This is a genomic window from Microbulbifer agarilyticus S89 (assembly GCF_000220505.1).
Classification (GTDB): Bacteria; Pseudomonadota; Gammaproteobacteria; order Pseudomonadales; family Cellvibrionaceae; genus Microbulbifer; species Microbulbifer agarilyticus_B.
In genome coordinates, this window is the sequence record NZ_AFPJ01000052.1 from 1 (window position 1) to 57,671 (window position 57,671).

Annotated in this window: 38 protein-coding genes and 1 tRNA gene; 10 read left to right on the forward strand and 29 right to left on the reverse strand. The window is 53.9% G+C overall.

From position 1 onward, the window contains the following. Positions 1-75 precede the first annotated feature (75 nt). Positions 76-1,092, reverse strand: a complete 1,017-nt coding sequence (locus AS89_RS0115210; protein WP_010133579.1) for an aspartate carbamoyltransferase — start codon at positions 1,090-1,092, stop codon at positions 76-78. Positions 1,093-1,231: 139 nt separating this feature from the next. Next, positions 1,232-2,683 (reverse strand): exodeoxyribonuclease I, encoded by a 1,452-nt coding sequence (gene sbcB, locus AS89_RS0115215; protein WP_010133580.1) that lies wholly within the window; start codon positions 2,681-2,683, stop codon positions 1,232-1,234. A 138-nt stretch (positions 2,684-2,821) separates the two neighbouring features. On the opposite strand from sbcB, the gene argS reads away from it, so the two are divergent. Beyond that, positions 2,822-4,558, forward strand: a complete 1,737-nt coding sequence (argS, locus tag AS89_RS0115220) for an arginine--tRNA ligase (protein WP_010133581.1) — start codon at positions 2,822-2,824, stop codon at positions 4,556-4,558. 30 nt (positions 4,559-4,588) lie between these two features. Here the strand turns inward: argS and AS89_RS18820 are convergent, their stop codons facing one another. After that, positions 4,589-4,828 carry a putative signal transducing protein gene (locus tag AS89_RS18820; protein ID WP_010133582.1) on the reverse strand — a complete coding sequence of 80 codons (240 nt, stop codon included), beginning with the start codon at positions 4,826-4,828 and terminating at the stop codon, positions 4,589-4,591. A 248-nt stretch (positions 4,829-5,076) separates the two neighbouring features. After that, positions 5,077-6,852, reverse strand: a complete 1,776-nt coding sequence (locus tag AS89_RS0115230; RefSeq protein WP_138976421.1) for a diguanylate cyclase domain-containing protein — start codon at positions 6,850-6,852, stop codon at positions 5,077-5,079. Positions 6,853-7,332: 480 nt separating this feature from the next. Between AS89_RS0115230 and gcvP the strand changes: the two genes are divergently transcribed. Further along, the gene (gcvP, locus tag AS89_RS0115235; protein ID WP_010133584.1) at positions 7,333-10,224 is read left to right on the forward strand and encodes an aminomethyl-transferring glycine dehydrogenase; all 2,892 of its coding nucleotides are present in this window, start codon (positions 7,333-7,335) and stop codon (positions 10,222-10,224) included. An 89-nt stretch (positions 10,225-10,313) separates the two neighbouring features. Here gcvP and AS89_RS0115240 read toward each other — a convergent pair whose 3' ends face one another. Both AS89_RS0115240 and purU read right to left on the reverse strand, forming a co-directional pair. Beyond that, positions 10,314-10,709 carry a hypothetical protein gene (locus AS89_RS0115240; protein ID WP_010133585.1) on the reverse strand — a complete coding sequence of 132 codons (396 nt, stop codon included), beginning with the start codon at positions 10,707-10,709 and terminating at the stop codon, positions 10,314-10,316. A gap of 27 nt (positions 10,710-10,736) precedes the next feature. Next, a complete protein-coding gene (gene purU, locus AS89_RS0115245; RefSeq protein ID WP_010133586.1) occupies positions 10,737-11,573 on the reverse strand; it encodes a formyltetrahydrofolate deformylase in 837 nt (278 codons plus the stop codon). A gap of 177 nt (positions 11,574-11,750) precedes the next feature. On the opposite strand from purU, the gene pepQ reads away from it, so the two are divergent. Beyond that, positions 11,751-13,055: a Xaa-Pro dipeptidase gene (gene pepQ, locus AS89_RS0115250; RefSeq protein ID WP_010133587.1), complete on the forward strand. Its 1,305-nt coding sequence runs from the start codon at positions 11,751-11,753 to the stop codon at positions 13,053-13,055. A 59-nt stretch (positions 13,056-13,114) separates the two neighbouring features. Here pepQ and metE read toward each other — a convergent pair whose 3' ends face one another. Beyond that, positions 13,115-15,349, reverse strand: a complete 2,235-nt coding sequence (metE, locus tag AS89_RS0115255; protein WP_010133588.1) for a 5-methyltetrahydropteroyltriglutamate--homocysteine S-methyltransferase — start codon at positions 15,347-15,349, stop codon at positions 13,115-13,117. Between the two features lie 114 nt (positions 15,350-15,463). On the opposite strand from metE, the gene AS89_RS0115260 reads away from it, so the two are divergent. Next, a complete protein-coding gene (locus AS89_RS0115260) occupies positions 15,464-16,402 on the forward strand; it encodes a LysR family transcriptional regulator (protein ID WP_010133589.1) in 939 nt (312 codons plus the stop codon). A gap of 19 nt (positions 16,403-16,421) precedes the next feature. Next, on the forward strand, positions 16,422-16,970 hold the full coding sequence (locus AS89_RS0115265; RefSeq protein WP_010133590.1) for a cytochrome b: 549 nt from the start codon (positions 16,422-16,424) through the stop codon (positions 16,968-16,970). A gap of 69 nt (positions 16,971-17,039) precedes the next feature. Here the strand turns inward: AS89_RS0115265 and AS89_RS0115270 are convergent, their stop codons facing one another. From AS89_RS0115270 to galU, 21 genes are all read right to left on the reverse strand, one after another. Then, positions 17,040-18,884, reverse strand: coding sequence for a DEAD/DEAH box helicase (locus tag AS89_RS0115270; protein ID WP_010133591.1), 1,845 nt, complete (start codon positions 18,882-18,884; stop codon positions 17,040-17,042). 99 nt (positions 18,885-18,983) lie between these two features. Continuing rightward, positions 18,984-19,754 carry a VpsP family polysaccharide biosynthesis protein gene (locus AS89_RS18315; protein WP_010133592.1) on the reverse strand — a complete coding sequence of 257 codons (771 nt, stop codon included), beginning with the start codon at positions 19,752-19,754 and terminating at the stop codon, positions 18,984-18,986. 19 nt (positions 19,755-19,773) lie between these two features. Beyond that, entirely contained in the window at positions 19,774-20,511 is a 738-nt protein-coding gene (locus tag AS89_RS0115280; protein ID WP_010133593.1) for a tyrosine-protein phosphatase, read from the reverse strand. Further along, positions 20,508-22,784 (reverse strand): GumC family protein, encoded by a 2,277-nt coding sequence (locus AS89_RS0115285; RefSeq protein ID WP_010133594.1) that lies wholly within the window; start codon positions 22,782-22,784, stop codon positions 20,508-20,510. The genes AS89_RS0115280 and AS89_RS0115285 overlap by 4 nt, the downstream gene beginning before the upstream one ends. A gap of 13 nt (positions 22,785-22,797) precedes the next feature. Continuing rightward, complete coding sequence (locus AS89_RS0115290) at positions 22,798-23,364, reverse strand: polysaccharide biosynthesis/export family protein (RefSeq protein ID WP_100169413.1); 567 nt, start codon at positions 23,362-23,364, stop codon at positions 22,798-22,800. Positions 23,365-23,407: 43 nt separating this feature from the next. Then, positions 23,408-24,607, reverse strand: coding sequence for an outer membrane beta-barrel protein (locus tag AS89_RS0115295; protein WP_010133596.1), 1,200 nt, complete (start codon positions 24,605-24,607; stop codon positions 23,408-23,410). A gap of 218 nt (positions 24,608-24,825) precedes the next feature. Next, the gene (locus tag AS89_RS0115300) at positions 24,826-26,262 is read right to left on the reverse strand and encodes an undecaprenyl-phosphate glucose phosphotransferase (protein ID WP_010133597.1); all 1,437 of its coding nucleotides are present in this window, start codon (positions 26,260-26,262) and stop codon (positions 24,826-24,828) included. 275 nt (positions 26,263-26,537) lie between these two features. Continuing rightward, positions 26,538-26,900, reverse strand: coding sequence for a hypothetical protein (locus AS89_RS0115305; protein WP_010133598.1), 363 nt, complete (start codon positions 26,898-26,900; stop codon positions 26,538-26,540). Positions 26,901-27,034: 134 nt separating this feature from the next. Next, positions 27,035-28,450 carry a mannose-1-phosphate guanylyltransferase/mannose-6-phosphate isomerase gene (locus AS89_RS0115310; RefSeq protein ID WP_010133599.1) on the reverse strand — a complete coding sequence of 472 codons (1,416 nt, stop codon included), beginning with the start codon at positions 28,448-28,450 and terminating at the stop codon, positions 27,035-27,037. 36 nt (positions 28,451-28,486) lie between these two features. Continuing rightward, the gene (locus AS89_RS0115315; protein ID WP_010133600.1) at positions 28,487-28,966 is read right to left on the reverse strand and encodes a GDP-mannose mannosyl hydrolase; all 480 of its coding nucleotides are present in this window, start codon (positions 28,964-28,966) and stop codon (positions 28,487-28,489) included. A 7-nt stretch (positions 28,967-28,973) separates the two neighbouring features. After that, entirely contained in the window at positions 28,974-29,942 is a 969-nt protein-coding gene (fcl, locus tag AS89_RS0115320) for a GDP-L-fucose synthase (RefSeq protein ID WP_010133601.1), read from the reverse strand. Positions 29,943-29,950: 8 nt separating this feature from the next. Then, the gene (gene gmd / locus AS89_RS0115325) at positions 29,951-31,093 is read right to left on the reverse strand and encodes a GDP-mannose 4,6-dehydratase (protein WP_010133602.1); all 1,143 of its coding nucleotides are present in this window, start codon (positions 31,091-31,093) and stop codon (positions 29,951-29,953) included. Then, positions 31,083-32,366 (reverse strand): WcaI family glycosyltransferase, encoded by a 1,284-nt coding sequence (locus AS89_RS0115330; protein WP_029250082.1) that lies wholly within the window; start codon positions 32,364-32,366, stop codon positions 31,083-31,085. The genes gmd and AS89_RS0115330 overlap by 11 nt, the downstream gene beginning before the upstream one ends. Next, positions 32,347-33,480 carry a glycosyltransferase family 4 protein gene (locus AS89_RS0115335; RefSeq protein ID WP_033230645.1) on the reverse strand — a complete coding sequence of 378 codons (1,134 nt, stop codon included), beginning with the start codon at positions 33,478-33,480 and terminating at the stop codon, positions 32,347-32,349. Before AS89_RS0115335 ends, AS89_RS0115330 begins: the two co-directional genes overlap by 20 nt. 46 nt (positions 33,481-33,526) lie before the next feature. Continuing rightward, positions 33,527-34,141 (reverse strand): sulfotransferase family 2 domain-containing protein, encoded by a 615-nt coding sequence (locus AS89_RS17870; protein ID WP_033230646.1) that lies wholly within the window; start codon positions 34,139-34,141, stop codon positions 33,527-33,529. Positions 34,142-34,177: 36 nt separating this feature from the next. Next, positions 34,178-35,413: an O-antigen ligase family protein gene (locus AS89_RS0115345; RefSeq protein WP_010133606.1), complete on the reverse strand. Its 1,236-nt coding sequence runs from the start codon at positions 35,411-35,413 to the stop codon at positions 34,178-34,180. After that, positions 35,397-36,686, reverse strand: a complete 1,290-nt coding sequence (locus AS89_RS0115350; protein WP_138976422.1) for a hypothetical protein — start codon at positions 36,684-36,686, stop codon at positions 35,397-35,399. Before AS89_RS0115350 ends, AS89_RS0115345 begins: the two co-directional genes overlap by 17 nt. 5 nt (positions 36,687-36,691) lie before the next feature. Beyond that, positions 36,692-37,783 (reverse strand): polysaccharide pyruvyl transferase family protein, encoded by a 1,092-nt coding sequence (locus tag AS89_RS0115355; protein ID WP_010133608.1) that lies wholly within the window; start codon positions 37,781-37,783, stop codon positions 36,692-36,694. A gap of 1,071 nt (positions 37,784-38,854) precedes the next feature. Further along, on the reverse strand, positions 38,855-50,074 hold the full coding sequence (locus AS89_RS0115360) for a leucine-rich repeat domain-containing protein (protein WP_010133609.1): 11,220 nt from the start codon (positions 50,072-50,074) through the stop codon (positions 38,855-38,857). An 81-nt stretch (positions 50,075-50,155) separates the two neighbouring features. Continuing rightward, on the reverse strand, positions 50,156-50,521 hold the full coding sequence (locus AS89_RS0115365) for a hypothetical protein (RefSeq protein WP_138976423.1): 366 nt from the start codon (positions 50,519-50,521) through the stop codon (positions 50,156-50,158). A gap of 362 nt (positions 50,522-50,883) precedes the next feature. Beyond that, positions 50,884-51,795, reverse strand: coding sequence for a UTP--glucose-1-phosphate uridylyltransferase GalU (gene galU / locus AS89_RS0115370; RefSeq protein ID WP_010133611.1), 912 nt, complete (start codon positions 51,793-51,795; stop codon positions 50,884-50,886). A 632-nt stretch (positions 51,796-52,427) separates the two neighbouring features. Between galU and AS89_RS17875 the strand changes: the two genes are divergently transcribed. The 5 genes from AS89_RS17875 (at position 52,428) to AS89_RS0115395 (ending at position 57,346) form a co-directional block, all read left to right on the forward strand. Next, positions 52,428-53,195, forward strand: a complete 768-nt coding sequence (locus tag AS89_RS17875; protein WP_010133612.1) for a transglutaminase-like cysteine peptidase — start codon at positions 52,428-52,430, stop codon at positions 53,193-53,195. A gap of 24 nt (positions 53,196-53,219) precedes the next feature. Further along, positions 53,220-54,002 (forward strand): LapD/MoxY N-terminal periplasmic domain-containing protein, encoded by a 783-nt coding sequence (locus AS89_RS0115380; protein WP_010133613.1) that lies wholly within the window; start codon positions 53,220-53,222, stop codon positions 54,000-54,002. A gap of 164 nt (positions 54,003-54,166) precedes the next feature. Further along, complete coding sequence (locus AS89_RS17880) at positions 54,167-54,688, forward strand: hypothetical protein (RefSeq protein ID WP_138976424.1); 522 nt, start codon at positions 54,167-54,169, stop codon at positions 54,686-54,688. Positions 54,689-54,783: 95 nt separating this feature from the next. Next, positions 54,784-56,232 carry an O-antigen ligase family protein gene (locus AS89_RS17885; protein ID WP_010133615.1) on the forward strand — a complete coding sequence of 483 codons (1,449 nt, stop codon included), beginning with the start codon at positions 54,784-54,786 and terminating at the stop codon, positions 56,230-56,232. 37 nt (positions 56,233-56,269) lie between these two features. After that, positions 56,270-57,346 carry an acyltransferase family protein gene (locus AS89_RS0115395; RefSeq protein WP_010133616.1) on the forward strand — a complete coding sequence of 359 codons (1,077 nt, stop codon included), beginning with the start codon at positions 56,270-56,272 and terminating at the stop codon, positions 57,344-57,346. Positions 57,347-57,501: 155 nt separating this feature from the next. Here the strand turns inward: AS89_RS0115395 and AS89_RS0115400 are convergent. Next, positions 57,502-57,577, reverse strand: a tRNA-Ala gene (locus AS89_RS0115400). Between the last annotated feature and the right edge of the window lie 94 nt (positions 57,578-57,671).

Below are 57,671 nucleotides of genomic sequence, written 5' to 3' on the forward strand. Positions count from 1 at the left end.
ACGTACGTTCGTCGTTTTTTTTATGTCTGATTTTCTACGCCCGTATTAAACCTGCTTAGGTCAAATCTGCTTCGGTCAAATCTGGTTCCGCCGCGTCTGCCAGGTAATCGGCCGCGCGTACTGGTCCACTTTATCTTCCACCCCCAGCAACATCGCAAACAGGGCCATACGCACCAGCAGGCCGTTATCGGTCTGGCGGAAAATGGCCAAGCTCGGGTGCTCGTTCAGATCCGGATCGAGTTCGTTGGCTTCCGCACGGGAGTCCCGCGGCAGCGGATGCATGATGACCGTGTTGGGTTCTGCGTGACGCGTGAAAATATCCCGGTTCAGACGGAAGCGCCCGCGGTAGCGATCCGCCTCTTCCTGGGATTCAAAACGCTCTTCCTGAATGCGGGTGGAGTACACAATATCCACCGCCTTGATGGACTGCTCCAGCTGGTCGGAGACCGTCACCTGGTGGCCGGCCTCGCGCAGTTTTTCAATTACCGCCGGCGGCATTGCCAGTTCTTGCGGAGATACGAACACCAGCTGTACGTTTTTAAACAGGCACAGCAGCTTGCACAGGGAGTGCACCGTGCGGCCGTATTTGAGGTCGCCGATCATGGCGATACGGAAGTTATCCAGGGAACCGCCCTTGCCTTCCAGCTCTTTGCGGATGGTGTACAAATCCAGCAGCGCCTGGGTGGGGTGTTCATTGGCACCGTCACCGCCGTTCACCACCGGCACCCGGCTGGCAGCGGCAAACTCGGCAACCGAGCCCGCCTGCGGGTGGCGCATACAGATAACATCGGAATAACCAGAAAGCACCCGCGCGGTGTCGTACAGGGACTCGCCCTTGGCCATGGCGCTGGCAGAAACCCCCACGGTCTCGCGCACGGTGCCACCCAGCAGGTTGAAGGCACAGCCGAAGCTTACCCGGGTGCGGGTGCTGGGCTCGAGAAACATATTGCCGAGGATCGCGCCCTCGAGTACACGGGTCACTTTTTCCCGGCGCGCGTAGGGGACCATGGTGTCCGCTACGGTAAAGATCCGGTCGATGTCGCCGCGCTCAAATTGGCTGACGGAAAGGATATTGGCGCCGATAAAGTCCATTGATGCTCCACTTTATGCACAGGTTTGCGCCGGGATCACCGGCGGCTTGGCGGGCGGTATTCTACGCGGCGGGCCCTGTTTGGAATAGTACGTCTAGACAAGTACGCCTTGAAGAGTAGCTACAACTCAGCCCAATACCTCAGCCCAGCAGCGCGTCGCCCCAGGCCTCCAGCTGATCCAGCAGCGCAATGCGCTCCGGGTACTCCTCTCGCAGGCGCGCAATTTCCTCAAAGTACGGCTCCATGGTAATACTGGCACCGAACTGGGGATCCGTCAGGCGCTGGTAGCGCCACTCCTCCCAGCGCTCTTGTTCATCCTCGCTCAGGGTCTGGGGGAAATTGCGTGCGCGCAGGCGGAAGAGTAGCTCCGGCAGGCGGGAATCGGAAAACGGCACCTCTGCCGCCAGCGCTTCCGGGCCGCGGCCGGCCAGCGCATTGTGCAGCTGCCGGCAGGTATCGCGGTCGGCGTCGTTCATAAAGCCATCGTAGAGTCGCGCTTCTACGTCCTTTTTCGGGAATTCGCCATCGAGGAACACCTGGTGGAGTTTTTCCGTCAGGTCCAGCCCTTGCAGCGCCTGCCAGTTGGCGCGGCAAGCCTCCTTGTCGATTTTGAGCTCGGCTGCACGCTCGTCCGACAGCATATTCGCCGGCGCCAGCACCGGGCAGCGGTTCATATGGATCAATTTCAGGCCTGCGGGCAGCTCCCCTTCCGCCAGTTGATCCCGCGCGGTATACAGACGCTCGCGCAGCGCCTCCGCATCCAGGTCCAGGATCGGTTGCGGGTCCATGGCCAGGTTGGCACAGATAACCGCGTTGCGGTTCACCGGGTGCATGGCCAGGGGCAACACGTAGGTCAGGTGGCCATGGCTGGCGGGCACCTTGCCGGAGATGTGCAGCAAGGGCTTACGCTCGCGCGGATTGAGGATCTTCGCCACTTCCTGCTTGCGGCGCAGCTTGTACACATAGTCGTAAAGCTTGGGCTGCTTCTCGCGGATCAGGCGCGCCATATCGATGGTGGCGTGCACATCGGAGAGTGCATCATGCGCCCCTTCGTGGCTGATGCCGTTGGCGGCGGTCAGCTCTTCCAGGCGGAAAGACGGTACCCGGGTACCGTCGGCGCCATCGCGCTCGGGCCAGACGATGCCCTCGGGACGCAGCGCATAGGTGAGGCGCACCATGTCGATGATGTCCCAGCGGCTGTTGCCAGACTTCCACTCGCGCTCGTAGGGGTCGAGCAGATTGCGGTACAGGGTGTGGCGGGTCACTTCATCGTCAAAGCGCAGGCTGTTGTAGCCCACCCCGCAGGTGCCCGGCGCACCCAGCTCATCGAGGATCTTCTGGATAAACTCGATTTCCGGCAGCCCTTCCGCAAACGCTTTCTGCGGCGCCAGTCCCGTCACCAGCGCCGCCATGGGCTGGGGCAGGCAATCGCTGGTGGGCTTGGCGTAAATCATCAGCGGGTCGCCGACGATATTCAGGTCCTCATCGGTGCGAATACCGGCGAACTGGGAGGGTTTATCCGCTCCCGGGTCTACGCCCCAGGTCTCGTAATCGTGCCAATACAGCGTGGTGCCAGACGGTTTGCCGGACATGTCTTCCCCCTGATTCCTTCAATTGGCGCCATGTTACCCCAGCTGGAGTGCACCGCGCAGGTTGCAAAGCCCCCGCCGCCCATTAAAATCCCGCCTTCTTCTATATTGTCCAGAACGTCCACGGGATAACGCCCCTTTATGAATATTCGCCAGCAGCTTAACGACATTTTCCAGACCGCCATGACCAACGCGGGCATTCCCGCGGAGTGCAGCCCGGCGGTTGCCCCTGCCAAGAAGGCGGGCTTTGGCGACTATCAGGCCAACGGTGCCATGGCTGCCGCCAAGAAAGTGGGCACTAACCCACGGGAGCTGGCCGCCAAGATCATCGACAACCTGGGCGAGCAGCCGATGATCGAAAAGGTCGAGGTCGCCGGCCCCGGCTTTATCAACATTCACCTGAATGATGCCTGGCTGGGCAAAACCCTGGCCACTGCGCGTGCCGATGAGCGCCTGAACATCGCCGCCGTCGCCAGCCCCGAAACCGTGGTACTGGATTACTCCCACCCGAACCTCGCCAAAGAGATGCACGTGGGCCACCTGCGCACCACCATCATTGGCGACGCCCTCGCCCGCCTGCTGGAGTTCCAGGGGCACAAGGTGGTTCGCCAGAACCATATGGGCGACTGGGGCACCCAGTTCGGCATGCTGCTGGCGCACCTGGCGGACCAGATGGAAAACCAGGATGCGGAAGTAGCCCTGGCGGACCTGGAGGTCTTCTACCGCGAAGCCAAGGTACGCTTCGACGAAGAGGAAGGCTTTGCCGACCGCGCGCGCGAATACGTGGTGAAACTGCAGGGTGGCGACGCCGACTGCCTGAAGCTGTGGCAGCGCTTTATCGACATTTCCATCAGCCACGCAGAAGAAATCTACGAGAAGCTGGGCGTCACCCTGAAGCGCGAAGACGTATACGCCGAGAGCCAGTACAACGACGACCTGCCGGTACTGGTGAAAGACCTGCTGGACCGCGGTATCGCGGTGGAAGACCAGGGCGCGATTGTGGCCTTCCTGCCGGAAATGGCCGACAAGGAAGGCAACCCGAGCGTAGTGATCATCCAGAAAAAAGGCGGTGGCTACCTTTACGCCACCACCGACCTGGCGGCCATCCGCTATCGCGCCAATGTCCTGAATGCCAACCGTATTCTGTACATAGTGGACGCGCGCCAGTCCCTGCACCTGCAGCAGGCCTTTACCGTAGCGCGCAAGGCGGGCTACATCGCCGACAGCCAAACCCTGGAACACTGCGCCTTCGGCACCATGATGGGCGATGACGGCAAGCCATTTAAAACCCGTAGCGGTGGCACCGTGAAACTGGCCGCGCTGCTGGACGAAGCGGTAGAGCGCGCCACCGCACTGGTCGCCGACAAGAACCCGGAGCTGAGTGCCGAGGAGCAGGCCGAGATCGGCCGCGTGGTTGGTATCGGCGCGGTGAAGTACGCGGACCTGAGCAAGACCCGCACCAACGATTACGTATTCAACTGGAATGCCATGCTGGCGTTCGAGGGCAATACCGCGCCTTACCTACAGTATGCCTACACCCGCGTACGCAGCATCTTCCGCCGTGCCGGTATTGAGCCATCCGCGCTCACGGGCGACATCACCCTGGGCACCGATGCGGAACGCGCGCTGGCCATCAAATTGAATCAGTTTGGTGAAGTACTGGATCAGGTGGCGAAAGACACCTTCCCCCACGTGCTGTGTACGTACCTATATGAACTGGCCAGCGCCTACATGGCCTTCTACGAGGCATGCCCGGTACTGAAAGAAGGTGTGACGGAAGAAGAGAAGCAGAGCCGACTGCAGTTGTGCGACCTGGTGGCGCGCACCTTGTCTACCGGCCTGGGCCTGCTGGGTATCGAGACGCTTGAGAAGATGTAACTCGGGAAAAAGCGTGTAACAAGAACGGCCTCAGGCGCTTTCCCTGGAAAGCGCCTGCTGCAACACCTGCTGGGCACTGGCTAGGTCTGCGTCGCGGATCAGCCAGAGCTCCGAATTCCAATTCAAATTCCCCGCGCCAAAGCCGTGCCCGCCCTGCGCAGACTCTACCCGGGTTTTCTGGGTCAAAACCGAATAGCCCGCAGACTGCAAAAGATTCTGCAAATAGCTGCCCAGTAGCTGATCGTCCGTTGTGTAAATTTTTCGCGCCATGATGCGAATGAGTAACCTTGCAATCCCTGCTCGGCGGACTTTTGGTCCGGCTGCGAGTCGTCCCCAAATTCTGAAATGATATTTCGTGGAATTTGCCATTCCCCGCCAGACATCCAGTGTCCCTTTCTGGCACCGACGTGCAAATCGGAATGGCATAATAAAAAGATAGACTAGAGGGGGAGGAGGCGCCGTGCGGGAAGGATGAAATACGCGGCGCTGATCGCTTGCTGGCGCCTGTTACCTTGCATTTACTTTTTATTGGAGTTTACCAACTCCAGCGGCCGCACCACATCGCCGTTGGCACTACCTTTGCCATCGGCGGCCATTGTTGGCAGCGATGCCGAGTAGACCTGGTATTTGTTCTTGCCGTGGCGTTTGGCGTGGTACATCGCCATATCGGCTTTTTGCAGAATAGCTTCCAGCGTTTCGCCCTTACCTTCAACCGCGACCACGCCAATACTCATGGTGACAGACACCAGGTTATCGCCGATCTTCACTGGCTGGGCCACGGTATTCAGTAGTTTTTCCGCAAGTATCCGGCAACTATCGCCACGGGCATCGCGCACGAACACACAGAACTCATCGCCACTGAGGCGCGCCACAATATCGCTGGAGCGCATCACGCTGAGCAAGCGGCGGGCAACCACGCACAAAAGCTCATCGCCACCCTGGTGCCCCAGCGTATCGTTCACCTGTTTGAAGTCATCCAGGTCAATAAAAAACAAATGCCCCAATGGCTGTACTTCACCTGACTGGTGCCGTGCCAGCTCCAGATGAAACTCCAGCTGCTCGATCAAACTGTACCGATTATCCAGACCAGTGAGGCTGTCGTGCATGGCGATCTGCTCGAGCTGGGCCGTTTTGCGAGTCACCATCTCGTTCATATCTTCCAGTTGGTCACATACCGCGTGGCCGGTGGTATCGAGAACATCGAGCTCGTCGAATTTTTCCAGGTTTTTGTTCACCGGCTGGATTAGCTGGCGAGCATCATTAAAACGGCCATTGGTCAGCAGCGGCAGCGCCTGCGCCAGTCGGCGTAAACGGACAATGGGACCCCACAGGATTCCCGCAACCGCCGCGCTGAAAATCAGCGCCCCCAGAACCGCAAACAAGAACAGGATTTTTACCGACTCGCTGATGTGCCCCACCTGGGTCGATACATCCTCAATAAACACAAACTGCGGCCCTTCGTCATGCATATCCATTCGCATGGTGCGAATATCGAACTGGCGTTCGTCCAGCTCGTACACCCGCTCCCGCTTCAGCCCAGACATTTGCGGCACATCGGCAGCGACCCGATCCAACAGCGGTAGTACCCGCTCCCGGGAAGTCAGTGACAGAATTTCGCGCTGCCAGTTGGCCAGATAAATACCACCGCTATTGGTTGGCGCCTGCTCCCGCACCGCCGAAAGAATCCCAATATCGGTGCCGGTCATTTCACGGAACCGCTGCAGGGCCTTGACCAGTGGCCGCTCCACCTGCAACACATAATCGCCGGCGCGTGCGCGCATGGGCAGAGCCAGGCTTTGCACACACACAGGATCACAGTGCACCAGCTCCAGCAGCTGGCCGCCCAGCAACACCTGTGCCACCTGTCCCGGGCGCAACTTGCGCTGCGGTGCCCCCCAGCTGTCCACCAGCTGGCTGTCTTCGTCATAGACCTTGAGCGAGTGCAGTACCCAGCTTTGCTGCAGCAGCTCCCACTGCCGGTCCAGCGCTTTGCCCAGTTCCTCCTGGGAGGAAATACGCCCGCGGGGACTGAGCGCAATCAGCTCCGCCAGCCGCACCAGCTCCTCGCGGGATTGCTGCAGCAGGCCGGAAACCTGAAACTGGAAATTGAGATGCCGCTGTTCGCGGTTTTTGGACATCAGGGACTGCAGGCTGCCGTTGCCCAGCAGGATAAAGAACAGGCACACGGCGACGACCAGCATTGCCGAGGAGAGGCAGGCCTTAACGCGCAGCGAGTTGAAGTTTGCCTGTGACAACACGGTGCAATCCCCTGTTCCCTGGGAATGGATACGCACGGCCGCGATCCCTCGGGCCCTGTCGCATTATTGGATTATTCACGGAGTATGGCGCAAATCCCTAGGGTGGCCCGCTCGACCAGCCAGTGCACAGAAAAAAATAGCGCCAACCTGCCCGAAACAGGATATATCTCACAAAAACACGAATACCCCAGCACATTTCGCCCCCCAAACCGGCGAATTGCCCGTAAACACTGCTGTTGCTAAGATGCGCGCCGACCGGCATCCCCACAGACTCGAACTGTCGACGGGGTCATAACGACGGTGTCACAACGACAGAGTCGCGCCGGCAATTGGGCAAGTTCACTTTGCCACACCATTATTACTGAACGTCGAATACGGGAACGGCTGGTCACTCGCCATGCTGCCCCGAAATGAATACGGATCCGTTCGTCCGATCCACTTTGCTATTTTTGAGCGTTAACGCACTCCGGAAAACTGTCCCCGGGTGCTCCCAGCGTTTACAGGAATCCGACCACCATGACCCAGCCTTCCCTCAAGCAGTTGGAACAGCACGACGCCTTTATCCGCCGCCATATCGGCCCGGACGCCGCGCAGACCCAGGCCATGCTCGACACCCTCGGTGTCGCCACCCTGGACGAACTGATTGAAAAGACCGTGCCTGCCGCTATCCGTAAATCCGATGACCTGAACCTGGCAGATGCGGTGGACGAACAGGAGGCGCTGGCGGAGCTGAAAGCGCTGGCAAGCCGCAACAAGATTTTCCGCACCTTTATCGGTATGGGTTACCACGACACCATCACCCCCAACGTGATCCTGCGCAACGTGCTGGAAAATCCGGGCTGGTACACCGCCTACACCCCCTACCAGCCGGAAATTGCCCAGGGCCGCCTGGAAGGCCTGCTGAACTTCCAGCAGATGATCATGGACCTGACCGGTATGGACCTGGCCAACGCCTCCATGCTGGACGAAGGCACCGCAGCGGCGGAAGCCATGGCCATGTGTAAGCGCCAGGTAAAGCGCAACAAATCCAACGTCTTCTTTGTGGACGCCGACTGCCACCCGCAAACCATCGCGGTGGTACAGACCCGCGCGGAACACTTCGGCTTTGAAGTGGTTGTAGGCAATCCGGAAACCGACCTGCCAGAAGAACTGTTCGGCGCCCTGTTCCAGTACCCGGGCTCAACCGGTGTGGTACGCGACCTCACCGACCTGATAGCCAAGGTGCACGCAGCCAATGCGCTGGTCACCGTGGCCGCGGACCTGATGAGCCTGGTGGCGCTGAAAGCGCCGGGTGAAATGGGTGCCGACGTGGTGGTTGGCTGTAACCAGCGTTTCGGTATCCCGATGGGTTACGGTGGCCCGCACGCCGGCTTCTTCGCCTTCCGCGAAGCTTACAAGCGCTCCGCGCCCGGCCGTATCATTGGTGTGTCCGTGGACAGCAAGGGGAAACGCGCCCTGCGTATGGCCATGCAAACGCGCGAGCAGCATATCCGCCGTGAGAAGGCCAACTCCAACATCTGTACCTCCCAGGTACTACTGGCCGTCATGAGCGCCTTCTACGCGATTTACCACGGCCCGGAAGGTCTCAAGACCATCGCCGCGCGTATCCAGCGCCTCACCGACATTCTCGCCTCCGGCCTGAAGGAAAAAGGCCTGAGCCTCACCCACGACAGCTGGTTCGACACCCTCACCGTCTCCGTGGGCGACAAGCAGTCCGAGATTTTCGAGCGCGCCATTGCCGCAGAGATCAACCTGCGCAAAGTGGGTACAGACGCGCTGGGTGTGAGCCTGAACGAAACCACCAAGCTGGAAGACGTTGCCGAGCTGCTGAACATTTTCACCGGTGCAGAGCACGGCCTTGACCTGAACGCGATGGACACCGAGCTGGCCGCCAAAGGCCCCGCCGGCGTTCCCGCCAGCCTGCAGCGCGCCAGCGAATTCATGACCCACCCGGTATTCAACACGCACCATTCCGAAACCGAAATGCTGCGCTACCTGAAAACCCTGGAGTCCAAAGACATTGCCCTGAACCACAGCATGATTCCGCTGGGTTCCTGCACCATGAAGCTGAACGCCACCGCCGAAATGATCCCGGTGACCTGGCCAGAGTTCGGCAAGCTGCACCCGTTTGCCCCGTCCGACCAGGCCCAGGGCTACCGCGAGATGTTTACCCAGCTGGAAACCATGCTGGCGGAATGTACCGGTTACGACGCCGTGAGCCTGCAGCCGAATGCCGGCTCCCAGGGTGAGTACGCGGGCTTGGTCGCCATCAAGAAATACCTGGAAGCGAAAGGTGAAGGCCAGCGTGATATCTGCCTGATCCCGGCGTCTGCCCACGGCACCAACCCCGCTTCGGCGATGATGGTGAGCATGAAGGTTGTGGTGGTTGCCTGTGACAACAAGGGCAACGTCGACATCGCCGACCTGAAAGCAAAAATTGCAGAGCACGGCGACCGCGTCGCCGCTCTGATGGTGACCTACCCCTCCACCCACGGTGTATTCGAGGAAGGCATCCGCGAGATCTGCGAGCTTATCCACAACGCCGGCGGCCAAGTGTATATCGACGGCGCCAACATGAACGCCCTGATTGGGGTAGCCGCACCGGGCAAATTCGGTGGCGACGTATCCCACCTGAACCTGCACAAAACCTTCTGTATTCCCCACGGTGGTGGCGGCCCGGGTATGGGTCCGATTGCGGTGGGCGAACACTTGAAGCCTTACCTGGCAGGCCACCCGGTGACCGAAGTGCCGGGCAACGATCCGGTCAACGGCACTATTTCCGCCGCGCCTTGGGGTTCCGCCAGCATTCTGCCAATCAGCTGGATGTACATCCGCATGATGGGCAAAAAAGGCATGAAGCTCGCCACCGAGACCGCGATCCTGAATGCCAACTATGTGGCCAAGAAGCTGAGCGAACACTACCCGCTGCTGTACAAAGGCAGTAACGGTTTTATCGCCCACGAGTGTCTGATCGATCTGCGCCCGCTGAAAGAAGTAAGCGGTATTACCGAGGAAGACATCGCCAAGCGTCTGATGGATTTCGGCTTCCACGCGCCGACCATGTCCTTCCCGGTAGCCGGAACGCTGATGATCGAGCCGACCGAATCGGAAGCGCAGGAAGAGCTGGATCGCTTCGTACAAGCCATGGCGACCATCCGTCAGGAAGCGGAAGACGTGGCCAGCGGCAAATACAGTGCAGACGATAACCCCCTGCACAATGCGCCGCATACGCAAGACGATGTGATGACCGACGACTGGACCCACCCGTACAGCCGCGAAGTCGCCGGTCGCCCGGCCGCCTGGCTGAAGCACCACAAGGTGTGGCCGGCGTCCAACCGTATCGACAACGTCTACGGTGACCGCAACCTGATCTGTTCCTGTCCGCCGGTTGAGAGCTACATGGACTAAGTCGATTAAGAACACGTAGCCCAGAAACAAAAATGCCGGAGCAGTGCTCCGGCATTTTTGTTTAAGCTTTAAAAAAGGCGCTAAGCCTCTCACGATCTGTCGGCACCCTCCCGACATTCACCACGCACCTCACCACCCTGCGGCGAGACCACTCGATCAATCACAAAATACCCGTCGCGGCAGAAACCCGTTTCCTGGAGTTTAAGCTGTAACGCATGATCGAAGTTCACCCGGCGCGGCCGGCCGAAGCCTTCGTATTGCTTGCCCATGCGCGCGCGTTGGCTGGCGCTCTGGGTATAGGGCCCCTGCAATGCGGGGGCAGCGACTTCCAGTGCGTAAGTAAAACGTTTGGAACCGTTGGCGGAAATCTCGGTGTGAAAAGACTCTTTGATTCCCGGGTTTGGGGCCGCCGGTTCGCTGGCGCAACCACCCAATAATTGGGTCATCAGCAACAGGGCTGCGCCGGTAACAATTGCTTGTTTCATCTTTCCCCCAAGAGAGCTATTTGAGAACTACTTAAATACCACGGTGCGGTTGCCGTGGATAAACACACGTTCTTCGAGCACCCGCTGTAATGCACGGCTCAATACCTGTTTTTCCACATCGCGACCGGCACTGGCCATGTCGTCAGCAGAATAGCTATGATCCACATGAATCACATCCTGCTCAATGATTGGCCCTTCGTCCAGATCATCGGTGACGAAATGCGCGGTGGCACCAATGATTTTTACCCCGCGCTCAAACGCCTGTAGGTAAGGCTTGGCCCCTATAAAGGCCGGCAGGAAGGAGTGGTGAATATTGATGATGCGGTTCTTGAAGTGGGTAACAAACTGCGGCGTGAGCACGCGCATATATTTGGCGAGAATCAGGTAGTCCGGCTCATAGCGGTCCACGATCTCAATGACCCGCTCCTCGTGCTGAGCACGCTCCAGGCCCTCCGCAGGCACCCAGTGAAACGGGATGTCGAACTTTTCCACCAGCGGCTGCAGCACCTTGTGGTTGCCAACCACCGCAGCAATATCCACATCCAATGCGCCGGAATAGCACTTCATCAGGATGTCACCCAGGCAGTGGGATTCCTTGGTGACCATCAGCACCACGCGCTTGCGACCACTGGCCACCAGCCGGCGCTCCGCCCCTTCAGGCAGCGTCATATCCAGGTCTTTCAGGAAGGTGTCATCGTTAAAGATGCCTTCCAGCGCGGTGCGCATAAAAAAGCGGCCCTGCGCGCGGTCGACGAACTCGTCGTTTTTGGTGATATTCAGTTGATGCTTGTAGCAAATGTTGGTGATCTTCGCGATCAGCCCTTTGGCATCGGGGCAGTCCGTTAGCAGTATCTTCTTTTCCATGGTCCAAAATCAGACTATTTATCCAGAACAGTGACTATACACTATGTGCTTTCGTGTACCCGCGACAATGACTAGTTTTTGACCGATTCGTCGAGTTATCTTTTAACCCGAGCGGAATTCAGACTTCTACGCATTCAACCTTTCGTTACGAGACTTTTTACTCAATCCAGGGGCGTTATGGACAAGCAACTCTTCAGTGATCACCTCGCCAGCATTAGCAAGCGTTACGATGCAATCCTCGATGATTGTGGCTTCGACACGCTCAATGTCTTTAGTGGTGCACCCTCGGTACAGTTCCTGGATGACAACTATTACCCATTCCGGGTAAACCCCCAGTTTAAAGCGCTGGTGCCGGTCACCGACAACCCACATAGCTGGGTGATCTATCGACGCGGGCAGAAGCCCAAGCTGCTGTTCTACCGCCCGGTAGACTTCTGGCACTACGTGCCGCCCGCCCCGCAGACCTTCTGGAGTGACGAGTACGATATCGAGCTGCTGTCCAAGCCGGATGAAGCCAAAGCGTTCCTCTCCGGCGAGAACGCGGCCTTTATCGGTGAGACCAGCAAGATGGAAGGCTGGGATATCGGTCAGCGCAACCCGCAGCACCTGATTGACCGCCTGCACTGGGCGCGCGCCTACAAAACACCGTATGAATTTGCCTGCCTGCGCGAGGCCAACCGCATTGCTGTGGGTGCGCACAAAGCCGCGGAAGAGGCCTTCCGCAGCGGCGCGAGCGAATTCGAAATAAACCTGGCCTATATGAATGCTGCTGGCCAGGGCGAGAACCAGATGCCCTACGGCAATATTGTCGGCCTGAACGAGCACGGTGCCATCCTGCACTACACCCACTTATCCACACAGCGCCTGTCGGAGAACGAGCGTCGCAGCTTCCTAATCGATGCCGGTGCCGACTGCCACGGCTACTGTGCCGACATTACCCGCTCCTATGCGTATAGCGATGGCGAGTTCGCGGACCTCATAACGGCAATGCACGAGAAGGAGCAAAAACTGGTGGCGGGCCTGATCCCCGGTACCTCCTATGTGGAACTGCACAGAGACTGTCACCATAAGATCGGTCAGTTACTGCAGCAGTTTGGAGTGATCAAGACTTCCCCGGAAAGTGCGGTGGAATCTGGCCTCACCGGTACCTTTATGCCCCACGGCCTGGGTCACTTCCTCGGCCTGCAGGTACACGATGTGGGCGGCCACCAGACCACACCGGAAGGCGGCACCACGCCCCCACCCGCCGAATTCCCGTTCCTGCGCACCACCCGTACCATCGAAGAAAACCAGGTCTTCACCATCGAACCGGGCCTGTACTTTATCCACAGCCTGCTGTCGGAGCTGAAAGAATCCCAGCTGGCAGATGAAGTGAATTGGGACAAGGTGGAAAAACTGCGGCCTTACGGCGGTGTGCGCATCGAGGATAACCTGATCGTACACAAGGATCGCGTGGAGAATATGACGCGGGACTGCTACTAAGTTTCAACACAAAAAAAGGGCCTGATAACAGGCCCTTTTTTATTTGCAGCTAGATGGAATCAAGCTAATACACTGCGCACCGTGCGTGTCGCTTCCACCATATTCAGCAACGCCGAACCCACCTCTGCCCAACTGCGGGTTTTTAATCCACAGTCGGGGTTTACCCAGAGTTTTTCTTTCGGGATCACCTTGAGTAGCTGCTGCAACCGCTCTTGCAACTCTTCCCGTTCCGGCACGTTCGGCGAATGGATGTCGTAGATCCCCGGGCCGATTTCATTCGGGTAGCCGCCGTCCTCGCCGGCGAACACATCCAGCAAGCGCAAATCCGAGCGGGCGGACTCGATGGTGATGACGTCTGCATCCAGCGCCACAATCGCGTCCATAATCGCATTGAAGTTGGAGTAGCACATATGGGTATGGATCTGGGTTTCCGCACTCACCGCACTGCAGGTGTAGCGGAAGCAACCCACTGCCCAGTCGAAGTATGCTTTTTGGTCTGCCTCGCGCAGCGGCAACCCTTCCCGCAGGGCCGGCTCGTCGATCTGGATAATACCGATGCCCGCCGCCTCCAAATCCTGAACTTCATCACGCAGCGCTTTGGCAATTTGCAGGCAGCTTACCGCGCGCGGAATATCCTCGCGGGGGAAAGACCAGTTCAGGATCGTAACCGGGCCGGTAAGCATCCCTTTTACCGGACGCTTGCTCAGGCTCTGGGCGTATTCGCTCCATTGCACCGTCATCGCCTTGGGTCGACTGATATCACCGGCAATAATCGGCGGTTTTACACAGCGGGAACCATAGCTCTGCACCCAGCCATTGCCGGTGTGGATAAATCCATCCAGCTGCTCGCCGAAGTATTCCACCATATCGTTGCGCTCGGCCTCACCGTGCACCAACACGTCCAGCCCCAGGATTTCCTGCCTGCGAATCGCCTCGGCAATTTCTGCACGCAGGTGCGCGTGGTAACCCTGCTGGCTGATTTCCGCGTTTCGAAACTGTTTGCGTACCTGACGTAATACATCGGTCTGTGGAAAAGAGCCGATGGTTGTGGTCGGTAATAGTGGCAGTTGCCAGCGCGCGCGCTGAACCGCTACCCGTTCGGAAAACTTTTGTGGGCGCCAGGTGCTCTCCAACTGCTCACGCACATCCGCCTCGCTACGGCTTTCGGTTTGCGGGAAAGCCGTGAGTGGCTCAGCCCCTGGTTCCAGTGCCACTTGCAGCTTCCGCAGTTCGTCCAGTTTCTGGCGGCTGTAGGCCAGCTTACTTTTGTGTTCCTCGCCCAATCCCGTTTCGGTTTCCAGGTCCACCGGCGCATGGAGCAGTGAACAGCTGGCAGATATCCACAGCCGGTCGCCGAGCAATTCCGCTTCTTTGTTAAGAACCTTTTGCCATTGGGCCAGATCGGTTTTCCACACATTGCGGCCGCTGACCACACCAACCGAAAGAATCTGGTCTCCACGCAACGCTGCAAACGCAGGCTGCAGGTCTTCGCGGCCGCGCACCGCATCGATATGAATTCCATCCACAGGCAGGTCGAATGCCAGCGGCAGGTTTTCACGCAATGTGGAAAAGTAGGTAGCGAGTAACAATTTGCTGCCACTGGTTTGCGCAAGTGTTTTATACACAGGGGCAAATGCATCGCGCCACTCGGCGGGCAAATCGAGTCCGAGGATTGGCTCGTCGATCTGCACCCACTGCGCAGCGGCATCGGCCAGTTGCGCCAGCAACCGCTCATAGCAGGCTAAAAGCTTGGGCAATAATTCGAGCGCGTTATCCACACCGCGCCCTAACCAAAGGTAGGTCAGTGGGCCAATAATTACCGGCTTTACGTTGTGACCGAGACTTTGTGCCTCTTTTATTTCTGCCAGCAGCCATTCCGCGTCCAGTGTGAACGCCTGCCCCTCTGCAAATTCTGGTACCAGATAGTGGTAGTTGGTATCAAACCATTTGGTCATGGCGCTCGCGGCTACCGACGCGCCGGAAGGTGCGCGACCGCGGGCGAGACGAAAGTACTGGTCCAGCCTGTTGTCTGCCGAGCCGGCCTCAAAGCGCTCGGGGATAACGCCAAACATCAGCGAGTGATTCAGTACCTGGTCGTACCAGGCGAAGTCACCCACGGTCGTGAGCGCCAGGCCCGCCGCCTGCTGGGCCTGCCAGTTCTGGCTGCGTACCTGTGCGCCGGCGGCCAGCAGTGCCTGCTGGTCGATGTCACCTTTCCAATAAGCTTCCTGCGCGCGTTTGAGCTCGCGATGCGCGCCAATGCGCGGGTATCCGAGAATATGTGTCTTTGCCATGCCCTTTCCCCTGGGTCCGTAAAATTCGGGGTTGATTCTGGGGCTCGCAGCATGTTCAATCAATTTCATATTTTTCGCCAAAAACATGAATTTAACTAAAGATAGAAATTAAGAATGATTGAGCTGAGGCATTTGCGCGCCCTGACGGTACTGCGGGACACCGGCAGCATGGTGCGTGCATCCGAGCGCCTGCACCTGACCCAGTCCGCCCTCTCCCACCTGTTCCGCGAGATGGAAGATCGCCACGCGCAGGCGCTGTTTGTGCGCAAGTCGCGCCCCCTGCGCTTTACCAGCGCCGGGCTGCGGTTGTTGCAACTGGCGGACGATGTGTTGCCGCGGGTGGCGGTGGCACAACGAGACTTGGCGCGGCTGGCATCGGGACAGGCGGGGCGGCTGAATATCGCGATCGAGTGCCACAGCTGTTACCAATGGCTGATGCCCACCCTCGATGCCTACCGGGATGACTGGCCGGAAGTCGAACTGGACCTATCCAGCGGATTCCACTTCGCCCCGCTACCGGCACTGGTGCGCGGCGACCTGGACCTGGTAGTTACCAGCAACCCGGATACCTCGCTCAAAGGCATCCACTACGAGCCACTGTTCAGTTTTGAGATGTGCCTGGCGGTGAGCCGCAAACACGCGCTGGCGAAGAAGAAGTCAGTAACGGCACACGAGCTGGCAGAGGAAGTGCAAATCACCTACCCGGTAGAGCGGGAACGACTGGATATTTTCCAGAAGTTTCTCGAACCCGCCGGCATCGAACCCGCCGCGGTACGCACCGCCGAACTCACTGTGATGATGGTGCAGCTGGTGGTCAGTGGCCGCGGTGTTTGCGCGCTGCCCAACTGGGCGCTTTACGAATATTTACAAAAGGGGTTGGTAAGCCAATTGAGACTAGGAAAATCCGGGGTGTGGAGTACACTCTACGCTGCGGTGCGCGAGGAGATGCTGGAACAGGCTTTTTTAACGGACTTCTTTACCACAGCACGGGATACCTGCTTCGCCAATCTGAATGGCGTACTTGCCGCGACCGATAACATTAACAACGAATAAAACACACAAGGGGATATGTATGGCCTCCACACCCAATAGTTGGAGCAAAACTCTCAAAACACTGCACTGGATGATTGCATTTTTTATCCTGTTCGCCTGGGCTTCTGTCGAGCTTCATGAGCAGTATGAAAAAGGCTCTTATATGCGCGGCTGGTGGATGGTGCTCCACTTCTCCCTGGGTTTCACGGTGCTGTTCCTGGGCCTGTTCCGTCTGTACTACCGCGCGACCCACGGCCGCCCCAACCTGTATGGGGGCCGCTTCCAAAAGCCGGTTTCCCTGCTCACCCAGAGCCTGATGTATGTGCTGATTATCGGTATGCCGGTCACCGGCCTGATGATGCGCCAGTTCGCTGGCCGCGAAACCAAGCTATTCTGGCTGTTCGACCTGCCGGCCTTCTTTGAGAAAAATATCGATGTGGCCAAGCAGTTCGCCTTCCTGCACAAGGAACTGCTGTGGAATGCCCTGCTGGTACTGCTGGTACTACACATTGGCGGCGCTCTGTGGCATCACCTGTACAACAAAGACAACACCCTGCGTCAGATGCTGCCGTTCGGCAAAGTGAAATAACAGACATATTGCAGGCAAAGAAAAAGGGCACCAGATGGTGCCCTTTTTTATTCGCTGTGAAAGCCAGAATCAGTCGCGGTCGCGATGCGGCTTTGGCTTGCCAGGCTTGCGGTGTGGCTTATCACCGTGCTTGCCACCATGTTTGCCTTCCGGCTTACCTTCAAACTTGCGTTTCTTGAAGGAACCGCTTTTCTTGAACGGCTTGCCACTGTCCGCCGCATTCGGGTCGTACTTGGCAATGTTCATCGGGCGGCCGTTTACCCGCACCTTTTTCAGGTGTTGGAAGATCTCTTTCGGCATACCTTCCGGCAGGTCGACGGTGGTGTATTCCGGGTAGATTTCGATGCGGCCAATGTAGGAACTGTCCAGCTCTACTTCGTTGGCAATGGCACCCACCACGCTACCCGGACGCACGCCGTGCTCGCGACCCACATCAATGCGGAAACGCTCTTTGCCTTCATCCGGCGGCGGCATACGCTTGTCTTTTTCGAAGCTGCCTTTGCGCTCGCGCTTGCGGTCGCCATCACGGTCGCGGCGACGGTCGTCGCGGTCACCTCGATCATTAAAGTCGCGCTGCTTCGGCTCGCGCTCGTCCAGCAACAGTGGCTGATCGCCCTGCGCCATGGCCGCCAGGGCCGCAGCCACATCCAGCGGATCCACTTCGTTGTCGGCCAGGTACTGGTCCACCAGGTCGCGGAAGGGAGCCATGTCGCTGTCGCCAGCAAGGGTATCGCTAATACGCTGACGGAATTTTTCCATGCGCGATGCGTTTACCGCTTTCGCCGTCGGCAGCTCCAGACGCTCGATGGACTTCTTGGTCGCGCGCTCGATAACACGCAGCATGCGACGCTCACGTGGCGCCACAAACAGAATCGCATCACCTTCACGGCCCGCACGGCCGGTACGGCCAATACGGTGGATATAAGCTTCGGTGTCGTAAGGAATGTCGTAGTTGATCACGTGGCTGATGCGCTTCACATCGAGGCCACGCGCGGCCACGTCGGTGGCCACAACGATATCCAGCTTGCCCGCCTTCAGCTTGTCGATCACCTGCTCACGCAGGTTCTGCGCCATATCGCCGTTCAGGGCGGCGGAGGCAAAACCGCGTGCGGCCAATTTGTCGGCCAGCTCCACAGTGGTGTTCTTGGTGCGCACGAAGATGATGGTGGCATCCACCGGCTCGGCTTCCAGGATTCGGGTCAGTGCGTCCAGCTTGTGCAGGCCGCCCACCGGCCAGTAGCGCTGGCGGATGGTTTCGGCGGTTTCGGTCTTGACCTTGATCTTCACGTCCACCGGGTTATCAAGGTGGTCGCGGGCAATCTTGGCGATCTCACGCGGCATGGTGGCGGAGAACAGCGCGATCTGGCGCTCTTCCGGAATCTGTTCCAGTACCCACTCCACGTCGTCGATAAAGCCCATGCGCAGCATTTCGTCGGCTTCGTCGAGGACCAGGGTCTTCAGGTTGGACAGGTCCAGGGTGCCCTTGCGCATATGGTCCATCACACGGCCCGGGGTGCCCACTACCAGCTGCACACCGCGCTTCAATTGTTGGATCTGGCCGCGGTAATCGGCGCCACCATAAATAGGCGCAACGTGGAAACCTTTGAGGTTAGCCGCGTAGGACTGGCAGGCTTCGGCCACCTGAATGGCCAGTTCTCGGGTCGGGGCCAGCACCAGTGCCTGAGGGCGTTTGCTCTTCAGGTCCAGGCTCGCCAGCAGAGGGAGCGCGAATGCCGCTGTTTTGCCCGTTCCTGTCTGTGCCTGGCCCAGTACATCGCGCCCTTCCAGCAGAGACGGGATCGTCTGCGCCTGAATCGGGGATGGGGTTTCGTAGCCAAGTTTGGTGACAGCGTCGAGGATTTCAGCGGGCAGGCCTAACTGGTCAAAACCAGTGGCCGTGGGGGTATCGGTCATATTTGGGAATCACTTGCGGCGTCTAACGCCGGTACTTGAGGGGCCGGATTGGCCTTTAAAAGGCTGCGCAGTCTAACAGTTTAGCCCGAGAAGGCCAGTTTATTTTTTAACCGGTAGCTTTTGCTCGAGCCCGTAGAACCTGAACATGTCGGTCACATGCTTGCGAACCCGATGGTCGGCGAGACCGCGCGCCACATGGCGGTCGAAGCGCTCGCGCTGTGCTCCGCTAAGCCCGCTCCAATGGGGCAACCCAGCCTGAATCACCGCCAGATGTACCGCCGGTGTGTAGGGCCCGAGCTGGTCGGCACGGGTGAGGATTTGCTCCAACTCTGCATCAAATTCGTTCAGGCGCACCTTGGCTTGCGCCATCTCCGCCCAGGTATCCGGCCACAGTGGGCGCAGTTCGGCGGCCTGCTTGTGCAGCGCCAGTGCCGTTCGGTAGTCGGCTTCGACTACCTGGCCACCATTGGCCACAGGGGAGTAAGCACGCCATTCGAGCACATTGGCCTGCAGGGTAAGTTGATAGGGGTTACTTGCGTGTAAACGGTTGGCGCGCGCGATTGCCACCAGCGCGGCTTCAACAGAAGCGGGCGACGCCACCCTGCCAAGCTTCTGCCAGTAGCGCAGCTGGTTTTCCACCCGCAGCACATCGAGGTGGGCCAGACCTAGGCGGCCGCCCTGAATACTCATCACAAATAAAAGAAGCACTGCCAGCCAGATGCCCAGCTTTGCGGGCACACTGCGCTCGGCCGGCCAAACCACCGCCGCAACCTTGTCGAATAAAGAAGTGCGTTTGCGCGAGCGGCGCCGGCGGCGGGCGCCAGATGCAGGCTTGGCAGAGGCCGACTGTGGGTAAGAAGCTTGGCTCATTGCAGTAGACGCCCCGGTGTCAGGCGTTATTCAGGGCGAAGTGCATCGCCGCAATCTTGCCGGGATTATCGCGCACCAGCTGCCAGGCTTTCTCTTCGCCAACAATCTCGGCGGCAGCCACGCGGCCGGCTTGCAGAATGGGTGGGCGGCGCACCTCGTGGTGGGCGTCGGTGGCAAGGATGGTCACCAGATCCTGCTCGAGCATTTCGATGGCACGCTGCTGCGCCGGCTCACCGAAGTGGCCACACACCGCGCCAGACGTTACCTGAAACAGGCAGCCTTCACGCACCAGTGGCAGCACCTTATTGAAGTCGCGAATCACGTCCTTGTTGCGCTCCGGATGGGCAATCATCGGGCGGATCTTCTGCTTGCGCAGCCAGCGAATCAGTTGCTCGGTACCTGGAGGGATATGGCTGTGCGGCAGCTCCAGCAGCAATACCTTTTCATCGCCCCACTCCCCCAAAAACGGCACCTGCTTCAGCATCACCATATTCAGGATTTCTTCCGACAGGCGAATCTCCGCCGCCATGCCCACATGCAGCGGGATCTCGGCAGTATCCAGCGCCGCCACAAGCTGGCGGTGCGCTTTGGAAATAGTCGCAAGCGTATTGGGGAAACGGCCCGAATGAATATGTGGGGTGGCCACGATGTGGGTAATGCCATCGGCAACCGCGGCGCGGGCGAGTACCAGCGCCTGGTCGAGATCCCGGGCACCGTCATCGATACCCGGGAGCAAATGGCAATGCAGATCGATCATGCGATTTCTAAGCGGTCTTCTTTCGCGCGCTCTTTGCTGTTGGCTTTTGCTGGCGCTGAGTCGGCAGGCATTTCGCTTTCATAAGCGTAGCGACCGCCGTAATAGCCGTAGTACTCACCGTAACCGCTGGACTTGGAAGAGGTATCCACCTGGTTCAGTACTACGCCGTCCAACTTGGCGCCCACTTGCAACAGGCGGCCGAGGCCATCGGTAATCACCTTCTGGCGGGTGCTGTCGGACTTCACCACGTACAGCATGGAATCCGCCACGCGGGAAACCACCAGCGCATCACTGACCACCTGTGATGGCGCCGTATCCAGAATAATGCGGTCGTAGGTTTCGCCCAGCTCCTGCAACAGGGTAGCAAAACGCGGCGACGCCAGCAGTTCCTGTGGGTTCGGTGGTACCGCACCGGCGGGAATCACATCCAGCCCACTCTGCTCATCGTGGTACACACATTCCGGCAAAGTGGCGCTGCCAGCAATCAGGTTGGACAGGCCCGGTTGGTACACCGGCAGGCCAAAATCCTTGCCGACGGACGGACGGCGCATGTCGGCATCGATTAGCAGTACCTTTTCCATCTGCACCAGGGAGAACGCCAGGTTTTCCGACACGGTGGTCTTGCCCTCACCGGGTACGGAAGAGGTCACGGAAATAATCTTGGCCGGTTTTTCCAGGTGGGAAAGTACCAGGCTCGTGCGCAACGTACGCACCGCTTCAGAAAACTGATGCTGGCCGGACTCGAAGAAGGTACGCAGCCCAAGGCGCGCATCTTTATCGTGCTCTACCCACGGCAGCAGGCCGATCATGCGCTGGGACAATTTGTTTTCCACATCGTCCGGGTTGCGCACACCGTCATTCAGGGCTTCAAACAGGAATGCCAGCATCACACCCAACATGGCACTGACCACCATGGCCAGGGCAACGATCAACGACTTCTTCGGCTTGGCCGGCTTGCGTGGGGCAATGGCCGGGTCGGTCAGGCGGGCGTTGGCCGCTTCAAAGTCAGAAGTCTCACTGGTTTCACGGAAACGGGTCAGGAAGGCGTTATACAGCTGGCGGTTTACATCCACATCGCGCTTCAGTTCCTGATAGCGCGTTTCCTTGCGGGAAATAACCTGATACTCGCCCTTGGCAGAATTCAGCTCGTCGCGCAGGGCGCGCTCGTTGGTGAGCGCCGCCTGATATTCACTTTCAATACCGGCTACGAGCTGGCGCACTTCGCTGCGCAGCTTGGATTCCACCGAGGCCAACTGATCGTTAGCAGCAATCATTTTCGGGTGCTTGGGGCCGTAGCGGCGAGCAAGCTCCGACACCTTACGGGAAGCTTCCACTTCTGCGCGCTTCACGTCCTGAATCACGCTGTGGTTCAGCACTTCCGGCAGGCTGGCCAGTGCATTGATGTCGGAACCGCGCACAGTCACCAGCTCGCGAATACTCGCGGCCTGTTTCAGCTCCTTACGCGCAGCCAGTAGCTGCTCCGTAATTTCGTTCAGTTCCTGGCTGGCAAGGCCGCGCACACCTTCCACATCCACCAGGCCTTCGGCTTCCTGAAAGGCCTGCAGGTTGGTTTCCGATTGCTCCAGCTTTACGCGCAAATCTGCCAGGCGGCTGTTCAGCCAGCTGGTGGCCTGCTGGGTCATTTCCAGTTTGGCTTCCAGGTGGCTATTGATGTAAACCTCGGCCACCTTGTTAGCAACATTGGCAGCCAGCTTGGGCGACTCCGATTCAAAGGTAATTTTAACCAGCTGAGTATTGCGTACCGGGGAAATGCTCAGGCGCTCGATAAATGCCTCGGTCACCTGTTGCAGCTTGAGCTGGCGGGCTTCTTCTTCGGTGAGGATCTCTTCATTGCTGGACAGGAACGGCAGCATCGCGCGCAGGCTAAACCCTTTGCTCTGCTGTTCCGGGTCAAACTCCGGGTGGGTGGTGAGGGCCATCTGCTCCACCACGCGCTCGGCAATGCGCTTGGACTTTAAGATTTCAAACTGGGTAAGGAAGTATTCCTTGCGGCTTGAATCCAGCCCGTAGACTTCTTCAATCGACAGCGCCTTAGCCTGTTCTGCCTCAATCATCAGCGTGGCGGTGGCCTGGTAGCGCGGAGTCATGGAGAAGACCACCATGGCGGTGAGCATAGTTACCGCAATAGACAGCGCAGCAATACGCCACTTAAAACGGTCCACAATGCGCCAGTACTGTCGTAGATCGATCACTTCTTCCTGAAGCATTCGCTCCTGATTGTTCAGGTTACCCATGTTGGATGGTGCGTTCATGCTTGCTACTACCTCAGAAGAAACTCTGCTCAACGGTGACAATATCCCCCGGACGCAGCAGGGTGTTCAGCTCTGCCTTTTCTTTCGTCTGGGTGGCGTCGTCGCCGCGGATGATGAAAATCTTGTTATAGGAAGCGCGCTCGGTAAAACCCTGGGCCAGCGCCCCAGCTTTACTGATGGTCAAGCCCGGCTGGAATGGATAACCACCGGGCTTTTCCACTTCGCCATTAATAAAGAAGGGTCGGTATTCCAAAATGGACACATGCACGTTCGGGTTGATCAGGTAATCCGGCTTTAGTCCTTTAACGATCAAGCCTTCCAGGCCAGATACCGTCAGGCCCACCACTTCCAGCTCACCCAGGAACGGGTAATTGATTACACCGCTGTCGCTCAGGGTAGTTTCCAGGGTCAGGTCCTCTTCCCCGTAGACGCTGATCTGGATCTTGTCCCCAGAGCCCAGCTGGTAGTCCCCCGCTCCAGCCGCACTGGCTGCCGCCACGGTGGCTGCAGAGAATATGCAGGTTGCAAACACAAAGGCAGCGCGTAAAACGCGCTGCGGGAAAGAGGTAAAAATACCCATAAAATTACCGATCAAATAAACTTTTTTTCTAAATCAGTGGCGATTACAGGGACGCCTGCAGACCGAAGAACAGCAGATTCTTGCCGTATTCGAATGCGTCAATGGTGGCTTCCTTGTCCGTGCGGGTGAAACCGGCATTGAAGGCCAGCCAACGCTGCATCTGATAGTTGAAGCGCAGGGTGCCCATATTTACATCTTCTACACGGTCTACGTTCTGGCCCTGGTAGTCGTTGATGGAGTGATCAAAGGTTACCTGGCTGGTAAGACGCTCCATCCACACGTGGTGCCAGCTTACCGCATAGTTTTCCACATCAATGAAGTTACCCACACCGCTGGTTTCATCACTGCGACGGGCAGAGGTGAAATCAAACGCGCTGTACTCTTTCGGGGTCCAACGGATACCAGCTTCCCAGCTTGGGCCGGTGTAGTCTTTACGCTCACCGCTATCAAAATTCTTGGTGCGCAGACCGACCTTTACGGTACCGGTGGTTTTCGCGGTACCTTCCCAGGTCACACCCACCTGATAACGCATCTCGGTGCTGTCGAGGGTTTCGGCATTTTCCGCCGTGTACTCATAGCCAAGCTCGCGACGACTCACTTCCGCCAGCAGTTTGGTCTTGCCACCGGCGTTGTAATTAAATGCAAAAGAACCGTAATCGGTGCCACGGTCGCGACTAGCGGTGCGCAGGCCACCTTCGTAATCCAGGTCAGCAGTACCAAGTTGCATGGTCAGCTGGCCCTTGGCAGAAGCCGCACCAAACACGTAAGTCGCGTTGGCATCGGTGCTCTGGAAGCGATCCGGCTCAGGCTGTAGGTTGCCCGCCCCCTGAGAAAAACCGGTACCGCGGCCTTCGTGGCCATCGGTAAAGCTGGCAGACAGCTCGAGACGGTTACGTACGTCCAGCTCCCAACCTGCTTCGCCGGTCAGGTAGTGGTCGGTGTAGTTGTCGTCATCACTACTAAAATACTCACCACGCACCAGTGCGTAGTTCGCCATATAAGAGGAAACACCGTCGTCTGCGGATAGCATGAAATTCGGGTTAATGACTGCGACCATACTCTCGATCGGCGCCTCATTAGCCAGAGTAACGTTATCATCGTGCTGCATGTCGATGTTCAGGGTAGGTGTGAAGTACACGCCGTTACCCATATTCACCGCTGCCGCTTCCGACTGAGCCAATGCAGTGCCCGCCCCCAGGCTGGTGATCATCATTACCGCCGCAGACAAATTAAGCTTGGTCATTTTTCCTTTCCAATGGTCTTAAAATTATTTCCCGAGGAGCCCCGGCCAATAGGCCGACAGCCTCACATCCCCAAACGGCCGATACCCCATGCCGCTTCCCAAAAGCTGCGGAAACCCCGCAAAAATGTGACAGTTCTCACATAAAGCGCCGAACATTAGCACAATCGGATGGCTACCACTACGGGCTTCGCGTAACGATTATGCTCACCCGAAAAAACTTAGTAGGCGTTAGTGCCCACAAACCCGCGAAACAGCGTCATCCAAACAATTCTGATATCCAACCACAAAGACCAGTGGCGGATATATTGCAGGTCGTGCTCCACACGCTTGCTCATTTTTTCAACGGTATCCGTTTCGCCGCGCCAGCCATTTACTTGTGCCCAACCGGTAATACCGGGCTTTACTTTGTGGCGCAGCATGTAGCCCTTAACAATGGCCCGATATTCCTCGTTGTGCGCCACCGCGTGCGGGCGCGGGCCAACAATACTCATACGGCCCTGTAGTACATTAATAAACTGCGGTAACTCATCCAGGGAAGTACGGCGCAGGAAAGCGCCCACCGGTGTAATGCGGGTATCATTCTTCTTGGCTTGCACCACTTCACCGCCATTATCCTGCGTGGTCATGGAACGGAACTTCCATACCTTAATGGGGCGGCCATCCAGCCCGTAGCGGTGCTGCTTGAAGATCACCGGGCCTTTGGAGGTAAGCTTTACCGCTGCGGCAATTACCAGCATCAGCGGAGAAACCAGCAGCAGAATCAGGGAAGAGAGCACCAGGTCTTCCATGCGCTTCAGCCAGCTGTTGATACCCTCAATGGGTGTGTCATGCACACTCAGCAGGCTGGTACTGCCCACCTGGTAAAAACGGGCGTGCAACAGGTTATTCACAAACAGATCTGTAGCGACATGTACCGTGGCGGTGGTATCCGCGAATGCCTGCAGGATTTCTGCAATGCGCAACTCTTCGCGCATTGGCAACGCGATATATACCAAGTCCAACTCACCGGCCTTGGCCGCCGCTACCGCCTGCGCCACATCACCTTCAACAGGCACATTGCCGGTCTGCCCCAGCTGCGGTCCAACTACCTGGCCACAGGCATCAGACTCTGGTACCCGATAAAAGCCTTTTACACGAATACCCAGCTGGGGCTCGCGGGCAATATCCCGGGCAAGGCGCAGCCCGGAATCGGTTACGCCGATCACTACCGCAGAACGGGTATTGTGATCGTGTGAGCGCAGGTAAAACAGAAACTGACGGAAGACAAAACGCCAGACGCTGAGCAGCGCCAGTGTCGAAGCAAACCAGCTGCCCACCACCAAACGGGAAAAAGTATGACCGGTTTTGGTGAAATAGGAGACCAGTAACAGCAGCACACACACCGCCAACCAAGAGATCGCGGTAATGCCAAACATATGCAGGTAACTGTCTGCCCGCCAGGAACGGTAAAGATTAAGAGACTCCGCCATAAAGGCAAAGCTCACCGCGGCCACCAGACCGGCAATTACCCAGTCCTTACTGACCGCAACCCCAAAAAACTGACAACAGGCGAACAGCGTACCGAGAATAAGCATTGCGTCCAGCAACCGGTACAGCGCAGCCAAACCGGATTGGTGGCTACGAATCCATCCCTGTTTTACTACCCCTTCCCCCATAACGACTCCCCAAGAGCGCGACAGTACGGCGCGCACTCCAAAATCAGTTCACCGCGGTAATTTTTGAAAACCGCGCTAGCCGATTTCTTCCTTTTCACTTCCCTGCAACCGCGCCTGCAATACGCGGAAGCCCCTAAGCGGGCCCAAGTCCGGGCCTCTATATTTGGAGCAAGATCATGCCACATTTGTGACACACGTCAAACATTAGGCGTAACTATGTCCCAAAAACACCGAGTGCCGATCAAATAAAAAACAACACGCATAAATTAAGTGCATTAACGGTGAGGCAAGAAACGAGCCAAGATCACCGCAAAGGAGCCACCCAATATCACTCCTGCGCCATTAGCCGCCATATCCACCTGTGAAGCTGTACGTGCGGGCATCATCCACCCCTGCCAAAGCTCCAGGCCAGCGCCAAACACCAGCAAACCAAACAGCCCCCACAGCCACTTTGTTGCCGATACGGAAAATACCCAAAGCACTGCCAGTACGGCAAACACACCGCAGTGCAATATAAGATCAAAATGAGGCACAACCTGAGGTACGGGTTTGGACTTTATACCCGCGAATAGTGCGGCGAGAAAAACCAACACGAACAACAGCCGGGCGGCAATATAGATGCGGCTTAGTTTTATCATAGGTGCTCAACGCGCCCTATAGCACTTTAGAGCCTAAATCGGTCACCATGCGACTTAACTAGGCCCAAAAAATAAGCCAAAAAAATAACCCCAGTGTGTTACACCGGGGTTATTCGGGGCTAGAAAAGACTTAATCAGGTACGCGCGTAGCGGTCTTCCAGACGAACGATATCGTCTTCACCCAAGTAAGAACCGGACTGCACCTCGATCAGTTCCAGCGGGATAGTGCCGGGGTTGTCCAAGCGGTGTACTTCACCCAGCGGGATATACGTACTCTGGTTTTCCGTTACCAGGAATTCCTTCTCGCCGCAGGTAACGTTGGCGGTACCAGACACCACAATCCAGTGCTCCGCACGGTGGTGGTGCATTTGTAGGCTGAGCTGCGCACCAGGGTTGACCACAATACGCTTCACCTGGAAACGCTCGCCGTAATCTACGGAGTCGTAGTAGCCCCAGGGGCGGTAGACCTTGCGGTGGAGTTGCGCTTCCGAGCGGTTCTCCGCCTTCAGCTTTTCCACCACTTTCTTGATGTCCTGCACGCGGTCTTTCGCCGCGACGAGGATGGCATCGTCACTTTCCACGACCACGACATTGTCGAGCCCCACGGTAGCAATCAGCTTGCTGTCGCTCTGTACGAAGCAGTTGCGGCTGTCTTGCAGAATGACATCGCCTTTTGCCGTATTGCCATTCTCATCTTTATCGGACACTTCCCACAGCGCAGACCAGGAACCCACATCGTTCCAACCGCAATCCATCGGTACTACGACCGCATCGCGGGTGTGCTCCATTACCGCATAGTCGATGGATTCATCGGCACAAGCCAGGAAGGCATCGCTGGCGGGGCGCACAAAGTCCACATCGAAGGTAGCGCCCTGCATAGCCTTTTCACAGGCCTCCAGAATATCTGGGCGGAACTTCGCAAGCTCTTCGATATAACGGCTGGCGCGGAACATGAACAGGCCACTATTCCAACAAAACTCGCCGGAGCTCAGATATTGCTCGGCGGTAGCCAGATCTGGCTTTTCCACAAACTGTTCTACTGCAAAAGCCGTTGCCGCCTCGTCCACAGCCGCCGCCTTGCGGATATAGCCATAGCCGGTTTCCGGTGCGGTTGGCACAATACCAAAGGTCACCAGCTTGCCTGCCTCGGCCCGTGGGATCGCCTGGTTAACTGCGGCCTGGAAGGCGGCAACATCCTTAATGGCGTGGTCTGCAGCCAATACCAGTAACAGCGGGTCTTCCTTGCCTCCCGCTACCGCGCGCAGCGCCGCCAAAGCAACGGCCGGTGCAGTATTGCGACCTGCAGGCTCCAACAAGATGCCACTGTGCGCCTCACCCACCTCGCGCAGCTGCTCAGCGACAATAAAGCGATGATCATCACCACAAATCAGCATCGGCGGTTGTGCATCCAGGCCGACCAAGCGCGTGCAGGTATTCTGTAGCATGCTCGCGTCATCGGTGAGCGGCAGAAACTGCTTGGGAAACAATTTACGCGAAAGCGGCCACAAGCGTGTACCGGATCCACCGGCCATAATTACGGGTAAAATCATCTTGCTCTTCAATTCTTAAAATTCGTATTCGTTTTGTTACTCGGCACTTGCGTCCAAGTACCACTTTGAATGCTTGTGCACAGCAGGGTCAGACAGCAGCTGCTCTTCACCCCACCAGCGGTAGCGGCCGTGTTGCTGGTCTGGCAGTTCGGAGATTTCTAGGTCGAGCGTTAGCGCGTAACCCAGCACCACATAATGGGTGGATACCGCTGTTTCAGGCTCGGCACCAAAAAAGCTATCGCGATAAAAGTGCTCGAACGGCCCCAGGAATTCTGCCTGTGCAAGAGGTACGGAGATTCCCAGTTCCTCTTTCGTCAAACGCGCAAAGGCCTGCGCCATCGATTCATCTTTCACGATCCGGCCACCGGGCACAAACCAATAGCCTTGTGCCGGGCGGTTCAGGCGCTCACCCAGCAGCACTTCGCCGCGCGCATTGCGCACCAGCAAGTCAATAGAAACCAGTGGTGTCGAAGACACCACGGTTTCAAAGGTATCGAGGGGCAGCTTGTTAGACATCCCGGGTTTATCCCCGGAAATCCGACTGATGCTCCAGGAACCACTGGTAAGTGCTGGCCAGGCCCTGTTCCAAGCTTACCGAATAGCGCCAACCCAGATCAGCGAGACGGCTCACATTCATTAGCTTGCGCGGCGCGCCATCGGGCTTGCTTGCGTCAAAGTTGATGGCGCCTTCAAAACCCACCACTTTCGCCATGGTTTCTGCAAGCTCGCGAATGGTGCAATCCTCACCGGTGCCCACGTTAATGTGGGAAAGCATGGGCTCGGTGCATGAGACATATTGCTCCTTTGGCAAATTCATCACATGCACGCTGGCTGCCGCCATATCATCCACATACAGGAATTCACGCATGGGCTTACCACTGCCCCACACCACGACTTCCTTATCACCAGCAAGTTTAGCCTCATGGAAGCGGCGCATCAGCGCGGGAATCACATGAGAATTCTGCGGGTGAAAGTTGTCATTTTCACCGTACAGATTGGTCGGCATGACGCTGCGGTAATCCCGCCCGTACTGGCGATTGTATGACTCACACAACTTGATACCGGCAATCTTGGCGATGGCATAGGGCTCGTTGGTGGGCTCCAGTGTGCCAGTCAGCAGTGCCGATTCACTCATGGGCTGTTCCGCAAGCTTCGGATAGATGCAGGATGAGCCCAGGAACAACAACTCCTGCACACCCGCCGCGTGCGCCGCCTGAATGATGTTGCACTCGATCATCAGGTTTTCATAAATGAACTCGGCCGGGTAGGTATTGTTCGCAACAATGCCACCCACCTTTGCCGCGGCGAGGTACACCTGATCAATATTTTTTTGGGCAAAAAAGTCTGCAACGGCTTGCTGACTTACCAGATCCAGCTCTGCGCGGGTGCGCATCACCAGCTCAATCGCCGGGTTATTCTCCAGCTGACGTACAATCGCCGAGCCAACCATCCCGCGGTGGCCGGCAACGAATACTCTTTTCTTCACGGTCATGACGTAGGTTACTCCGTCGCAACGTTGACGTCGAAGCCGTGCTCCTTGAGCAGCGCATGACGTTTGGCCTGGTCGAGATCGTACTCAACCATCTCGGAGCACATTTCTTCCACGGTGATTTCCGGTACCCAACCCAGTTTTTCTTTGGCCTTGGCAGGGTCACCCAGCAGGGTCTCTACCTCAGCCGGGCGGAAATAGCGCGGGTCAACCTTCACGATCACATCGCCCACATCAACTGCCGGCGCTTTGTCACCCTCAACCGCTACAACCGTGCCGATCTCAGACTCGCCCTTACCGGTAAACGCAAGCTTGATACCAAGCTCTGCAGCACTCATACGGATGAACTCACGCACGGAGATTTGCTTGCCGGTAGCAATCACAAAGTCTTCGGCCTGCTCTTGCTGCAGCATCATCCACTGCATGCGCACGTAGTCTTTAGCGTGGCCCCAGTCGCGCAGCGCGTCCATGTTGCCCATAAACAGGCACTGCTCCAGGCCCTGGGCTATATTGGAAAGCCCGCGGGTAATCTTGCGGGTAACAAAGGTTTCACCGCGGCGGGGGGATTCGTGGTTAAACAGAATACCGTTACACGCATACATACCGTAAGACTCACGGTAGTTCACAGTAATCCAGTAGGCGTACATTTTCGCCACGGCGTAGGGCGAACGCGGGTGGAATGGGGTGGTTTCCTTCTGCGGAATTTCCTGCACCAGGCCATAAAGCTCCGAGGTAGAGGCTTGATAGAAGCGAGTCTTCTTTTCCAGGCCCAGGAAGCGGATCGCCTCCAGCAAACGCAGGGTGCCCATGGCATCCACATCTGCGGTGTATTCCGGAGACTCGAAAGAAACGGCAACGTGGCTCTGGGCACCCAGGTTATACACTTCGTCTGGCTGCACCTCACGCAGGATACGCGTTAGATTAGAGGTGTCGGACAGATCCCCGTAATGCAGCTTGAGGCGTGGGTTACGCTCGTGCGGATCCTGATAAATATGATCAATACGGTCGGTATTGAAAGAAGACGCGCGGCGCTTGATGCCATGGACTTCGTAACCCTTTTCCAGCAGGAATTCGGCCAAATAAGAACCGTCCTGCCCCGTAATCCCGGTAATGAGTGCTACTTTACCATTCGCTGCAATCGAATTAGCATTCATTGCTACATACCTTACTTTGCTTAGACTCCACCAGCTCCTGCAAATCCGCAACGAACCGATTAATGATTTTGTCTTTATTTAAAAATTCACACGCGTAGTTACGCGCAACCATATTCGGCCGGGTAGTATCTCTGGCAAGACACCGCTCCAACCCCCCAATAAACGCTTTTGTATTTTCTGGATCGACCAACTCGTAGATACCCGGATGGCGATCAGCGATCTTACCAAGTTCTGTAGATTTTTCAGCAGTTACTAACGCATGACCGCCAGCGGAGAGGATATTGGTCAACTTCGATGGCAGTACCGCATCCGCCGCGCCTACTTTTTGTACAACCAGGTGTACATCTGCCATTGCCAAGACCTTGGGAACATCCTCCCAAGGCTGCAGGGGCTTAAACGCAACGTTGTTCAATCCTTGACCAACAGCCATCCTCTGCAACTGTTCAGAAAACGCACCGGCACCAATCAGCAAAAACTTTACCCGTGGGCGATCGGCAAACGCTTGCGCTGCTTCGAGCACAATCTCCAGGCCTTGCTTCTCACCGATATTGCCTGAATAGAGAACAACCTTGTCTTTATCGGTATAGCCCCAGGCGCGACGAATGTCCGCCCCGTCTACATCAGGTGCGACAAACTCAGTATCACTCCAGTTCGGAAAGAGACGTAAACGCTCCGGGACAACCCCCTTTTGCGCTGCACGCTCCACCATACTGTTCGAGATAGAAGAGACCATATCAAAACGACGTAAGAGCCAAGATTCTACCGAACCCACAAGCTTTCTGAATAACCCAGGGTTATCCTGGCCCGCAGCATTTGAACCAGCTCGCAGCAAGCCAAACATGGCATCCACTTCATAGTCCTGAATATGCAAAACAGCCTTTGCCCCAGTCAAACGGGCATAAAGTAGTGCCATCGGTGCACAAAAAAGTGAAGGCTGCAACAATATAAGCACATCAGGCTTTAACTTTAGTAGTGTCGATAGTCTTAGTGCAGAAGAGACTGAAAAACTAAGAAGGTGCAGGAGTCGCTTGATAGTAGTGACTTCTGTCGGGACGTAAAGAGGGCAACGATATACAAAAAAATTACCGGAAGTCTCCACTGTCCACCAATTTGAAAAGCCACTGCGCCTATTCCACTCTGGATAATATGGAGGCGCTGTAATTACTGAAACCGCTGAGTACCCTTGAGAAAGATAATTTACTAGCTCACCATTATATTTTCCAATCCCTGTCATCTCCGGACTAAAATTTAGGCTATAAAGAAGCGTTTTCATGATGCCCTCCGACTGATCGCAGTGCACACTCAAAACCATAGAGCTGGAGTTCTAAACATAAACTATGCCTTGCAAATTCATAAGCAGCTTTCTCGACGCCTAGCTTAATGTTTGAATTGCCCACCAAGTACTCGATCATTTCAGCGATAGAATTAGCATTTTGCTCGACCACAAATCCATTCTTCCGATTCACAATGTAACTGAATTCAGGCGAATGAAGATCACTCTGAGTAGTTATATATACTGTTTTGCAGGCAAATGAATGAACAACAGCAAGCCCGGTCATCCCAGGCATGACAGAAAAATCTGATGACTTCAATACATTTGTGGCGTACTGTTCTGACTTCTGACCAAGAAAAATAAAGTCGCTGTCTCCATCAGCAATTTCTAACAACCTTTTTCTCTCGTCACCATCCCCAACGAAAACAACTTTGGAATTAAGCCCCCTCTCTCTGAGAATTCTCACTGCACGAATGAGCAAATCAGGCCGTTTTTGTCTCGAAAGCCTCCCAACATATGAAATCAATAGGGTCCCAGATTTTAGACCCAAGGAATACCTAAACGCCTCACGATCTACTTTTTGATTAATAATACTATCGACGTCCAATGTATTTGAGGCAACAAATATTTTTTTTTCGTCCAAACCATAATCAGAAACAAGTGTTTTTTTTATTTCCTCTGTATAAACTATTGAAAACGATGTCACTTTATATAGAAAACCGCGGAGCCATTCCAGAACTCCGGAAACACCAGAAAAACGCCTTTGATAATTGACCCCCATTCCATACATTCCAACTTTAACCCCAAAAACCCAAGACCAAAAAATTATTTTATAATTGAGGAAAAATGGAACGCTTATGGGGATTATGATCAAATCATATGACTTTATTTTCGCGATCGAAAACCCACGCTGAAACAAGAAATCAACACCAAAAACTTTAAAAAAATAGTTCTTGAGTCGACCTTTGGCAAAAGACAAGTCCTTAGCATTAGGGGCGACCGAGGTATTATTCTTGTCCCCAATATAGAAGTCCACACCATAAATATCGGCAAGCTTTTTAAACAAGCTAAGCTTATAAGTAGGGCACACCACCTGCACACATGCAATTCTCATATTAAAAAATAAAACCTATTAAAGCCTGATCAGAAAATCTTGAAGCTTAGGAATAACCAAAAAACTCATAATCCCTAGAAAACGCCTGCTTAAATTCGTAAAGCGTCTCAGGGCTAACCTCCACCCTATTTCCAAAGCCTGCTAAGTTCTTATGCGGAAGAGATGCGTTAATATTTATTCGAGCGCAGAGCCTTCGAAATTCTGAATCAATCTCTTCAAAACGGTAGATATCATTGACTAAAACATCGCCATTGTTGTCGGAAATCAAGTCTATCATCAAATGTCGATCTTCATTGATACGCCATTTAAGATACTCTTCAAAGGACTTGCCCTCTACGATATTGTGCTGATGATGCCTACGATTTTTTCGCATGAAAAAATAAAGTGATTTTTGCCAATCCAGTGGATGCCTAACAAAAGAAAAGCGATAGTAACTATAAAATAGGTCTCCCATGTAATCACGAACATCTCGCAAATTGGGATGAAAGTTGTTTATTGGTGCCGACGGAAGCTTTACCCCAAAAATTGAAGTGGCATAATTTAAGTTTTGTAGGGCAACCTGCCTAAAAGAGCAATAAGGCCGTAATACTTCACGAATACTCGTCCCTGCAACCTTATATACATGGAAGAATAGAAAATTCTTTTCTTTCGAAATTAACATCTTCTAACACCTGAAAAATCGAATATATTAATATAATTAGGATAAAACTGTAGAGTTAGACATACTGAACTTAGACTTTTTATAATTCGCAACAAGATAAGCCAGACCGAACCAAAAAAAACGTAAAAATTCCGACGTCATAGAAATTTGAGCATTAAGAAAGCTAAAAATAACCGCCGCAGATATAAGTGCTAAAACCGGGTCACAAACTATTTTCTTCAAATTTACAATAACGAGAAAGGCTCTAAAATAAACAAAGCCGGCAATTGCCAATCCATACAGACCAAACCTGATAAACAGATCGAGTAGTAAGTTATGAGGATATGGCCCCTGGTAACCTGGATAACCCCAAAACATGAAATCCCAGAAATACTGAAAATAGTGAGAAACTATCATACCTCGCGCAGTTGTCGACTGATCATCTCCACCTGAAAGACGAAAAAATCGATCCATGAGATTTAGGAACTGCTCCCTAATCAAGTCATTTTGTACAATTAACAAGCTCAGTAAAGCTAAAGTAATAAAGGCAACAATAAAATAGACCAATAGGTTTCCGTGATTCCTGCGGTTACAGTACCCGTGCACTCCCAATATCAAAACCGCTGTAACAAAATAGGCTAAAAGTCCCCCTCTACTAGCACTAATAATCACAGCAGGTAATACAGACATGGCAGCTAAAAGATGAAGCGCTTTGGAAAATAGCCCTGCTCGCGTAATCGCCTGACTAAGACAGATTGCCCCTAATAGACACATACTGAATGATAGGCCAACGGATGAAATATCATCACCCGCGGTAATCCTACCTCTTGCAAAATACGCAACACTATTTAATGATTTAAAGTAAATTAATCCTGCCAGCAAGACAGAAATAGGAATAACTATATTGTATATAAATTCCGATGATTTTGTTTTTTCGAATCTCACTCTACCAAGCATGTATCCCGTCGCGATTAGGGCATAACATATGAAACGGAAAATGATCATCACACCTGATTGTTGGTCAGGCTGCCGCAGAGCGATAATAATTTCCAGGGGAAAAAACAAAAGCACAAAAATTATTAGACTTCGAGCCATTTCTTTGGTTAAACCCAGCTTCAACACGACAAAAAAAATGCCAAGCCCTATCGAAAGAGCACCAAAGCCTAGAAAAAGGTACTTCCCGTGCACCCCATGTGCAGCCTCTACCAATACACTTAATTGCATTAGCACTAAGCCCAGCACTACCAAAGATCGCACATCGAAATTAATTATTAGCTTACGCGTCTTTAGCACTGTAGGCTCCGCTCAGCTTCAATCTGTATATAGATATAGCTAAAAGTGAGAATAGCTCGTAAAAAATCAGTGATTTGGCGATCATTACCAGTGTAAGGTTTTCAAAGGTGAATACACTAAAGAACACCCCAGTCAATCCGGAAAATCTTGCAACTAAAGGAATCACATGCTTCTCAGTAGAAATCAATATAGAATTGAGGATGTCATTTAAAGCCCCTAACAGCGAGGCCAAACAAAGCAGAACGGCCAGGTAAGCATTAAATCTGACGCCTTCGACAATTAAACCATCCAAGAAATATGAAACAAGCAAAACTAAAACGAACGTGCCCACTGATAACGCCAAAAAGGCTTTTAAAACATTTTGCGAGAGATTTGAGTGCTGTTCACTACCGTCAGCCCGCAACAGTTCTGGCCACAATATACGGGATACAGTTTGTGAAGCCTGAAAGATAAGTCGCCCAAACAGCCGATTGATAGAAAACTGAACAACTGCCATCGGAGTCATAAATGTGGACACTGAAGCCATCGTGACAAGATTGTAAGCCGCTGGATATAAAGGATACAAAAAATATCCGATAGTCATCAAAAACCCTTGGCCACGATTTTTATAAGAATCCGATTCAGTACCCGGAATCATTTTTTGTAGAAGAGAGAGCTCATTCAATAAAATGAAGTTAATATAAAGGGCTGTCGCCAACCTAAGTAGCGTAATTACTATTAGGCACCCCATGATCCCATACCCGAGCACTGGAAGCGCTATTAATGCAGCGACTTCAATAAGCTTTGCTAAATTTACCAGCATTTGACCATAATAAACCTCACCTAGTCCTCTCAAGCCATAAACCCCAAGTTGGGACTGATAGTAAATAGAAGAATATAATGCCACCAAAATTAGCTCAGAAAGATGCTCCGCTGGTACCACTCCAAATAAATCAACACCCTGCCTAGTTAAAGCATATATCAACATTAAATTGGCTGTGAAAACAAATACTGCCCAAACAAAAAGTTTCTTTTGATAATTTTGATAAAGACACTTTGAAGCTTCGGAGCTCTCCCCACCCTTTACAAACCCAGATAGTAAATATGAAAGTCTACCCGCACGGCCACCTTCTGCGGACATCAATAAAAACATCCAGGCCCGCAAAATAATCCACGTCGCTGCAACTTCCGCCCCCCAGAAAACTAGCGGTAAAAAAGTCATCACTACGCGATCAATTAGCATCAAGGCACTTGTTAGCACTGAGGCACCAAGGGAACGATAAAACTTTGCCACGTTCATTAACCTGAAAAAACTTCCGCCAATTGCTTTTTAAGAAAAGAAGATTTTTCGACAATTAGATTATATTTTTCAACGTCCCATTTAGCTCGAACTTGAGACAGATTAATCTCATTTACATCACTCCAATTGAAAACGTTCCCTTCCAAATCAAGCTTATGAAAACAACCTTCAATTTTTGAGTCATCTTCGCCCACAACTGCAATTGGTATCGCACCATTTAGAAAAGCCAGCAACAATACATGTAGCCGGTTTGAAATTACGAATTCAGAATTTTGGTATTGTTTAGTAATCGCATCAATTGAATCCAGAGTGCCGTCATATACTAAAATATCTGCACCATTTTTGCAGGCCACTTCACTGTTAATCCGGTCGTCATAAAAAACTTGAGACACAAAATTAACTTCAGGTCCTTGCCGAGTAATTAATGCAGCCAGCTTACTGTATGCAAGCTGTTCACCATTTCTTCTTGGCTTTCTCAGTGAGATCGTTACCACCTCCTTAGCCTGGTGCTCTAGGAATGGCCTTTTAAATAACGAGTGTTGGGGCAAAGCGAAGAAAATGATGGCTAAGTCATCTGAACTTAGATATGAAACCCCCATCCTTCTCATTTCCCTCTCGCTGTTAACATCCCTTATCAACGAGCAATCCACCGATGACAACCTAAACTTATCGATAAGCCAGAAGATTCCATTCGAGTTCTTCTGTGATGAAGGTGCTCGGACTATTCTAATTCCTAAAGATCTAAAAGAATGCAAGGCTAATCCTTGTAACACTCTTCGAATGCCAATTCTCCACGACGTAGTGGCGGGGTAACCGCCGGGCTTCATTACCAGAAACACTAATGATTCACGATTTGTAAACTTCACCCATAGGGAAGAAAACAAACCTAGATAATACGTTAATGTAGTCTTCTTTTTTAACGTCTCGCATGGCAGCGAGCTTAACATGATTTCCAAGTACCATTTTGGAACCCCGGTAGTATCCATGTAAACATCACCATTCGCCATCAACTCTTCAAGCAATGCTCTATTAATTAGTAAATCCCCTAAATTAGGGAACTGTGTTCGCAATGAAATGAAATACTTCTTCATTAAAGGTACCAATTCTTCCGGGACTAAAACATCAAGGCTTAATTACTTTTGTTCTATCTAAGATGTCTATCACCCATTCATTATTTTCTACTATGCTGCTGTATCTGATAACAGGTTTGAATCCGAATCCTGTTTCAGGTAAACGGTTAATAGCCCTCTGTAACACTTACTATCAAAGCGTTTAGTCACTTTGCTCTTTCAGTAAATTTCTCGATACGGGACTACTAAGGAGTCAGCAAACAAGACCCTATTTGGCTACGCGAAGTGAGCACCTAATGTACCTTACTGCATGCTCACAAAAACACGTCTTGTCGGCTCTAGCTAGCACATCAAGGGTGCTCTTCACAGTACTAGCTTACCTTGCATCAGGCGTAAAACAATGTTTACAACAGCATTCCCAATAGAGCTTCCGAAATCACATAACGTGAACCAGCTCACATTTTACCGTAAGCTGCTTGTATTTCATAATGAATATTCCGTTGACGTTTGTTTTAAACTTAGATATCTATGCTTCATTCAAGGTCTTTTTTTGAGCATTACAGCCCTTGAAATCATATAGTCTTAGGTTCAAAAGAGGCTCCGCGCGAGCGTTCGCCAGGGGATTGATTAGCTCTACCTGAAGAGTCGAATATCTGATTCAAGAAATTATCGCTGGTAACCTAAACGAGTGTTCGACACAGCAGAAATTAGGAATGGAGCAGACCAAGAGCCAACTAAACAATTTCTTTCGTTCGCTCAGCATGATGATAAAAATCTATAAAAATAATTAACAACCAAGTCAGACCTGGCTGGGTATGCAGGCTGCAGAGATTAGCTGTTTAGGATTTTAGATAGCAGCACGAATGCATCAGCAAACTGAATTTAGCGCAGCCTCATACACTATGAGATTCAAATTCTACAATAGCTTTTTATCTAACCCCCCTTAGCAACTCTATTTCCTGCAGAGCAAGAAGATGCTTGCCTAAAACGCAAAAATTAACACCTCCTTAGCGTTTAATAAATGGCATTTCTCAACTTGTGAGAAATGCCAAAACCATAATCCAACACCTAGTTACACGCTATCAACTCACTTTAATAGCGTGCCTCCCAATTTAAGTTAGCAAATAGTGCGATGTATGAAGTCATGACTATGCCACCGTCTTCCACCTCAAATGCCCGCCAACTGCCGTCCTGCGTACTGCGCATCAACAAATCAGCATCACCATCTCCATCAAAGTCACCGGCTGCCTGTAACTGCCAAGCCAAACTTGCATAAAGTGGAATATATATTGGGCTATCGACACCGCCGTTGGTCATGGTAAATAAGCGCCAACTACCGGAATCAGCATCTCTCAAAAGAACATCAGAATCACCGTCACCATCAAAATCCCCAGTTGCTTGTAGCTGCCAGTTCGGGGCAGCAAAAAGTGGGATTGAAGCCGTTCTGACAACATTGCCACTTTCAACCTCAAACAACCACCAGCGGCCGTCTACGGAATTTCGCATTAGGACATCAGTATCTCCGTCACCATCAATGTCACCAGCTGCCTTTAAACTCAACTCCAAATTGGCATAGAGCGAGATATAAGACTTGCTTATAACGTTTCCATTCTGGAATTCAAACAGACGCCAAGAACCACTTTCTGAGTGGCGCATCAGTACATCTGCATCACCATCTCCGTCAAAATCTCCGGATGCTTTGAACTCCCACGCCAAATTAGCAAATAGTGAGATATACGAAGTGCTCGTAATGCCGCCATCTTCCAGCTCAAATATACGCCAGCTACCAGCAACCACATCACGCATTAGCACGTCCGAATCGCCATCACCATCAAAATCACCGGCGGCTTGGAACTCCCAGTTCAAATTCGCGTAAAGTGCAATGTATGCCGAGTTAACAACACTTCCATTGTCCAATTCAAACATCCGCCAACTCCCACCCAAGACTTCACGTAAGAAAAGGTCGGAATCACCATCACCATCAAAGTCATTCTTTATGGTCCCGCTTCTTGGTTTAGACGCTGGATTCCACGGGTCAGTACCAGCCTCAAACTCTTCCAGATTGGTCGCTCCGTCGTCATCGGCATCTGCCGCACCGTCGTCAACGGTTGGATCGAGGTTGTTGGCCAGTTCATAGGCATCGCCCATACCGTCACCGTCGGTATCAGCGCTACGCGGGTTGGTACCGGCTTCGGACTCCTCTAGGTTACTGAGTCCATCGTCATCGAGATCTGAAGCACTATCGTCACCGTTTAGATCGAGGGCGTAAGCAATTTCGAAGCTATCTGGCAGTCCATCACCATCGGTGTCGTAGAAGCCATAATCTACGAATCGTTCTGAAGCCGCGATCGGGTCAACCACATTTTCAAGTACTACACCCATCAGCAGTTCGGAGTAACCGTTGCCGATGTATGTGGTCGTCAACAGCTCGCCGTTGGCATCCAACTGGAAGGTGGTGTTAACCAATCCACCAGGTTCGCCCTGCTCAAGCTCGACGGTACCATCAGTATTCACGCGATAGCGACATTGGCTCGGATAGGAAACACTGCTCCACTGCCATGGATTTTGACCGGCATCGATTCCGATGGAGCCCCACAGTGCGTGGCCCTGGAACTTCTCTACCCGTTGCAGGGTACAGCTGCTGTAGCCTTCGCCATCGGTAGTGCCGTTACCATCAAAGTCGATCACCAGACGCGCGATGCGGCCACCGGTAGAGCGGGCGCTTGAACCATCACCATTGCCCCAGTCGAGGAAGCTCAGGTCGCCATTCATCAGAACGGTGCCGTTCAGAGCGGCATTGCTTGCATAAGCAGAGGCATCGCCTTTCTTAACCAGCATGACCATACCGGCACCCGCGCCCCACTCTTCATCGTCCATGTAAACGCTAACCATGCGCTGCTTGGAGGCATCGACTTTCAACTCAACTTCTGAGTTTTCGTCATCCCCCGACAGCTTCAGGTCAACAAATACGCGCCCCTGAATCGGGTCGACGGTGTAGCTACAGGCTTCAAGGCTATCCTGTCCAGACTCGCCAGAAACACCCTGCGATGCGAGGTTCTGGCCATCGAAGTACGCCCAGGCATCTTGGTATTCAAAAGGCGTTACCTGCTGACAGGTACCATCACCATTGAACTGCCAATCACCATTGCCGATGTAGTGCCCTTCAGTGAAGGTGCCATCACGCTCAAACTCTCGGCCCCAGTTACTGATATGCCAAACACCGTTGATGTCTGCCAAAGTCAGGGTATCGGGCTTTTTGATACGGAACGTGGTCCAGGTGTAACGCGCCTGGTCACCTCCTTCGACGAGTTCGGAGTTGAAGATCAATCCGCGGTCACTGGTGGCGACGCCTTCAGAGCCATCGCTGCGAGACCAGAAGTTGCCGTCGAAGTCGATCTGCGACACACAGTCTTCTTCCCCTGCGGGACATCCGGTTGTGCCATAGAAAGTCGACACAAATACACCGTCGGTACCAGTCACATCGATAAAGCGCTCTGCAACCTGATAATCACCTGCAGTATCAGCACGCATGGTTTGAGTACCATTCATGTCGATAAACAGCGGATTGTCACCGAAGGCTGCGAAGCTGCGATAGTTCCAGTCCTGACCATTGTCCTGTGCTGCCCAACTTACGCCAGCACCCCAAATAATCGTGGACTCAACCCCCAAGGAGTAATACATCTCGCCTGCCGGGAAATCGCCAATATCATTGATATCCGTACCGGCCGCCACTTCCTCGTAATTGTTGTAACCATCTGCATCCGGGTCTTGTAACGCATCACCGGCATCTAGCGGGTTCAGGCCCGCATTCTGCTCGAGATTATCGCGCATACCATCGTTATCGGTATCGACTGAGGTGGGCGATGTACCAAGGGTGAACTCGGTTACGTTATCGAGGGTATCGCCATCGTTATCGCCAAATGCATCGCCGCCATCGGTTGGGTTGAGGCCGTTGGCCGCTTCCCACGCATCTGGCAGGCTGTCGTTATCAGCATCGGTAAGACGGTCAAACTGAGACACATAGCCTTGCCAATCGCACAGCCCACCACAGCGGTCAAACGCTTGGCGAATACTTACGTAATGACGATCGTCGTAGCCATCTTCATCCTGGTCCTCACGATCGTGAACGATAAACAATCGCTTGCGGTACATGGTGCAGACTGCCGCACCACCACAGCTGGCTTCATCGAAACGATTACCAGACTCGTCCGCGTAGTATTCGATTACTACACGATTGCCATCGAGGTACCAAGCAAATGGCGAACCGGGGAAGTAACCATCGTTTACATCGTAGTAACCCTGGCTGCCAACGCCGTCAGGCGCAAACTGTAGGCCAAAGCTCGGCACGCCACTGTTAGAAGATTCTGCCACATCAATGAAGGTGCCAATGACATCCTCATGCGTGAGGCTTCCCGTCTGCTCCTGCTCCCACATGGAGTCATTCGCAGCTGCGCGCCCGGCGATACCCGCAGAAGTGTCGTACTCGTGGAATACTACTGTCTTAGTGGCTTTGCCAAACGTCTCTACAAAGTAGAACGTTGTACGAGCATTGCTGTTCTGGTCTTCCAGTATCAAACTGCCGTCGCTATCTACCATCCAGTTGATGTAGATATCGCCATCACCACTAATTTCCGGCATCACTTCAACTTCACCGGAGCCATCGTTATTCAGGCCAATCGCGGTCGACACGAACAGCGTGGTAGGAGCGATGTTGTAGAACTCCGACAACGCGAAACCGGATGCGTAAACCCCTGAGGTAATGGCCGGCGCATCACCAGATACACTACCTCCACCTACCATGTGGGCATCGTACACATCCACAAACGGCTCATCAGCAAGTTGGCCACTGACGTATGAACGATAACCGACTGCAACTACTTTCCAGGTTGGGAACTCACCGTCTTCGGTGCTCAGGAAGAAGTGCAGCTTCTCTACGTGTCGTTCAATTTCGTCGACCGCACCAATCTCGTTCACCCACCAGGAGTCGCGATTAACGTAGTTGCCGTCGCTGGTTGCGGAAACGCTGTTGTTGGCATACTCCCAAGTAAACGCGGAGCTGCCATCGGCGAACGCCATACGACCCAGATCATCTGCGCCAATGCCATCGCCTTCGAGGTCGATTACATAGCCAGACGAGGCATTGAAGTATCCACCTTCGTTGGTCAGCAGGAAGCGACCGGCACCTGGGTTGGCCATCGCAAGCGGCACGGAGCCACCGTCATTCATGTCGGTGCCCACTACGGCTTCGTGCAGGTTGCTGAAGCCATCGCTGTCGTTATCGCCATCGGCATCGGTCGCGTCTTGCGGGTTGAGGCCGTTGTCAATTTCAAATTGATCAGTCAGACCGTCGTTATCATCGTCGAGATCTTCTTCATCGATAATGCCATCGTTATCGAAGTCTGACGGCGGCACGATTTTCTGGAAGATACTGACGTAGCCGCTCCAGAAGTTGTTTTCAAAAGTTCCATCAAACTCGTTATCGAACACCTGGAAGTTACTGAAGTAGGTCTCTTCACCGGCAATATCATGGATGGTGAACTGTCGCTCACGCCATACCACACAATTACCACCGCTACCGCCGCAGGTCGATTCAGTGGCAAATATATTGCTATCGGTGTCATACCAGACTCGTGCTACAACGGTTTCACCCTGGAGTGTCCAGCCATAGGTTGCATAAGGCGATCCGGAACGTACCCAATTGCCAGTATCCCTTGACAGGTGGTAGGCCAAACCATCATCGGCAAACTCCAGACCAAAATAGGGCTCACCAGTTACGTCTTCACGTCCGTCGTATACATACTGGCCGACGATATCTTGCTCGGTAAGGCCGAGATCCATGTGGTTATGGAATAAGGTGCCAGCTGCATAGCGCTCACCGTTCACAAAGTAGACCGCGAGAGCGCTACGGGAATTACCCATGGCCTCCGTGAAACGGTATTCGGTAGTTGCGCCATTACCATAGTCAACCGTAATTACGCCGTTACCGTCGACACTCCAATCCAAATCAGTTCGACCATTCAAGCTATCAGCACTGCTTGCAGCAGATGCGCTGAGAGTCAACTTCGTCGGACCTAGCTTGAATGCTGGATTCACGGTACCGCTTGTATCCAGAGTGGAGGTAGCATACTCACCTGCGCCTACACCCGGGTTATAAAGTTCCGCCGTGGAGATCACCGTGTAATCCCACTCACTGGAGTAGCCTTCATCTGGCAGCTCGCCATTGGGGTAATGTGCTCGTCCAACAATCACCTGTTTCCAGGTGGTGTGGCCATCCCCCTTATCCACAGCAAAAAAGTACGCAGTATCAAGATAAGTCTGCACCTGTGCATTTGCTTGTAATGCGTTGTTCCAGGCAGTCACGTCGGAAGTCAAGAAACTACCCAGGTCAACTTCCAGGTGTGTCCCGTGGTAAACCCAATTACCAAAAATATCCGTAGCGCGCGCACTCAGGCGACTGGTTCCGTCAAGTTCCAAGTTAAGCAGTCCGCCCGGGTTGGCATTCAAGAATCCGCCATAGTTGGTGAACATGAATTCACCAGTGCCGGGGTCAAGCAATGCCGAGGGCGTGCTACCCGCATCAAAGGGATCGCTGCCCAGTTTGATCTCGTGTATATCGAGGAAGCCGTCGCTATCCTGGTCAGCACCCAGGTTGGAATTCAGCGGATCGAGGCCTGCGTTCCACTCGTCACTATCACTAAGGCCATCCGCATCGGTGTCGGCAGCATTCGGGTTGGTACCCGCTGCGTATTCGTCAATGGTCAACAGGCCATCATTATCATTATCGAACCAGGCATCATCAGCGGTGAATGGATCCAAGCCATTGGCGATTTCCCATTCATCCGGGATGCCGTCGCCATCACTGTCCTGAACCTGCGCATTTTTCTGGAAGATGCTGACGTAGCCACTCCAGAAGTTGTTATCGAAAGTGCCATCCAGTTCGTAATCAAATACCTGATAGGTGGTGAAATAGACTTCGTCCCCGGCAATGTCGTTGATGGTGAATTGACGTTCACGCCAGAGAACACAAGTTACGCCGGTGCCACCACAGGAAGCATCGCTAAAGATCTGCCAGTTGTCGGTGTCATACCAGGCCTGCGCGACGATGGTGTCGCCCTGCAGGCTCCAGGAATATGACCAGTCATAGCGATTCCATTGGCTACCGTCCCAATACAGGTGGTAAGCCTGGCCATCGTCAGCAAACTCCAGACCAAAATTGGGCTGGCCGTAGTAGTCGTCGCGACCATCGGACACATAAAGTCCAACGAGATCCTGCTCGGTAAGGCCAAGGTTTGCATGGTTATGGAACAGCACGCTGGAAGCGAAGCGTTGCCCATCTACGTGGTAAACAGCCAGCGCGCTGCGGGAATTGCCCATTGGCTCGATAAAGCGATATTCGGCGGTATTCCCATTGCCGTAGTCGAGACTCAGTGTACCGTTGCCGTCGAAACTCCAACCCAGGTCGGTGCGGCCGTTCAGGCTGTCGCTACTGCTTGCAGGGTCAGCACTCAGGCTGAGTCTGGAAGGGCCAAACGGGAAGTTAGGGTCAACCGCACCGCTGGTGTCGAATACACGAGTGGCGTACTCGCCTGCGGTAATACCCGGGTCGTAGAGGTTGGCGGCGGTCAGGACATTGCGGTCCACTTCGGAGGAATATCCCGCATCTGCAAGCTCACCATTCGGGTAGTGCAGGCGGCCTACAACAACTTCTTTCCAGGTGGTATTGCCATCACCCTGGTCAAATGCGAAGTAGTAGACAGTGTCGTAAATGGTCTGCTCTTGAATGTGCGTTTGCAGCGCGTTATTCCAAACCTCGTTTTCAAAGGCAAGGTACCCACCCAGATCCAGCTCAAGGTGCGTTCCGGTGTAGGTCCAAGTGCCTGAGATATCAGTACTGCGCGCGCTCAATCGGCTTACGCCATCAACCTCAAGATTGAGAAGGCCACCAACACTACCGTTAAAGTAACGGCCAAGGTTGGCGAACATAAACTCGCCGGTACCCGGATCAGCCAGAGCAGCGGGCATGCTGCCGTCGTAGTATGGATCAGTACCTACTTTGACCTCGTGGATATCCAGGTAGCCGTCGTTGTCCTGGTCCGCGCCGAGGTTGGAATTGAGCGGGTCGAGGCCGTTGTGCCACTCTTCGCCGTCACTCAGGCCATCGGCATCGGTATCAGCCACATCGATATTGGTGCCGATTGCGTACTCGGTCCAGTTGTCAGCACCGTCGCCATCGCGGTCTTCAGACGCATCGTTCGCATTGTACGGATCCAGGCCGTTCGCGACTTCCCAATCATCGGGGATAGCATCTCCATCACTGTCCTGCTCCCCGCGATTGAACTGACCTACATAGCCCTGCCAATCGCAAATCTCGCCGTCACAGTAATATCCGAAGCCCTGGCGGATGGTGATATAGAAACGATCATTTTCGCCATCACCACTGGTGTCTTCCGCGTCATTGAAGACAACTCGACGCTGACGGTATTCGATGCACTCTGCAGCACCCTGACAGTCGGACTCTGCGTAATAGGTCCAGTTTTCATCACGGAAGTAATGCGCGATGACAGTGTTGCCATCGATTTCCCAACCGAATGGCGCACTCTGATTCCACTGCCCGTTGGAGTGGAATTCCTGATGGCCGGTACCATCTTCATTGAATACCAGTGCGAAGGTTGAGCTACCGGATGGATCACCTTCCGGGGCATTTTGCAGGCGGCCGACTACGTCAGACGCATCGAGCGCATTGATGACAACTTCTTGCCACATGGATTGCCTTGCACTGGCAGAGCCGGTAAGCCCGGGCGCAGCACTATCGAATTCATGTATGACAACGGTCTTGATGCCTTTACCGAAGGATTCGATAAAGTAGGTAGTGGAGCGTGCGCTATCACCGGCGTAATCCGCCACCAGCGTACCATCGCCCTCAGTGGCCCAGGTCACTGGCTGATTGCCGCTTCCACCCACTTCGGCTGGAATCACAAAGTGGCCCGTGTTATCGCCATTGAGCACGAGATCAGCTGGGTAGGTTACCCAGTTCGGATCCAGTGCAAAGCTGGTGCCCAGACCCACACGTGTAGTAAAGGTGCCGGCCGAAATGGATGGCGCGGTGAGCGAGCCAGTTCCCATCACCTGGTGCTCGTAGACATAGGTGAAATTCTTGTCTTCGAGTGACTCGTTCGGATAAACCTGACGACCTGAAATCACCAGCTTCCATACCGGGTTTGGACCGGACTGCACTTCGAAGATGGAAATATTGTCGACCCATTCTTCTACTTCGGTGCCATAGCCCAGCTCTGCGACAAACCAGTCATCGCGATTTACGTAAGAACCGCTATTTACACCGCTAATCGCGTTATTTGCGAAGCTCCAGGTGAAGTGCGCACTACCGTTATGTTTCGCAAAACGCCCTTCGTCGTCATTGCCAATGCCGTCACCGGCCAGGTCTAGCACATACGCGTTGGAGGCAAAGTTACCGAGATTACCCAGCAGGTAACGGCCTTCACCGGGGTTGTTCATTACAGCCGGCAGGGAGAACTCATCACCTCGGTCAGTGCCAACCATGGTTTCGTGCAGGTTGCTGAAACCATCGTTGTCGTCATCTTCATAGGCGTCGCCGGCGTAGTTCGGATCGAAGCCATTTTGGATTTCAAATTCGTCAGTTAAGCCATCGCCATCGGTATCAATATCTGGATCGATAACCGTGATGCTGGTGGTAAATGAGGTATTGAAACCCATTGCGGCAAGCGCCGGGCCACGGATATCAAAGAATCCATTGGCATGGTCAAACTCGACCCAAAGATCCCACTCGCCCAAACTCGCCCAGTCGGGGATATGCAGGTTGCCCTCGGTTGCGTTTCCATCCAGCCAGGCCCAATGTGCCTCGGTGTCCTTCGGCATAAAATGAATGGAGACACCGCTGCTATAGATGTTGTCCTGATCTGCAGTACTGAAGGTTACCGCTGTATCCACGCCACCATTGGTGAGGTCGACGGCAGAGGGATCGATACTCAGCGAAGTGATTTCGGGACGCCCCCAGTCGGCGCTGTACCAGCCACTAGGGCTGATCAAACCGAGATCACCCTCCGGGATAGCATTACCCCAGAGATCAACACCCGTCACATTGTCGAAACCTACCAGTGGGGAAATATCGGTAATGGCATTATGCGCCATCGAGATGGTATGCAGTTGCGGCAATCCGGAAATATCCGGAATGAATGTAATCGCGTTCTCACCTGCATCGATCCACTGCAACGCACTCATGGAGGAGATTGCACTGATATCGGTGAGGTGGTTGCGGTTAATGTTAAGCCCACGTATTGGCAGGCCCGCCAAAGGCTCAATACTGGAAACATCCGCATTCGCGAAATAAAGCTCGTGCAGATTGCTTAGCTGAGCGAGCGGGCTGAGGTCAGAGAAGGTACTGCGGTTTGGATCGAACTGATCCCAATTGGTATTCAGATCCAGGTAGTTGAGCATATACAGCTGCTCGATACCCGAGAGATCATCAATTCGCTCCGGGCACCAAAGACCGTACATTTCATGGACATAAGAAACACTATTACCGCTTGCTTCATTTTGCACGCAGGCAGTGAGGTCCGGGTCGGCAAAAGAGAGGCTGTAAATATCGACTGGGCCGGGATTTGAGTTAGTTACAGTGAACTCAACCTGCATACCCAATGTTTCAAGCTGGTTTTCATCGATATGTTTATAGTTACCAGCGTAGTCACTTGCGGAGACGTACTCCAGTATCCATTTGCCAGCGGCATCGATCGTATTGAATATCAGCTTACCTTGAGAGATTCCCGAGGGAAGCGAGACATACTTGGTATCTGAGGCATGGCTTTCATGACGTAGTGTGAGTTCGATATGTTGTATGCCGGTACCATCACCGTCATTAAAGTTGACGTCGAAATCGACCGCAACGTAGCCGTTACTAGCCTCATCAATGTTTACGTCCAACTGCGTAAAGCTAATGCCCTCAAAAACTGGAGCAGTTTGATCTCCGGGGCCAGTTCCGTTCACGGTAAGCGAGGTATCCGCGAACCCCATTGCCTGCAGATGCGCTGGGCTTACTTCGAAACAGTAATAATCCTCACCCATGGGCCCACATGCCTGTGCATAGAGGTCCCATTCACCGCGCTCAGCAGCGAAATTTATCCAAATTTCCCCGTTCGGAGAAGCATTCCAGCTGTCGCAATACCAGTTTTGTGTATTACGGCTAGGACTGCTGAGGTAAAGACAGGTTTCTTCTCGTTCAAACGCAACATCCAGAACGGTAGAACTGACGGTTACGTCAATCCGCTGATCTCCTTCGTCAAGATTGACCTGGTCGTTGGGAATAAAGGAAGCCTGATCGATCACAAACGGTAGTGGTGCTCCATGGATATTGACCCCTGCCGCCTGCAGTGCAAGATACTCAGGACCACCTTCTGTGAACAGGTTATTTTCCAGGTGTACATCTGTCAGCGTGGTGATTTCTGCCAGTTTCAACAGATCATCATCCTGCAGCGCATTGCCGTTTAGCATCAGGTAGGTAAGCTGCGGGAAGGCTGCACCGAGGTCGGAATAGCCCGCAGCTACCGCGTCTGGCAGATCTTTGATCCGCGCGCCAGCAGCCTCAATACTGGAAATTTCCTTTCCGAGCAGGGGCGTTAAATCCGAGACTTGTGTAAAAAAGAGTCCAAGGTATTGCAGTGGAGCACCTTCGAGCGGGCTCAAATCAGACACGGGGTTATCGGTTAGACTCAATATCCGCAGCGAAGTGGCGCTGCCCAAGGGTGACAGGTCGCCAATATCATTGCTTGAGAGATACAGCGTCTCCAAGTTCGCGAAAAAGGTATAAGACGAAACTGTGTCGAGATCGTCATTCCCCAGGCCAACTCTCTGTAGGCCGAGCCCTCTCAGGTTATCAAGGGCTGCAATTACCGAGTAATCAAATCCACTTACATCCGCAACGTACAAGTCTGTGAGCGAGCTCAGATTGGCAAGCTCTGCATAATTTGTCAGCTCGCTTCCGTGAATCCAGAGCTCCTGCAGGGCAGTAAGCTGCGAAAGACCAGTAACATCAGTAATGCCACGATAGCTACAATCTAGAGATGTAGCATCCACAATATTAGACCAGCCATACTCGACGGCACGCTCATCTACGCATGCTTCAAGGTTTGCATCGGCAAAAGTGAGGTCTTCAATTTCCGTCGACAGGGCAACCGGGCTGACGAATAAGGAAAAGAAAGCCAGAGGGCTTAACAATTTCTTGAAGCGATTCATGATGTTTTTTTGCTTTGATTTCACGGTGTTCGCGCGCTCTTTATCCATGACAGGAACCTCGTAATTTCCCGTTTACGAGTCAATACCGCCAACTCGGTGTAATTGGTGTTATGAAATTGAAACTTGGAGTTATTGAATAACTTGCACAGCACCCTGCTGGCGCCGCTGAACGTCTTCACGATTTATAATTACTGCACGTGACTCAGCGTCCTGCTTTTGGGATGCCATTCTGGCAAGGGCGCTTTGCTTACGCTGCTGCGCAGCGTTTCGCGCAAGATATTCTTCACGAGTGAGCCTGGATCCAGGCTGCTGAGTGGTGGGATTACTACGTTGCTCAAGAGCCCTCACTTTATTTTGTAGCGATACGACTAGCTTTTGAGCTTTCTCGGCTTTGTCGGAAGCCTGATTATTCTGATAGGCACCGTAAATATTGCCGGCCACGGAAACAACAAGCGCAGCAGCCAGTGCTGCGCGCAGATTAAGCTGAACTTTCACCCTACCCCCAAAAAGAAACTTCACCCCTGACCAGCAACCCCATATCCAACGCTGGCCCAGGCTATCCCTCAACTGATTAAAATAATGCTTAGTAAGTGCAATTCCATAGACGACCTAAACCCCAAAGGTCGCAATGGGAAAAATTGCGTCAACTTTAGCACGTGACGCACATCACATAAAACAAGAAAACTATCGCTCTCACCAGCAGTGAAGGATAGTCAGCAAAGACCCTTTAGCTCACCAGCCTTAGGACAGGCAACGGCAATATTTGCTCTAGAGAGATTTCTATCACCAAGAAATAGGGGCAATAAATAGCCCTTTAGAGCTCATTTATTACCCTTATTGATACCTGCGATTAAGAGTTAAGCAGGCTCGCCGGCCTTGGTTTTCCGGGTGCCGAGAAACTCTTTAAGGCTGCTGCCGATTTCTGCATGATGCAGCCCGTATTCAAATTGGGCTTTCATATATCCAAGCTTGTTGCCGCAATCGTGACTGTGGCCAACGATGCGATAAGCTTCTACGGATTGCTGCTGAAGCAACTCGTCGATGGCATCGGTTAGCTGGATTTCACCACCAGCACCCGGTGCGGTGTTTTCCAGCAGGTTCCAGATTTCCGCAGAGAGTACGTAACGGCCGACAACGGCCATGTTGGACGGTGCCGCGTCCACTTCTGGCTTTTCCACCATGCCGTCGATCTTGGCAGTGCCGCCCACCTGCAGGTCGGCCCCCAAGCAATCCACAACGCCGTACTTGCTTACATCTTTCCACTCGACGCTTTCCACCATAATCTGGCTAGCCTGGCGGGCTTCAAAGTTCTTCACCATATCGGCCAAGTTGCTGGTGGTGAGGTCTGACGCGTACTGGTCAATCAGTACGTCTGGCAGCAACACCGCGAACGGGCTATCGCCCACTACCGGGCGCGCGCAGCTAATAGCATGGCCCAGGCCTTTGGCTTCTGCCTGGCGCATGGAAATAATGGTGACGTCGTGGGGGATGATGGCCCGCACTTCGTCCAGTAGCTGGCGCTTGAGGCGGTTTTCCAGCTGGGCCTCCAGTTCGAAGGAGGTATCGAAGTGGTTGGCAATGGCGTTTTTACTGGCGTGGGTTACCAGCACAATTTCTTTGATGCCGGCTGCTACCGCTTCATTGACCACGTACTGGATCAGCGGCTTGTCGACGATGGGCAGCATTTCCTTGGGGATGGCTTTGGTTGCCGGGAGCATACGGGTACCCAGGCCAGCCACCGGGATTACGGCTTTTTTCACTTGCTGCATTACGTTCCTTCCTTAAATTTTGAATTCTTTTTCTATCGCAGAGGCGAAATGCCGACGCACGACTACCTGAACTGTCAGGTTTGAATCAGGCAGGAATCTGGACTTAACAGGAAGTAAAAAAGGAATACAGATCGCACCACGCTTGCGATACGCACTACGCAGCGGCGTCAAGATGTGGCATTGCCGGCGCTTGCCGGGTGCCTCTCCCTAAATACCCCAAGTGTCATTGCGTGCATATACTGTTTAATTTGCGCGCAAATCAAGTTCCAGTCCGATTCGGTACTAGCGCCTGCACAGGCCTACCTTCTCCATTGCCGGCCCATTCTTTGGGCTCTCTACACACTGCTGGCGCGGATGATTCCGGAACCACCAATGTGACTGGCGTCACACTTTAGCAGCTAATTGTGACAATTCAAGATTAAGTGCGCCCGTTTAACGATTGCCAGTTTCCAACAATGCTCGACCGGCTTCGACCGACATTCTCACGACTGCGACGGTATTTTCTCGCAATTTACATACCAATCGGCGCGCAGCGCGACGTCATCTGGCGCCATCTGGTTAATTAGTAAGTACACACTGCCAAACTGCAATCAGCTTGATCGAATTTTGATCACACTGAATCAGGACTGCAGATGTTTGGTAGTAGCAGCTTTTGTTTCTGGCGCCGCGCTCACCGGGGCGGCGCTGCGGGTAGTAGGCCTGCCCGATTTATCGCCAATGGCGTATTGCTCACGCTGTTTGCCGCTGGTTGCACCATCACCGCGACCGCGCTCACACCGGGGGCACGGTTGCAGCTCTCCCAGCCATTATTGGAACAGGTGCATGCAGACTACGGCGCACTCGCCCACGGGCGGCTTGTGCGCTGGCAGGCATTGCTTGAGGAGCAAAGCCGTGCACTGGAATGGCACAGGCTACTGCGCATCAACCAGTTCCTAAACCAGGTGCCTTTTGCCGATGACCAGGCGCACTGGGGTAAGGAGGATTTTTGGGCCACTCCGGTACAGTTCCTCGCCTCCAACGGCGGCGATTGTGAAGACTATGCCATTGCCAAGCTCTTCAGCCTGACCGGTGCCGGTGTCTCACCAGAGAAAATCCGCCTGACCTATGTGATCTCCACTACCCCAGACAAACCCTCCAACCGCCCACAACGCCAACCGCATATGGTGCTTTTATACACGGCAAACCCGGGCGAGCACCCGCTAGTGCTGGACAATATGACCGGCGAGGTACTGCCAGCCCGCGAGCGCACGGACCTTGAACCGGTATACAGCTTCAATGCGGAGGGGCTATGGCTGAACGCTGCGCTGGACCAAGCCACCAAGGTCCGCAGCCAGCCGGGCTCGGCGCTGTGGGATAACTTGCTTGAACGCATGCGCCAGGAAGGCGTGTTCGCGCGATAAGGCCGCTAGGCCCGGAGCATGGATATGGCTCGTGACATAGACATAAACCGAAGCCCGGTAACCGGTTCGGTAATCAATCCGGTAGCAACTGGGTTCTGGCACTCCCTTGCCGCCTTTATTAGCCAGGTAGTTACCGGCCTGTGTTGCCTGGTACTGGTACTGGTCGCTGGCCTGGCAATTGCCCGCGACCAGTTACACCAGCTACAGGCAGTGCAGGCCAGAGACAGTGCCGCCATGCTCGCGGTACAACTGGGCGGCGCCATGCGCCAGCACCCCGACCCTGCCAGCTACACCCGCACCTTGTTACAAGGTGTTACCCAAAGCGGGGCTTATGCCGAGGTGCTATTTCGCCCCGCTGATTCCGTCCAAACCAAACAACAGACACCTGACTCGATTGCGCCTGTAAGTATACGCACACCCACCGCGGCCCGTGGTGTGCCCGGGTGGTTTCAGCAACTGATGCAATTTCAGCCGCCAAGATTGCGGGCGGAAGTACGAAGTGGCTGGGAAATTGCAGGTACGGTAACGGTGCGCCGGCATCCAGCGCCTGCACTGCAATTGTTGTGGCGCCTGGCTCTTGGGCTATGCGGTACGGGCCTGCTGATACTGGCCGTAGCTGTATACCAATCGCGCAAGCGGCGACTGCGGGTGCACCAGTATGTGGCTGGTTTGGAAGCAGAGCTGTTACAAATCCGCGAGCTTCTGGAAGCACGATACGAAGCGGGGAATCCACATTCACTTGCAGAAAAACGGCGGCAAGAGATCGGTAACAATCGACACGCGGTGAAAAGCCGTACGGAAGCCTAGCCCTTTGTGGCTACAAAATTCAGGATTTGAGTACCAGTTGGCATTGACCTCGAGTTATTTGCGGTCATCTCTGTAGCGCAGGCTTCCCATTTGCTGTATGGGCGCTACAATCATCCACCATCCGAATGGAATCCAAACTAAAACAAAGTTCTTTAGGGGGACGCATGAAGAAGTCAGCATTGGGGATCGCACTGGGTGCGAGCTTGCTGAGCGCCGTGGCCATGGCCGATGTGAAACAGTACATCGATGCCGGTTACAGCATGGACCAGGTCATTGCCCTGGCACAGAGCGAAGGCCTGAGCACCGAGGAAGCGGTTGAGCAAGCCCTGGCTGCTGCTCCTGAAAAAGCGGCTGACATTGCCGTTGCGGCCATCAAGGCAGGTGCCAACCCAGAAGCAGTGGTAGCTGCTGCGGTTGCCGCGAACCCGGCTTCTGCTGAAGCAGTGGTTACCGCTGCCGTTACTGCTGGCGCAAACCCGGAAGCCATCGCTGCTGCGGCAATTGCTGCGGGTGCTGATGCAACGGTCGTGACTGCTGCTACCGCTGCTGCGGCTCCGGCAGCTTCTGCGCTGGCCGGCAGTGCGTCTGCTCCGGCTGCGAGTACTCCGATCCCACCTGCCCCTGTTGTCAGCAGTGGCGCTGGTGCAGGCGGCGGCGGTGGTGGCACCGTAGCCTCCGACAACTAAGCAACACAGGCCCGCACCCCGGTGCAGCCAAAGTGTGCAGAAAAGGCCCGCGAGGGCCTTTTTTTGGTTTTACCCTCTTTGTATTTTTTAGCCCTATGTTTGCTTCCAGGTTTGCTTCCAGCCGCTCCTCGGTGAAAAGTGCCGACCACACCGCCCGGCTGGAGCGCGGGTTGTTTTACGGCCTGCTCGCACTGATTTTCTGGTTACCGATTCCGCTCGGCTCACACCGCCCCTGGGCCTGGGGGTTGATGGAAGTGTGGGTATTTACCCTGACTGCAGGCTGGCTGCTGCTGAACCTGAAAGAACCCCGCTTCGAGCGCTTGCGCCCCTACTGGCCGCTGCTTGCGATCTTTGGTGTGTTTCAGCTGTGGATTTTTATTCAGCAATTTCGCTTGCCCATAGCATGGCTCCAGTGGATGGCCCCGGAAACGGCAGCGACCTACCTTGCGGCCAACCCGGCATTAACCAGCGCAACGATTTCTTTAGACCCCAACCAGACCCACGTGGCATTGATTAAGGGCGTGGCGTACTGCTGTTTTTTATTGCTGGTGCTGGCACTGGTCACCAGCACCAAGCGCCTGAAGACGCTGGCACTTACCGTGGTACTGGCGGGCACCTTCCAGGCGTTTTATGGCGTACTGCTGGCGCTGTCGGGCTCGGAAACCACCTGGGTGATGGGCTTTACCAATAACGGCATTGCCACCGGCGGCTTCCGCTACAAAAACCACTACGGCAATTATCTGGTGATGTGCCTTTGCCTGGGTATTGGCTTGCTGATTGCGAGCCTGGGTGGCACTAGTGGTGGCAAGCTCAGGCAACGCCTGAAGGACCTGGTAAATATGTTGCTCGGTGGCAAGGCGGTATTGCGCCTGTGCCTGGCGATGATGGTGATCGGTTTAGTGATGTCGCACTCGCGTATGGCGAATGCGGCGTTTTTTGCCAGCCTGTCGATTGTGGGCGCACTGGGATTATTACTGATCCGCAACCGTAGCCGCAGCCTGACCATTCTGCTCGCGAGCCTGATGGTGATTGACCTGATGATTGTGGGCAGCTGGTTTGGCATGGACCGCTTGCGTCAGGAGATTGAGGAAACGAGTTTTTCTCAGGAGACGCGGGACGAGGTGAACCAATACGGTATGTCGCTGATTGAGCAGCATCCAATTGCGGGTACTGGTGCGGGTAGCTTCTATTCCTCGTTCCCCAGCGTAAAAGGATCAGGCATCAATATTTTTTACGATCAGGGACATAACGACTACCTGCAGTTCAGTATTGAATACGGACTGCCGGCGACGTTGCTGGTGGGAGCTGCGGTATTGTGGAGTTTGTATCACGCGTTTGTGGCACTGCGCACCAGGCGTGACAGTATGATGCAGGGGTTGGCGTTTGCGGCGCTGATGGCGATTGTGGCGGAGCTGATTATGCTGACCACGGATTTTCATCTACAGGCGCCGGCGACGGCGATGTATTTTTTGATGCTGCTGGGGCTAGCCTGGAAGGCTCGGTTTATGGAGAGTGAAAAGACTGCAAAGGCCTTAAAGAGATAAACTGGCTACAAATAAGCAACGATTATAAGAGACTTAGATGTTTGGCTTACTTCGCACAACTCTTGCACTAATGGTAATGATTTACCATTTATCGATAAGTATCACACCACTAGGAACCTACGCCGTATATGGCTTTTATGTTATCAGTGGCTTTTTGATGACCTCAATCATGCACGAAAGCTACGGCTATTCGAGTATAGGACGCATAGCATTTGGGGTAAACAGGGCCCTTCGCTTGTTACCACTTTACTGGATGGCCGTCATGTTCAGCGTTTTACTCATCGTGTTTGCTGGTTCAGAAGCTGTAGCGGCCTACCATCGCAGCATGCAGCTACCCACCACCCTAAAAGAAGTGCTCGCCAATGCGACCATGATTTTTCCTGCGTGGAGCCCATTCGAGATTAAAACGAGGCTGGTACCACCAAGCTGGGCCCTTACGGTCGAAATCTTTTTCTATGTACTTATTTGTTTTGGTATTTCTAAAAGCTTTACAAGAGTCAAAGTCTGGTTTGCAGCTTCTGTGTGCTACGTTATTTGGAGCTTCGCTGCCGGCATGCCGTGGACGGATAGATACTTCCCAATATTCGCGGCCTCTCTCCCCTTCTCCATTGGCTCAGCAATTTACTTCTTAAGCAAAGATGAAGGCGCAAGAGAACGATACTCGAAATTGGGGCTACGCTCGGATTTACTATTCGCCCTGATGCTTTGCAACTGTCTCGCTTGGATATTGGCATCCAAGTTGATGCCAGGAAAATACATAGAGGTAGGATTCTACATCAATATCGCAATCTGCTCTCTTTTGGTTTTTGGCATCTCTAGTGGACACGAAATCATTAAATTCAAAAAGGGTACCGACAAGATTTTGGGTGATTATTCTTATCCGATCTACCTTCTCCACTGGCAATGCGGCTTCCTCGTTTCCTACTTAATCTTTGGAGAGGCATTCCATGAGCTTTCTGCGCGTGGGCTGGCGAGCCTAGCGTGCTCATTGGTATTTATTGCCGCCGTTGTCTTTATTCTAATTCGAGTAGTCGACAAGCCGATTCAAAGGGTTCGATCGCGCGTTCGATCGCCCCGCGAGAAACCATACTCTAGCGCCAAATTGGCCACATAAACCAAGAAATCGCCCTGGCTCCTTTACTAGAGAGCCAGAAGACTTCTTGGCAGCTAAGGCTGCGCCCCCAGCGGGATCAAACCGCTTTCAACGGTTCGACCCTCAACGCCAAACAAAAAAGGCCGCATCCTTTCGGATGCGGCCTTTTTTGTATTTGGTGGAGCTAAGCGGGATCGAACCGCTGACCTCAACACTGCCAGTGTTGCGCTCTCCCAGCTGAGCTATAGCCCCAAATTGGGTGCTTTCGGGGATGTTTCCGTCGAAAGCGGGGCGCATTTTAACAATGCACGGGTGGCTGTCAACTAGAAAAAGAACTTTTCAATCA

Bases quoted from the DNA above. Each gene is read 5' to 3' on its own strand.
- AS89_RS0115210 (WP_010133579.1), bottom strand. From the start codon at position 1,092: ATGGACTTTATCGGCGCCAATATCCTTTCCGTCAGCCAATTTGAGCGC.
- AS89_RS0115305 (WP_010133598.1), bottom strand. From the start codon at position 26,900: ATGATAAAACTAAGCCGCATCTATATTGCCGCCCGGCTGTTGTTCGTG.
- purU (WP_010133586.1), bottom strand. From the start codon at position 11,573: ATGGAAAAGAAGATACTGCTAACGGACTGCCCCGATGCCAAAGGGCTG.
- galU (WP_010133611.1), bottom strand. From the start codon at position 51,795: ATGCAGCAAGTGAAAAAAGCCGTAATCCCGGTGGCTGGCCTGGGTACC.
- AS89_RS0115395 (WP_010133616.1), top strand. From the start codon at position 56,270: ATGTTTGGCTTACTTCGCACAACTCTTGCACTAATGGTAATGATTTAC.
- AS89_RS0115270 (WP_010133591.1), bottom strand. From the start codon at position 18,884: ATGACCGATACCCCCACGGCCACTGGTTTTGACCAGTTAGGCCTGCCC.
- AS89_RS0115260 (WP_010133589.1), top strand. From the start codon at position 15,464: ATGATTGAGCTGAGGCATTTGCGCGCCCTGACGGTACTGCGGGACACC.
- AS89_RS0115240 (WP_010133585.1), bottom strand. From the start codon at position 10,709: ATGAAACAAGCAATTGTTACCGGCGCAGCCCTGTTGCTGATGACCCAA.
- AS89_RS0115315 (WP_010133600.1), bottom strand. From the start codon at position 28,966: ATGTCTAACAAGCTGCCCCTCGATACCTTTGAAACCGTGGTGTCTTCG.
- AS89_RS18820 (WP_010133582.1), bottom strand. From the start codon at position 4,828: ATGGCGCGAAAAATTTACACAACGGACGATCAGCTACTGGGCAGCTAT.
- AS89_RS0115335 (WP_033230645.1), bottom strand. From the start codon at position 33,480: ATGAGAATTGCATGTGTGCAGGTGGTGTGCCCTACTTATAAGCTTAGC.
- AS89_RS0115265 (WP_010133590.1), top strand. From the start codon at position 16,422: ATGGCCTCCACACCCAATAGTTGGAGCAAAACTCTCAAAACACTGCAC.
- AS89_RS17875 (WP_010133612.1), top strand. From the start codon at position 52,428: ATGTTTGGTAGTAGCAGCTTTTGTTTCTGGCGCCGCGCTCACCGGGGC.
- AS89_RS18315 (WP_010133592.1), bottom strand. From the start codon at position 19,754: ATGAGCCAAGCTTCTTACCCACAGTCGGCCTCTGCCAAGCCTGCATCT.
- AS89_RS0115285 (WP_010133594.1), bottom strand. From the start codon at position 22,784: ATGAACGCACCATCCAACATGGGTAACCTGAACAATCAGGAGCGAATG.
- AS89_RS0115295 (WP_010133596.1), bottom strand. From the start codon at position 24,607: ATGACCAAGCTTAATTTGTCTGCGGCGGTAATGATGATCACCAGCCTG.
- pepQ (WP_010133587.1), top strand. From the start codon at position 11,751: ATGGACAAGCAACTCTTCAGTGATCACCTCGCCAGCATTAGCAAGCGT.
- AS89_RS0115310 (WP_010133599.1), bottom strand. From the start codon at position 28,450: ATGATTTTACCCGTAATTATGGCCGGTGGATCCGGTACACGCTTGTGG.
- gcvP (WP_010133584.1), top strand. From the start codon at position 7,333: ATGACCCAGCCTTCCCTCAAGCAGTTGGAACAGCACGACGCCTTTATC.
- AS89_RS17880 (WP_138976424.1), top strand. From the start codon at position 54,167: ATGAAGAAGTCAGCATTGGGGATCGCACTGGGTGCGAGCTTGCTGAGC.
- AS89_RS0115360 (WP_010133609.1), bottom strand. From the start codon at position 50,074: ATGGATAAAGAGCGCGCGAACACCGTGAAATCAAAGCAAAAAAACATC.
- gmd (WP_010133602.1), bottom strand. From the start codon at position 31,093: ATGAATGCTAATTCGATTGCAGCGAATGGTAAAGTAGCACTCATTACC.
- AS89_RS0115290 (WP_100169413.1), bottom strand. From the start codon at position 23,364: ATGGGTATTTTTACCTCTTTCCCGCAGCGCGTTTTACGCGCTGCCTTT.
- metE (WP_010133588.1), bottom strand. From the start codon at position 15,349: ATGGCAAAGACACATATTCTCGGATACCCGCGCATTGGCGCGCATCGC.
- sbcB (WP_010133580.1), bottom strand. From the start codon at position 2,683: ATGTCCGGCAAACCGTCTGGCACCACGCTGTATTGGCACGATTACGAG.
- AS89_RS17870 (WP_033230646.1), bottom strand. From the start codon at position 34,141: ATGTTAATTTCGAAAGAAAAGAATTTTCTATTCTTCCATGTATATAAG.
- AS89_RS17885 (WP_010133615.1), top strand. From the start codon at position 54,784: ATGTTTGCTTCCAGGTTTGCTTCCAGCCGCTCCTCGGTGAAAAGTGCC.
- AS89_RS0115355 (WP_010133608.1), bottom strand. From the start codon at position 37,783: ATGAAGAAGTATTTCATTTCATTGCGAACACAGTTCCCTAATTTAGGG.
- AS89_RS0115300 (WP_010133597.1), bottom strand. From the start codon at position 26,262: ATGGGGGAAGGGGTAGTAAAACAGGGATGGATTCGTAGCCACCAATCC.
- argS (WP_010133581.1), top strand. From the start codon at position 2,822: ATGAATATTCGCCAGCAGCTTAACGACATTTTCCAGACCGCCATGACC.
- AS89_RS0115280 (WP_010133593.1), bottom strand. From the start codon at position 20,511: ATGATCGATCTGCATTGCCATTTGCTCCCGGGTATCGATGACGGTGCC.
- fcl (WP_010133601.1), bottom strand. From the start codon at position 29,942: ATGACCGTGAAGAAAAGAGTATTCGTTGCCGGCCACCGCGGGATGGTT.
- AS89_RS0115330 (WP_029250082.1), bottom strand. From the start codon at position 32,366: ATGAAAACGCTTCTTTATAGCCTAAATTTTAGTCCGGAGATGACAGGG.
- AS89_RS0115380 (WP_010133613.1), top strand. From the start codon at position 53,220: ATGGCTCGTGACATAGACATAAACCGAAGCCCGGTAACCGGTTCGGTA.